The organism is Streptococcus milleri (assembly GCF_900636525.1).
In the GTDB taxonomy this organism is placed as follows: Bacteria; Bacillota; Bacilli; order Lactobacillales; family Streptococcaceae; genus Streptococcus; species Streptococcus hominis.
Map to the genome: position 1 here is coordinate 1,395,001 of NZ_LR134288.1, position 57,671 is coordinate 1,452,671.

Genomic DNA, 57,671 nt, shown 5'->3' on the forward strand with positions numbered 1-57,671 from the left:
GCCTACAATCCGAACTGAGACTGGCTTTCAGAGATTAGCTTGCCGTCACCGGCTTGCGACTCGTTGTACCAGCCATTGTAGCACGTGTGTAGCCCAGGTCATAAGGGGCATGATGATTTGACGTCATCCCCACCTTCCTCCGGTTTATTACCGGCAGTCTCGCTAGAGTGCCCAACTCAATGATGGCAACTAACAATAAGGGTTGCGCTCGTTGCGGGACTTAACCCAACATCTCACGACACGAGCTGACGACAACCATGCACCACCTGTCACCGATGTTCCGAAGAAACTTCCTATCTCTAGAAATAGCATCGGGATGTCAAGACCTGGTAAGGTTCTTCGCGTTGCTTCGAATTAAACCACATGCTCCACCGCTTGTGCGGGCCCCCGTCAATTCCTTTGAGTTTCAACCTTGCGGTCGTACTCCCCAGGCGGAGTGCTTAATGCGTTAGCTGCGGCACTAAGTCCCGGAAAGGACCTAACACCTAGCACTCATCGTTTACGGCGTGGACTACCAGGGTATCTAATCCTGTTCGCTCCCCACGCTTTCGAGCCTCAGCGTCAGTTACAGACCAGAGAGCCGCTTTCGCCACCGGTGTTCCTCCATATATCTACGCATTTCACCGCTACACATGGAATTCCACTCTCCCCTTCTGCACTCAAGTTAAACAGTTTCCAAAGCCTACAATGGTTGAGCCACTGCCTTTCACTTCAGACTTTTCTAACCGCCTGCGCTCGCTTTACGCCCAATAAATCCGGACAACGCTCGGGACCTACGTATTACCGCGGCTGCTGGCACGTAGTTAGCCGTCCCTTTCTGGTTAAGTACCGTCACAGTATGAACTTTCCATTCTCACACTCGTTCTTCCTTAACAACAGAGCTTTACGATCCGAAAACCTTCTTCACTCACGCGGCGTTGCTCGGTCAGGGTTCCCCCCATTGCCGAAGATTCCCTACTGCTGCCTCCCGTAGGAGTCTGGGCCGTGTCTCAGTCCCAGTGTGGCCGATCACCCTCTCAGGTCGGCTATGTATCGTCGCCTAGGTAGGCCATTACCCTACCTACTAGCTAATACAACGCAGGTCCATCTACTAGCGATGCAATTGCATCTTTCAAGCATCTAACATGTGTTACATACTGTTATGCGGTATTAGCTATCGTTTCCAATAGTTATCCCCCTCTAATAGGCAGGTTACCTACGCGTTACTCACCCGTTCGCAACTCACAGTCTATGGTGTAGCAAGCTACGGTATAAACTGTGCGTCCTACTTGCATGTATTAGGCACGCCGCCAGCGTTCGTCCTGAGCCAGGATCAAACTCTCATATAAAGTTTGAGCTCTCACTCATTTCTGTCACTGACAGATTTATTGTTTCTTTTTAATGTTTGACGGACTGTTCTTAAACAGTCGCCTGCACATTGGTTCGTCTTGTTCAGTTTTCAAAGGTCTTTGTCGCCCCTCAAGCGACAACTATCTTAGTATATCACCTCCTCCTCTTCTTGTCAATACCTTTTTTTATCTTTTTTTATTTTTCTTAAACTTTTTCTTCCAATTTTTCCTGTCTCCTCTTTCTTATCTCCTGTAAACTGCTAAATACTTGTACTGGTCATACGAAATAGAAAATATGTATAAACTAAAAATTCTATGACCTATTATCATAGAACTTTTATATCATTTTTATATATATTTATTGTTTATCTCTAACAATCATCTCAGCTATCCTATTTATGGCTTAATTTTCTAGTCAAAAAATCACCCGCAAACTGAATGGCAAAGATAAGTACAATAATAATGATCGTTGCTAAAATTGTTACATCGTTATTATAGCGATTGAAGCCATAAGCAATCGCAACATTCCCGATTCCTCCAGCACCGACAGCACCAGCCATTGCAGTCTCGCCAACGAGAGAAATAAGAGTGACTGTTGTCACACGAATCAAATCTGGCAAACCTTCACGTAGATAGACACCAACTAGGTCACCGAAAGTCGCTCCGCTTGCCTGAGCAGCTTCGATAACACCGCCGTCCAATTCGGCAAGAACAACTTGAACTTGGCGAGCAAAGAAAGCAAATACGGCAAAAGAAAGTGGTACAATAGCTGCGTTTGGTCCAATACTAGTCCCCGCAATCAAGTGTGAAAAAGGTGAAAGAACAGCTAACAAAATAATAAATGGGATGGCGCGGAAGATAGACGTGATTTTGTCTAAAATCCAAAAAACTATTTTATTTTCCAAGACACCACCTGGAGCAGTCAAAACAAGAAAAAGCCCTGCAATTAACCCCAATAATCCACCAATAATAAAAGAAATAACTGTCATATATAACGTCAAGTAAATAGCTGTTCCCCAGCCAGCTTGACCGCTCCAACCCATTCGATAAACATTCGGCAAGTATGTTTGAATAAAGTTTTCCATCTATGCTTCTCCCTTCAATACTGTCAATTGAACACCAGCTTCACGAATGGCTGCTTTAGCCGCTGTTAGATTTTCCTTTTCACCAGATAAAACAACGACCAATTCTCCGACAGGTGTTCCACCTAAAATTTCAATATTTCCATAGAGTATATTGGCAGTAACTTGATGATGTTTGTAAATTTCATTCAGCAAGGGTTCATCTGTAGAGGTTCCTGCGTACTTCATTTGCACCAAGAGACTATTTTTCGCCAAATGTTTGACAATTTCTTGTTGCTCAATCTTGCCCATAGCTTCATCAATTCCTGTTGCAGTCGAGATGAAGTCTTTGGTTAAGTCTTGCTGAGGATTAGAGAAAATATCCAAAACAGAACCTTCTTCAATCAGTTGACCGTCCTGCATAACTGCGACACGATTAGCGATGTCTTTGACAATTTGCATTTCATGGGTAATCAAAACAATTGTTAATCCCAGCTTTTGATTTAAATCTTGTAAAAGAGCTAAAATTTGTTTAGTTGTTTTTGGATCTAGAGCTGAGGTTGATTCATCAGAAATCAAGATTTTAGGGTCATTTGCCAAGGCACGCGCGATTGCAACCCGCTGTTTTTGCCCTCCAGAAAGCTGAGAAGGATAATTTTCGGCACGATCGGCTAAACCAACCAACTCCAACAGGGTACGCACTTTTTCTTTTTTTTCTTCTTTTGATAGACCAGAATGTTTCAACGCAAAAGCGACATTTTCTTCTGCCGTCAATTGACTCATCAGATTAAAATGTTGAAAAATCATGCCGATATCTTGACGTTTGCGGCGCAGCTGTTCTGCTGTCAAGGTTACTTTATTGTCAAAAAGAACATCATCATCTACAATAATTTTCCCGCTCGTTGGAACTTGCAGTAGGTTAATGACACGAACCAAGGTTGATTTCCCAGCCCCAGAATAACCGACAATTCCATAGATATCTCTTTCTTGAATATGAATCGTCACATCTTTAACTGCTTGAATCTGACGTTTCTTTTGTTGAAAGGTTACATCAATGTGATCTAACTGAATCATTTCTTTACTCATAACTTGCAATCAGCTCCTCTACTAATTCAATATGGGTGTAATAATCTGCAATGCGGACATTTTCGTCACCGCCATGGTCTCGACTATTCGCATTTCCAAGTCCAAAGGCGACCATTGGTACCTCAAGTGCTTCAAATACCGTGTGCATCGGTCCTGTACCTGCTGTAGTTGGTAAGACAGAAACTCCTTTTTGATAGAATTTCTTAGCTAGTTCAATGACATTTAAAATCGGCGACGCACTCATATCACTACGATAGCTCATTTCTCCCAAAGTATAAACTAATTCTACCTTATCAAAACCATTTTTGTCGAGTTGTTTGCGAATCAGTTCCAATACTCCATGTGGTTCCAGTCCTGGCACTAAGCGAACCTCTACTTTTGCCGAAGCTTCTGACGGAAGAATCGTCTTCACTCCTTGACCTTGGTAACCAGAAGTAATTCCTTCAATGTTCAAAGATGGTTCAAAGAAAATTCGATTTAAAAAAGATTTTTTCTCTTCTTGTAATAAAGGTAATTCCAAACCATAAATAGTTTCTACTTCTTCTGGACTGCGCTGAGCGTATTGTTCCACTAAAGCTAACTCTCGTTGATTAGGTGTGATTACTTGATCATAAAGCCCTTCTACCTGAATACGTCCATCCTTATCTCTCAAGCTAGCAAGGGCGTTCAACAAGTACCAAGAAGCCGAATCAATCACACCACCAAAGCTAGAATGAATATCCACTTCCGCACTTTTGACCTTCATATCAAAGGTCACAATTCCCTTGTTCCCACCAGAAATTTCTAGTTGACCCAAAGAATTTTTAATTCCTTGTTCCCAAACGAGAAGATCTGCCCCTTGCAGAAGCACCTTGTGTTTGGCTAGGTATTTTTCTAAATCAACAGAAGCAGACTCTTCTGCTCCTTCCATCATAAAAATGACATTGACAGGTAACGTTTTATGCTTTTGTAAATATTTTTGCATAGCCGTCAAACGCGCGATAATATGTCCTTTGTCATCATCTACTCCGCGACCATACATGCCACCGTCTCGAATAGATAAGGTAAATGGGTCATCTGTCCAAATCTGATCGCTATCTGCCGGAACCGTGTCGTAGTGATTATAAAAAATAATTGTCTTAGCTGTAGGGTTTGAACTTTTAAACTTCGCTATCACAAATGGCGCTGTATAGTTGTCATCTAATTCCACCTCCGCACCAGCTTTTGTAAAGATTTCTTTTAGATAAGCAGCCACTTCTTGTAAACCGACTTGTTGAGCGAAGATTGATTTTTTAGCAATCAAAGTTCGTAAAATGGCGATATATTCTTGTGTTACTATATCTTGTTCAAATTTTTTAATTTGCTCTTCTTCACTTGAAAATGTCATATTTTCTCCTTATAGAATGGCGACAAAACTCAGTCGGTAATTCCAACTGAGTTTTTAGACTGAAATACAGCTAATGAAATAAAGATTACCAAACCGGTTGGTCTAAACCGTCTGATGTTTCTTCAACCACTTTTTTCACTTCATCTGAATGATAAGCTTTAATGAGTTTCTTAATGGCATCTGCTTTTGGAGATTTTTCCCAATCTTTTTTAGCTGCAATGATGTTAAACCATTGTTTTGAATTTTTATCTTTCGGTTCAATGAACAAGGCTTTTTTATAGTCCAATTTTGCTTCTGTTACAAATGTATTGTTTACAACGGCTGCATCTACTGAAGTCAATGAGCGAGCTGTTTGACTAGCATCCAATTCTGTAATTTTCAATTTTTTCGGATTTTCTTTGATATTTGCCACAGTTGCCAATTCATTTCCAGACTTGTCTAATTTAATCAATCCTGCAGATTGCAATAAATTAAGCGCCCGACTTTCATTTGTCGCATCATTTGGAACTGCAATTTCTGCACCATTTGGAATTTGATCTACTTTCGTATATTTATTTTTTCCATTTTTGGTGCCAGAGTAGAGGCGAATTGGTGAAATATAAGTTTCAGCAGTTGCAACTAAGTTTTGCTTGTTTTCCTTGTTCCAGTTGTTCAAGAAATAGTAATGTTGGAAAGCATTGATATCCACTTCACCATCAGCGACCGCTTTATTTGGTTGCGAGTAGTCCGTAAATTCTGTAAATTTCAACTTGATATTATCTTTTTTCAACAATTCTTGAATCTTGTCCCAGCGTTTTTCTTCTGAGTCACTCTTTGTCATCACACCAACTTTAATCGTTTTGGCGTCGTCACTTTTATTTCCTGAACCACAAGCTGCTAAGCCAATCACTGCTGCAGCTGCTAGAGCTGTTATTCCAAACCATTTTTTAAATTTCATTTTCTGTCTCCTTTAAAAATCTTATGAAAATAGTATCGCACATATTTACCTAATTGACAAATTGTTATTTCATAACAAAGGGTATAGTTATAAACTATAACTGTTTTGTATAAGAAAACCAGCTGAAACTTTGAAACTAGCTGGCTTTACATTCTCTTATTTCACATCTGCTTCTACTGGCAAGTAACTACCGCCAAAGAATTTTTGGGATAGTTTTTCCAGAGTTCCGTTTTTATACAACTCTTGAATGCGCCTATTAACAAATGTTTTCAACTCATCTTGTCCTTTTGCTAAAAGTGGATAAACATAAGGTTGTTGGTCACTTGGTAAATCAATCACTTTCAAGTTGTCCAGTTTTTGATTTTTAATGACTGTTTCTACACCAATTTTATCAAAAATCTTATAATCAAACTTACCGTCGTTTAAATGACTCATAATCTGTTGAAAATCTGCTTTTGTATAGCTAATTTTCGTTGGATTGCCAGAATGTTCTTGGTTGTATTTTTCTAATTGTGCTGCAGTCGTTGTCCCTTGTACAACTTCTGTTGTTTTCCCACCAATATCATCCAGCGATTGAATGCTTTTATCAGATTTTTTCACCACTAAAACGTTTGGATTTTTAGCAGTTGGAGCTGCATACAAATACTTTCCTGCACGTTCTTTTGTATAGCTGATATTGTTGACCGCCATTTGGTAGCGATCACTATCCAGACCTGCGAAAATACCTGACCACTCTGTTGTTTCAAATTTTACCTTGTATTTGTCAGAATCTTTAAAGATCGCACGAACGACTTCGATTTCATAACCTGTTAGTTTACCATTTTCTTCATAGTTAAACGGCTTGGGTGAAGCATTCGTTGCGACTTTAATTTCTGTTTTTCCAGATGAAGTCGTTGATTTTGAATTGGAGCACGCTACTAAAGCTCCTATTGTCAAAAGCCCAAGGGCTGTTAAAGAAGAATATTTCAACACTTTTTTCATATTCCTATAATAACCTCTTTCATTAAGATAAATCTTATCATATCAAATATTTTCCTTCTTGACTATTATTTGATTTTTATCAAAGTGATAGATTTTCTTTATCAAGTAGAGCTAAACGAAATCAGATTTTTACCAAACATTGATACATTTGACGAATAGTGGAAAACTCAATTACTTTTCTAAACTAGCTGCGCGCGTTAAAGCGACATCAATATTAGCACAAAAGTTGTCTGCACCAACTCTATCAATAAAGCTTGCTTTTTCCATGACATGGTAAGGTTGTTCGTTGACATTGCCAAGGAGCTCTTCAAGAGCATCCAATCCTAAAATATCCATTGCAGACACACTGCGCATACGAAGAATTAAGACATTTTTGCCTTGTTCAGACAAAATAAGTCCTTGATTTGTCCAACGATGATTCCAACGGCAATTCCAAGGGTAAATCCAACAGTGATGGTCTTTGAAATAAATTTAATCAGATCATCAAAATGCAACAAACCTATGCCAATGAGCATAAGACCAGCTAAGAAAGTAGCCACTGTCAGACCAGCCAGAACGTATTGCGCAATAATTCCATAAATGATAACAACCAAAGCGGCTGTTGGCTCACCAATCTGAACACGACTCCCACCTAAAAAAGGAAATGAAAAAACCAACTACAACAGCTGTATAAAGATCTTGCTCTGGATTGACCCTCGAAGCAATCGCTAAAGCAATTGACAATGGTAAGGCAATAATTGCCACGATAATCTAGCTACAAGGTCTTTGACAAATTGTGCACCCGAATAATTCTTTACCATACTAAAAACTTAGGATTGATATGCTTAAAAGCGTCCATTTCCCCTGTTCCCAGACGCTTGCGAGAATCTTATTACCATTGTAATATAACCCCATGTAAAATCTCTAGATGACCTGAATATGAAAACTTACCAGAAAAGGCGATAGTTATTTCACCAACGCCTTTAACAATTATTCTCATTCGTTTCTATCCTTTAGTGAGGAGATAGAAAGGCTGGCTAAACCAAGTCCAAGCATTGTCAGTGCAGCCTTAGTGTCCACTTTTCCTAAAGCAGATAAAACCACTACAACAATCCCCATGGCTACTCCAAGTCCTCTCAACACGGTGTCAACAATATCAGATTTTCTATTTTTCTTGTTTTCTGTCATCACTGTCTGTCCTTGCATCAGCTCATCTACCGATGTATCAAACAGGTCTGCTAATTTAGGAATGGTATTAATATCTGGATAGGATAAATCTCTTTCCCATTTTGAAACAGCCTTATCAGTGACCCCCATCTTTTCAGCCAGTTCTAATTGTGTCATCCCTTTTGCTTTCCTTAATGATGAAATCATCATACCTAGTGTTTGTTTTTTCATCAGATTTTTCCTCCCTCCATTTGCTAATTATATTGTAGCACCTTTTCTTACAAACTCAATCGACCAATAGTTTACTTCTCTCAACTTATAGTTTATCACTGGTTTGTCTGCTTTTTACGCTCCTTATTTGAATTTTTAGAATAAACTAATCTACAACAAGCAGTCTTGGAAACCAACCTCACTCTTCAACTACATATTATTAGCTAGCCACCTTTTCTACCAAACTTCATGTCTACTCTATCAAAGTAAAGAAGATACTAGCTCAACATACTTACGGTCTTATAACTAAATTTCTTAAAAAACACTGAGAGATTAGTAAGTAACAAAAAAGAGACTGGGACAAAATTATCTCAGTCTCAATCTGTATTAGTAAAAAACTCTTGACGCAGTAGCTGTCGGACTCTTCATTTGCTTTTTAAGCTCAGAAGAGTATCTAAGCAACCCTGCGGTGGTGGGACAGAAGTAAAAATTAAAAATATTTACTTCTGTCCCACCACCTCTTTCTTCACTATTAAAATCCTTCTACATTTGTATAAATCTTTTGGACATCTTCGTCATCTTCCAAAACAGCATACAATTTTTCAAATGTTTCTAAGTCTTCACCTGATAAGGTCACATCAGATTGTGGAATCATTTCCAATTCGGTAACTTGGAATTCTTCTACACCAGATTCGCGGAGAGCAGTCAAGGCTTTGTGCAAATCTGTTGGTGCTGTATAAACGGTGATAGTACCGTCTTCTGCTTCAACGTCATCTACGTCTACATCTGCTTCTAACAATTGTTCAAAGACGCTATCTGCATCGTCTCCTGCAAACACAATCACACCTTTATTATCAAACATATAAGACACTGAGCCACTCGCTCCCATGTTTCCACCATTTTTACCAAAGGCAGAACGAACATTTGCTGCGGTACGATTGACATTTGAAGTTAGTGTATCCACAATAAGCATTGAACCATTTGGACCAAAGCCCTCATAACGTCCTTCAGTAAAGGTTTCGTCTGTATTTCCTTTTGCCTTATCTAACGCTTTGTCAATAACATGCTTTGGCACTTGCGCTTGCTTCGCACGTTCAATAACAAATTTCAAAGCTGAGTTCGATTCTGGATCTGGCTCTCCTTTTTTAGCTGCTACATAGATTTCAACACCAAATTTAGCATAAACTTTTGAGTTTGCACCGTCCTTGGCAGTTTTTTTCGCCACAATATTGGCCCATTTACGTCCCATTGGATGTTCTCCTTTAGATTTTCACTTTTTCAATCTTTTTTATTATATCACAAGTCAGGTTGAATTTCACTAGCAAATTATTGACAATAACCAGCTCTATAAAATAATTTTTGCATCAATCTACCATTATCGGGATTTTCCCAAAATTCTGCTCCTCTAGTTGGGCGTTCCCTAGCTGATAAATACAATCAGCTCGCTGGGTTAAGGAATCCCATGGTTCTTGACCGATGCGACTGACGAAGTCTGTTTTCCCTTTCATCTTTTTAAGATGTTCTCGACCTGCTTGAGTAAAGCCCAAGATATGAATACCGCTAGGCAACTGATCATTTCTTGCACCGACCAAAATATAAGTCAGAATTCGTCTGATTCGTGCTTTCGTATATCGCTTGGTTGCGACTTGTTCGACCAACTCCTCTACGCTATAACTGGTTTTCACTGCTTCCTGCAAGCGTACCGAAAGTTCTCGATTAACCTGATAAAAACTCGTCAAATCGGGATGACTGATAATCTGGTAACGCAGCAAAGGATAAAGTGCTGACCAGGTCACTTTGGGAGACTGAATCAGCAGTTCATGAGCCGAGGTAAATTTCTCCAGAAAGTCTGGACAATTAAGACGCTCTCTAAGAGCCGTAGCTGAGGCATATTTTAAATTTTCTTCTTGCGAATGATAGCCAGCTCCCTGACGCTTGATTGGGAGAAGTTCGATAGCCTTATCCGCACAAGCTTTGGCATAGGAAAGCCCTAAAATATGATTTGGGGTATTGCCTGTGAAATTTACACCAGCAAACTTTTCCCACATTTTCTGTGTTTTCTGTGGATAAGACAAATCATCTGGCAAACTTTGTACGTAGTCCACCATTTTCTGTTGATTATCTATATAAATCTGTGAAAAATGTTGATAATCTAAGACCTCTTCCGTGCCAAAGACCAACGTATCCACACCTAGACGCTCTAAAATATCCACCGCACCTTGTGCGAAGTAGTCAGCTGACTGAACAGCCACCAAAAATGGCAATTCAACCACCAAATCCGCTCCATTTCTTAGTGCCATTTCCGTGCGCGTCCACTTATCCACAATTGCAGGCTCACCACGTTGGACAAAATTACCGCTCATAGCAACAATCTTGACCCCCTCAGCCTGCGACAGCAAATACTTATGCCCATTATGAAAGGGATTAAATTCAGCAATAATACCAGTAACAGTCATGGAGTGCTCCTAAATTTATACTAATAATCTATTCTTCTATATTCACTTAACATTTTTTGAAGTATACATATGTCCTCACATTCCTGCTTAAATGCACCATCAGTATAGCCATTTCCTAATTTTGGAATTGTAGGAACAATACTTTGAATTTCACTAGAGTAATGTTTTCTGCATTCTTTCCAATTTCTTTTAACAAATCGCTTAAAATTTAATCTTTCTTCTTTTGAGTTAAATACCAAAATGCTTTCAAAAAAATTATTTCTAGAGATTCTTGCATCATCAGTATATTCTTTACAATACAAGAATTCATTAAGTTTAAAAATTAATGAATCTTTTTCCATATATTTAAACATAACATCCCATCCCCTAATAGCATTGAAAGCTATACCATCGGTTTCTGGACATGGAGTAGCATATCTTCCACCATCTAAAGATAAACCTACAAAATCTGCTAGTAAAGTTTGATGATAATATAATTGTATTGTTAAATAACTAGGAGTAGAATCAAATTGAAAAAAGTGATAATATTCATATCCATGTCGACTTTCATCAAAATCATAAATTAGTCTATATTCTGGGAAAAATTTATAATACATTTCCATAATATAATCTGAAGTATTTATCCAATTCTTTGTATCTTTTAAATAAATTTCAAATTTTTCAATTGGTGTTTGAAGAAGACCCAATCTTTTTTTCCATAAATATTCAACCTTATCTATGTCTGCGGACTTATCTTTTGGAGTATTACTATCTTGGATTCTTGTATAAATGTGACTTGCTTTTAAATTTTTGAAGTTTTCTTTCAGATAGAATGGTGTTTGTCTGCTATTATGAATTATTATTACATCTAAAGTAAACGATTTTATAAAAACTTGTTTTACAGTTACAATTGGTCGAATATCTCCTGCAAATTTTTTATCCTTCAAAAAATCAACAATTTTTTGAGTATTCCTCCGATTGTGATCTGCAGCTACATCATACAACGAAAAATCTTCATCATCTACACCAATAATAATATAAGCGTCATGATTAGCTAAATTATTTGCCATACATATAATATCATGTAAAAGATCAACAACTTTACTAGAATCATACCATTGACGCTTAAAATCCCAATATTCTCCCTCTTGATGAAGTTCAATCAAGTTAATAATTTCAGATTCCAAATCACTATTTATATTACCTTTTTGAAAATAGCTCATTTCTGCACCACTTTCCATTAAAAATCACACACACTTAAATTCCCCCTACTTCTCACACACAAAGAACCAGCGGTTTGATTTTTTGCGTGGCTTTATGTCCTCAAAGTCGGCGTAAAGTTTGAATGATTTGAAGCCTGCTTGTTCCAAGAGAATATCGTAAGTTAAGACTTCGTAAGTGCGTTCTTCGTGGACTTCGTCGTAACGTGTGAAGCGCCCGTCTTCGTCTTGCAAGAAAAAGGTCAATTCATGCACGACTGAATGTGGCGCCTCATCAGCGTACGTATCCCAGACCATGGCAAATTCTTCAGCGTTTTCATGGTAAGAATAGCCAGGAAAGACTGTGTCTGTCTGGTAAGTTGAGTGCACGTCAAAGATGAATACTCCGCCTTCGTTCAAGCAGTTGTAAACTTGCTGAAAGACATCACCGACTTCAATTTCATCGGCCATATAGCAAATTGAATCAGAGTAGCAAGTCACCAAATCATATTTACCAGCTTGCGACAAATCAAGCATGTTGCCCTGTCTGAATTCAATAGCTTCACCTGCTTCTTTGGCACGTTTACGAGCGATTTCAAGCATCTCATCACTCAAATCCAATCCCGTCACATCAAAGCCAGCTTTGGCAAAGCGTACGGATTGAATCCCAGTTCCACAAGCTAATTCTAAGAGCTTTTTCTTATTTTTTGGAAAATGGCGGAGCGAAAAATCGGTCCATTTATCATAAAGACTATCATCCATAATAGCATCATAGACTGATGCGAAGGTTTCATAAGTTGTCATCTTATCTAGAAGTACCAAAAAGGTACTCTTCCTTTCTTCTCATTGAAAGAGGTTGGGACAATGTCCTCAACCCTCATCGTTTTTTATCTACAAGGCTTGTTTCTCAAGCAATGGTGTCACATCCACACCAACGGCTTCATGCCAGAGTTTTTCAAGGTTGTAGTGATTCCGCATTTCCTCAGAAAAAATATGAACAACCACCTCGCCTAGATCCAAAAGCACCCAGCCTCCAGCAGAGTCTCCTTCTACATGGCTAGCTGATTGCCCTGCTTCTGTAACTTTTTCACGAATATTATCAGCAATCGCTTCTAGTTGACGGCTGTTCATAGAGCTGGCAATGACAAAATAGTCTGTCATCGTCGTCAATTCTTGCAAATCTAGCACAGTAATGTCTTCTGCTCGTTTTTCATCCGCTGCTTTTACAACAATTTCTAAAAGTTCTTTTTTATCCATTTAATCCTCTTTTAAAATTTCTTCTAAATCAGCCACTTGGGCAAAACGTCCATTCCAAGCGTTTTCATAATACTGTATTAATTGTTCTGCTGTAATTTCTCTTTCAGCAAAGGTAGTCGTGCCATTTTTAACAACTGCCAAATTATAGCCAAACTCAAACGCTACCTTAACAGTCGTATCAATGCAATAATTCGTTGCCATGCCAATGATAATCAGCCGCTCAATAGCTTGGCTATCCAGATAAGTCTGTAAATGAGTTTCTTTAAAAGCACTATTATAATGTTTATCAAAGATTTTTTCGCCAACTTCTGGAGCAATAGCTCCGTAAATTTCCCAGCCATGACTTCCTGTCAGTAGTTCGTCGTCATTGTGGCGGACATAAATCACTTCAATGTTTTTCTCACGACAAGTGGCGATTGCTTTTTGCCAGACAGATAAGCAGTTATCAACAGCATACGGTTTAGCCTCTATCAAGGCTGTTTGAATATCAATCACTAACAGAGCCGTTTTCATTTGTCATCTTTCATAAAGCCAACATACGCATTATAAGTCTCAATGGTTTGTGGGAAGATAGGCAAGCCCTTATGTGCCAGGTGCTCTACCGTCCGCGCTGTTTCGTAGGCAACCGCCTTATTTAACGATTTTTTAGCAATTTCACGTGCTTGCTCCACTCCTGGAAAGTTCCGATTAGGCTCAATATAGTCTGCTACGTAGACCACCTTATCTAAATCGGACATTTGGGCAGAACCTACGGTATGAACTTCGATAGCTCGTAAAATTTCTGGATCTGTCAATCCTAAATCTTCCTGAATTTTATAAATGCCGACCCTGCCATGCCAGACATTATTTCCCCAATCTTTCAATGCTGGATCCAGAGCATACTTATCAATCAGTGCCAGAAATTCTTCGTCAGAGAGCTTTTTTGCATAATCATGAAGCAGACCTGCCAAACCAGCTTTTTCTACATCTACACCGAAGCGCTCTGCCAAGTCAATCGCTGCTTGTTCCACTCCCAGACAATGTTTAAAACGTTTCTCTGGTAAAAGATGCTGCATTTTGACTAAAAGCTGCTCACGAGAAATTCCCACGTAAGTTTCATATCCCATTATTGTAAAGCCCTTCTTTCTCAATATAGTCTAAAACTGGCTTGGGTAGGAGAAAATTAGGCGTCCTACCTTGAGCTAGAAAATCTCGAACCATGCTCGAAGAAATATCCATCAACGGCACATCTACCCAGATAACTGGATAAGAGGTACCAGCTTTATAACGGGGGCGCTGAACACCAACAAATTGCACCAAATCAACTAATTCGTCAATTCGATGCCACTTGGGAAGGTAATCTACCATGTCTGCTCCGATAATGAAATAATAATCTGCATCTGGATGTTTTTCCGTCAAGAGCTTCATCGTATCATAGGTGTAACTAATACCCTTTCTCTCTAACTCAATGGTTTCAATTCCCAGACCTTCAATACCTTCAATCGCCAACTCCAGCATTTTCAGTCGGTGCTTCTCATCAATCGTGGATTTCTTATCAACATGTGGTGGCTCATACTCAGGCATCAGCAAGACTTGATCTAAACATAATTGTTGACGAACTTGATCCGCCACAACCAAATGGGCATTATGAACTGGATTAAAGTTTCCACCTAAAATCCCCACCTGCTTTCTTTTTTTTGCTTTTACTTCTGGTTCCAACTTCACCTTGGTGAAGGGAGTCAGTAATTCAATTGCCATAGGCTGCTTCCTCTAAATTTCTTTTACCTTTACTGAAATTTTGCGGTTTTCCTTTTTGCTAGACTGTTTGTAGAGAATCAAAGTACGACCAATTTTTTGAACAGTATCCACACCGATTTCCTCTTCGAGAATTTCTGCTACTTCATGGATGTTCTCATCTGTATTTTGTAGAAGAGTTACTTTAATCAATTCTCTAGCATCTAGAGCTTGGCGGACACTCGTTTTAATCTGGTCGTTGAGACCGTTTTTGCCAATTTGAATGATTGGTTTGAGGCTGTGAGCCTGACTATTCAAAAAAGCTCGCTGTTTAGATGTTAATGACATAATAAGATACAAAGAACGACAAAACCAACAGAAAACTAGGAAATTCGACGAAGAATCAATGATTTTCTAAGAGAATTTTTCTATTTTCCAAAGTTTTAGCTCGTGTTCAATTCCTTTCTAAAAATTGGTTTAACTGTGACGGTTTCTTACTAGAATTCCTTAGATAATGGCTTTTCGGGTCACTACTGCAACTCCATCTGGTGCCCAGGCTACAATCTTTGCTGGCCCTGTCACGCGAATCCAGCCCAAGCCTGAAAAGACTACATCTGTTTTGGTTTCAATTTTCAACTCATGTTTGACGAGCTGAGGAAAATCTGCCACTTCTTTTTTAGAGGGTGGTGCTAGCAAAGAGCCAACATGCTTTTCATAAAATTCTCCCGCTCCTACAAGCTTGGTGCGGTGCAATTTGAGTTCATTGTCAAAATAAGCCGTAAAGCCTTGTTTATCACCTGACACAAAATCAAAGCGCCCCAAGCCCCCTAAAAAGAGGGTTTGTTCAGGATTGAGTTGGTAAGTTTTGGGTTTGATTTCCTTTTTAGGACTGACATATTTAAGATTTTTAGCAGACAGATAATGAGCCATTTGGTGGCGGTGGATAATCCCTGGTGTGTCGTAGATATGACTGCCGTCAGCCAGCGGAATCTCAATCTTATCCAGTGTGGTCCCTGGAAAACGCGAAGTCGTAATGATTTCCTTATCCCCAGTAATTTCCTGAATAATGGCATTGATAAGTGTGGACTTACCAACATTGGTCACGCCGACCACATAAACATCTCGGCCTTTCCGATATTGCTCAATCTTTTCAATCAATTCTTTAATCGCTTGCTTGTTTTGAGCTGAAGTCAAAACTACATCAACAGGGCGCAGTCCTTCCTCGTGAGCCCGCTCCGTCAGCCATTGGGCAACCTTGCTCGTCTTAACCGACTTAGGGAGAATATCTTTTTTATTCCCGACCAACAGCACATCGTTACCAGCCACAAAGCGTGGCAAACCCGGAATCACCGAACCATTAAAATCAAAAATATCTACTACATTGACTACGAGAGCATTGCTGTCGCCGACTTCGTGGAGAAGTCTGAGAAAATCATCGTCTGTCAATTGCACATCGGTAATTTCGTTGTAGTGACGCAGACGGAAACAGCGCTGACAATACAGCTCACCTGTCTCCATTCCCTTTTCCAAAGCCGACTGAGGGGTGTAGCCAAGCCTATCCTTATATTTTGTCTGAATCGATGCTCCGCACCCAATACAGAGAATATCTTCCATACTTAAATTCCTTTTTTATACTCAATCGGTCCATATTTTTCGGTGATTTTTTTCAACACACGACGCTCACGAGCTCGGTTAATCTGGGTCTTTAACGAATCATGCTCAACCAGTGGCTTAACCAAAATCGAACGAATTCCGGCTCTATGAGCAGCTCGAATGTCAGTCATGAGCTGATCTCCCACCATGACTACTTCATTTTTCTCAAAATGAAATTCTTTCAGCGCCCGATCAATCCCCCAAGTGAATGGTTTCATAGACCAACAGACATAGTCAATTTCAAACTTTTCAACTGCTCGTTTGACTCGTTTTTTAGTGTTATTGGACACCACAATAATCCGAATCCCTGCATCGCGCACATCATGGAGCCACTGCTTCATTTCCGGCGTTCCGTCGGGATTGTTCCATGCGATAAGAGTATTATCTAAATCCACCAAAACAGCCTTGATACCGTGTTTTTTTAAACTTTCAACTGTCAAATCATAAACTGCCTCAATCGCAAAATCAGGCATGTAGTTTTCAATTGCCACATTTCTCTCCAAACATTATACTTCTACCTATTTTAACATAAAAAAAAAGTTTTCGCACCCTAGATTTTTTCATCGATTTTATGTACAATTTGCCAAAAAATGTTTAAAAATGTTATAGTAAGAATAGAGAATTTAACACGGAGGAACTTATGGCAAATACGAGTAAGAAAATGACTGCCGTCTCCCCTCTTTTACAAAAATTTATCAACTGGTCTTCTATTGTTGGGGCAGTTGGAACAGTAATTTTCTGTATCTGGGCCTATTATACTGGCATTTTACAATCCAAAGAAACTCTGTCAGCCTTTATTAAGCAAGCTGGCATTTGGGGACCGCCACTCTTTATTTTCCTGCAAATTCTACAGACAGTTGTTCCTATTATTCCTGGAGCTTTGACTTCGGTTGCTGGTGTTTTTATTTATGGTCATATCATTGGAACCATTTATAATTATATCGGCATCGTCATCGGCTGTGCTATTATTTTTTACCTAGCGCGTACCTACGGTTCTGCTTTTGTCCAATCGGTCGTCAGCAAACGCACCTATGATAAGTACATCGGTTGGCTGGATGAAGACAATCGTTTTGAGCGTTTTTTCATCTTTATGATGATTTGGCCTATCAGCCCAGCGGATTTTCTTTGTATGTTAGCAGCCTTAACAAAGATGACCTTTAAGAAATATATGATGATTATCATTTTGTGCAAACCAATCACACTAGTCATCTACACTTACGGTTTGACATATATTATTGATTTCTTTTGGCAATTATTTTCAAAATAAAAGGCAGAGCGAAACAAACGGCTCTGTCTTTTTATAAAATGCCTTTTCGTTTTTCCAATATCAAATCTTTTATAGAAATCAAGGCAACTGCTGATAAAATTATGAACATCCCGACAAAATCCAAAAAGTAAAATTGCTCGTGCATTATGAGAAAGGCAAAAAATACAGCCGATATAGGCTCAACAGCTGCTAGAAGGCTAGATTTTACCGGTCCAACCAAACTAGTTCCTTTGAGAAATAGCGTATAGGCGATAATTGTCCCTACTAGAATAATCCCTACTAAAGCCAGATATACTTCCGTTGACAACTGCCAATGAAAATGTGAAATACCGCTAAATGGCGTTAAGACAATGCCTGCTAACATCATACCCACTCCAATCACTGAAATACTGCCCCACATCTTTATCAGCTGAATCGGAATAAGAATATACAAAGCGTAAGTAAAGGCTGCAAACAATCCCCAGAATAGTCCTGTAGGTGTGACAGATAACTGATTGAATTGTCCATGGGTAGCAATCAAAAAGGTTCCACCAACCGCTAATATCATAGACAATACTTCTGTCACAGTAGGTGCAACACAGTCTTTGAGACAAGTGTAAGCAAGGATTCCCACCGGACAGACATATTGTAAAACGGTTGCCGTTCCTGCATTGCTTTCATAAATAGACTTTAAATAAGCAAATTGATTAAGCAACAATCCTAATAAAGCAAACAGTGTTAAAGACATCATCGCTTTTTGATCTTTTAGCATTTCAACCAATTTTCTACGATTAGTTAGCAACATATACAATACCAACAGAAGTCCTGCAATTAAAAGTCGAATATTCGTTAAAACTAAAACAGGAAATCCATGCGTCATCAAGTATTGTCCGCTCGTCCCAGACAATCCCCATGCAATTCCTGCGACTAAGGTTAAAATGGTGCCTTTTGCTATTTTTGACATATCTTACCCCCAAGCTTTTCCATTCTATGATTATAGCACAAAAAATCAGCCGAAACGACTGATTTTTTTTTTAGATTTTACAACTTTGCCAATTCTTCATTAAGAAGTTTTTGAGCTACTTGTGGATTAGCTTGTCCTTTGGTTGCTTTCATGAGCTGACCAATTAAGGACTTGGCAGCATTCTTATTGCCACCCTTGTAGTCGTTGATTGCTTTTTCATTATTGGCAAAAACCTCTTGGATGATTGGAAGAAGTTGTGCTGGGTCAGAAATCTGCACTAAGCCAGCTTTTTCAACGTATTCCTTGGCTGAACCACCATTCTTCGCCAAATGAACAAAGACTTTTTTAGCGATTTTAGAGGAAATCGTACCGTCTGCCACCAAACTCAACATTTCAGTCAAGTTGACTGGTGTTAAGCCGATTTCTTCAATCGTTTTACCTTCAGCATTGAGGTATTGAGCAACCTCACCTTGGAGCCAGTTTGACACAGATTTCGCGTCTCCACCTGCTGTCACTGCAGCTTCAAAGAAGTCAGAGATGTTCTTCGTTGCTGTCAATTGCTTGGCATCATAGTCTGACAATCCAAAGTCTGCCTTGTACTTAGCCCGACGTTCTTTTGGAAAGGCTGGTAAATCTGAGCGCACTGACTCAATCCAACTATCATCAATCTCAAAGTTTGGTAGGTCAGGCTCTGGGAAGTAACGATAGTCAGCCGAGCCTTCCTTGACCCGCATAAGTAGGGTTTCACCCGTTGCTTCGTCATACCGGCGAGTTTCTTGACGAATTTGACCGCCGCTACGCAAAATCTCAGCCTGACGTTTTTCCTCAAAGGCCAGACCTTTGCGAACAAAGTTGAAAGAGTTAAGGTTTTTCAGCTCAGTCTTGGTTCCAAATTCTTCTTGACCATAAGGACGGATAGAAATATTGGCATCCACGCGCATGGACCCTTCTTCCATTTTGACATCAGAAATGCCAGTATACTGGATAATTTCCTTGAGAGCTGTCAGATAAGCATAGGCTTCTTCTGGACTTCGCATATCCGCTTCTGAAACAATCTCAATCAGCGGCACGCCTTGGCGGTTAAGGTCAACATAAGAGTAGCCATCGCTGCCGTGGGTATTCTTTCCGGCGTCTTCTTCCAAGTGGGCCCGCTCAATGCGAATTTTCTTAGTCGTGCCGTCTTCTAGTTCAATCTCAATCCAGCCATTGTAGCCAATTGGCTCGTCAAATTGAGAGATTTGGTAAGCTTTCGGATTGTCTGGATAGAAATAATTCTTGCGGTCAAAGTGCATCTTTTGATGAATGTCCATATTGAGCGCCAGAGCAGCCTTAATACCGTAATCAATAACTCCCTTGTTCATCACCGGCAAGACACCTGGGAAAGACCAGTCAATGATATTGGTGTTGGTATTTGGATCTTCTCCGAAATGAGCCGGTGCTGGTGAGAAAATTTTTGAATTTGTTTTTAATTCAACGTGGACTTCCAGCCCAATAATCGTTTCAAAGTTCATTATTTTTCACCTCCAAAAATGACTGGTTTTTGCTTGTGGTAGTCTGTCGTTGCTTCAAAAGCAGCTGCCACTTGATAAATCGTTTCTTCATCAAAATGATTTCCAATCAATTGCAGACCAACCGGAAGTCCGTCCGCAAAGCCTGCTGGAATAGAAATACCAGGAAGCCCTGCCAAATTGACCGGAATTGTCAAAAGGTCAGCCAAATACATCGCTACTGGATCGTGACTTTGAGTTCCTAAGTCGTAAGCAACCGTCGGTGCAGTTGGTCCTAAAATCAAATCATACTTTTCAAATACCTTGGCAAAATCTTGCATAATGAGCGTCCGAACTTGACCTGCTTTCTTGAAATAAGCATCGTAATAACCAGAAGATAGACTAAATGTTCCCAACATAATCCGGCGCTTCACTTCCTCACCAAAACCTTGGCTACGAGACTTGACATAGACATCTTCTAAGTTCTCAATCTCATCTGCCCGATAGCCATAACGAATCCCATCGAAACGTTGCAAGTTAGAGCTGGCTTCAGAGGAAGCGATGATATAGTAAACCGCTACCCCATATTTGCTGTGCGGCAGGCTGACTTCTTCAACAATCGCTCCCAGACTTTCCAAATGTTTAGCAGCTGCCAAAATGCGTTCCTTGACTTTTTCATCAATCCCTTCACCCATATATTCTTTTGGAAGAGCAATTTTCAATCCTTTAATATCTTGACCAATCTTGCTAGTGAAATCAGGAACAGTTCGTTGAGAAGAGGTTGAGTCTTTTTTATCATTGCCTGCAATTACGCCCAACAGCTGAGCGTTTTCTTTGACCGTCTGAGAAAAAGGTCCAATTTGATCCAACGAGCTACCAAAAGCAATGAGCCCAAAGCGAGAAACTCGTCCATAAGTTGGCTTCAGTCCGACCACTCCGTTAAAGGAAGCTGGCTGACGGATAGAGCCACCGGTATCAGAACCTAAAGACAAGCGAACCTGACCAGAAGCAACTGCTGTCGCTGAACCACCAGATGAACCACCGGGAACTTTTGTAGCGTCCCAGGCATTTTTCGTAGTCTTAAAATAAGAATTTTCACTGGAGCCACCCATGGCAAATTCGTCCATATTGGTCTTACCAATGACAATCATATCTTTCTCATGGAGTTTTTCTACACTGGTTGCATCAAAAATTGGCTTATAATTGTAAAGAATTTTTGATGCAGCTGTCGTTAAAATCCCCTTAGTAGAAATATTGTCCTTAACAGCTAGTGGAATCCCGCTCATAAGATTATCTGCGTCAATTCCCTTCACGTCTACTGCTGCTGCTTGCGCCAATGCTTCTTCTTCACTAATCGTAATAAAGCTATCAACTGCACTTTCTCGACTCTTAATATCTTCCAGAGTAGCTTTCGCCAGCTCAACTGCGGAAAGTTCCTTTTTGACAAGGAGATCATGCAATTCTTCAATTGTTTTTTGATTCAAAGTCATTAGGCGTCTCCTCCGTCATCTAGAATAGCAGGCACTTTGATATAGCCTCGCTCTTTTTCAGGCACATTTTGGAAAAGTTCTTCTCGATTCCAACCTGCAACTGCTACATCTTCACGCATATAGTTGACATTTTCTGCAACATTTGATGTAAAAGGCACACCAGTCGTATCAACTTCGTTTAACAACTCCACCATGTCCACAATTTTTGACAAAGTTGTCGCAAATTCTGCCGTTTCTTCAGGTGAAAAAGCTAGTTTTGACAAGTGGGCAACATGCGTTACTTCCTCTTGAGTAATTTTCATCTCTGTTTCCTTTCTCTTCTTTTATTTTTCAGCATAGCCGAAAAACAATCATCTTCTTATTTTATCACAAATAGGCTTAGTTCTTCAATTCCAAATGAAGTTCTTTCACTTGACTCACATCTACTTGGCTGGGACTTTCTAGCATAGGATCAAAACCAGTTCCATTTTTAGGAAAGGCAATGACCTGACGAATATTTTCTTCACCAGCTAAAATCATGACCAGTCGATCCAAGCCCAGTGCTAGACCACCATGCGGCGGGAAACCATAATCAAGCGCTTCTAAGAAAAATCCAAAGTCCCGCTCGTAATCTTCTTTTTCCATGCCCAAGAGTTCAAACATAGCTTCTTGACTCTTTCGATCATGAATCCGCAGGCTACCGCCCCCAATTTCATAACCATTAAGGACAATATCATAGGCATGACTTTTGATTGAAGCTAAATCTTCTTCCTCATTTTCAAAAATTCCTTGGGTGAACGGGTGGTGCATGGCTTGATAGCGCCCCTGCTCCTCATTCCACTCTAGCAAAGGCCAATCTAATACCCAAAGGAAGTCCAGTCGACTCTGATCGATTAAATCTAATTGTTTGGCAATCTCCAATCGCAAGTGCCCCAAGGCTTCCTGAGCTTGTCTTTTCTTGGCGATGACCAGTAAAAGCAAATCACCGTCTTGCGCTTCAAATCGGTCTAGGAAGGCAGCTGCTTCTGCTTCAAAAGTCGAAGCCAAATCCCCTTGAAGTTCACCTGCTTCCACTTTAAGACTAGCAAACCTACTAGCTCCAAATTCTTTCATTTCCTGATAGAAATGACTGAGTTGCTTCTTCGTGAAAGAATCCGCAGCATCAGGAACACAGATACCCCATAATTCTTCATGACGAGCAAAAGCCTGTTTGAGCAAAAGAGAGGGATTATCCTGACAGAGAGCGGTCAGATTTTTCAGTTCCAAACCAAAACGCGTATCCGGCTTATCCGTACCAAAGCGGTTCATGGCTTCTTCATAACTGATAGTCGGAAAAGCCTCTGTCAGTTCCAAACCATGAGTTTTCTTGACAACCGCTTTGAGCATCTCTTCTACAAGCATGCGAATGTCTTTTTCACTAGCAAAACTCATTTCCATATCGACCTGAGTAAATTCAGGCTGACGGTCTCCCCGTAAATCCTCATCTCGAAAGCAGCGAACAACTTGATAATAACGCTCCAGACCAGCTCCCATTAGGAGTTGTTTCAGCATTTGGGGACTTTGAGGCAAGGCATAAAATTGATTTTTAAAAACTCGGCTAGGAACCAAAAAGTCTCTGGCTCCTTCTGGCGTGGACTTCGTCAAATAAGGCGTCTCTACTTCCAGAAAATCCTTACCGTCTAAGTAGTCACGAATTGTGCTGGTTACTTGATGACGAAGTTTGAGGTTTTCTGTCATCTTACTTCGACGCAAATCCAGATAGCGATATTTCTGTCTCAACTCTTCTCCTGTATGGGCGTGCTGATCGACTTCAAAAGGAAGAGGCTTACTGTTTGAAAGGATTTGAATTGCCTCTGCTCGTAGTTCCACCTGTCCAGACTTGATAGCTTTGTTGACAAAGCGACTTTCTCGCTCGACAACTTCTCCTGTAACAGCAATCACATCTTCCTTATGTAGATGATCAATTTCCGCAAAAGCTGGGCTATCACCTGCGACAAAAACTTGAAGCAGTCCTTCTCGGTCTCGTAGCTCTATAAAAGCCAATTTCCCATGATTTCGGATATTTGCGACCCATCCAGTCGCTGTCATTTTCTGACCAACTTGTTCTAAACCGTAGTTTCCAATAAAAACTTCTTTCATGTTTTCTGCCTCTTTCTAAATTCATTTTCAAATTAACCATTTGCCGCAAATTACTTATAGAAATCTACGACCGTAGCTCTAAATACCAAAGCATTTTAGGTTTACAGCTTTTGTCCAACGGACAAAATTGCATCCGCTCTTCAAAGTACTAAGAATTATAAGGAACATCGACCTTACTTCCTAATCTATGCCCACGGCTCTAAACGCTAAAGCATTTAGAGCTATAGAAAAAACAGCTTTCGTCTGTATAAACAGACGAAAGCCGTGGTACCACTGTTATTCGTTGCATTGCAACCTCTGGCTCGTAACGTGAGCAGACGTTTGTGCTTTGATTCACACAAATTATTTACAATGATCTAATAGTTTCAGACAATATCATCCTTTGCCATTAATAGTATAGAAAAAAACCATTTTATCATTGACAGTACGTTCTTCGGATTTTGCTTCCTTGGCGCTGCTCTCAGCTTTCAGCACTCTCTGTTCAAGTCAACAAGCCTACTCTACTGCTTTTTTACTTTTAAATTGTTATCTATTATAGTCGAACCTAAAACATTTTGCAAGTGGTTTAGAGCAAATTTATGATTTTCTTCTGAAAGAGAAGCCACAGCCGACTCTATCACCTCAATTTGATACCCTAAATTATAGGCATCAATAGCTGTGTGGAGAACGCAAATATCCGTCAGAACACCAGTCAAAATCACCGTGTCAACTTTTCTTTCTCGCAGACGAATATCCAAATCTGTTCCCGAAAAAGCTGAATAATGCCGTTTATCCATCCAAAAGACGCGAGAATCTGCTTTATGCTCCTGATAGAAATCAGCCAATGATCCATAAAGGTTACGTCCACTAGTTCCCTTGATGTTGTGTGGCGGAAAGAGTTTACTCTCTGGGTGAAAACTATCCCCCTCATCATGGGCATCAATTGCAAAAAAGATATAATCTCCTCGATCAAAAGCAGCCTTTGTTACCTGTGCAATGGTTTCAGAAATTGACTGAGCTGGCACACCTGCTGTTAATTTCCCATCATCCGCTACAAAATCCACCGTATAATCAATCGAAATCAATGCTTTTGTCATCAGTAATCTCTCTTTTTAATCTCTTCAAAGACATCTGGAATAAGGACTTTAAGATAGGTTCCTTTCATTCCTAGAGAGCGACTTTCAATAATACCTGCACTCTCTAGTTTGCGTAGAGCATTGACAATCACTGAGCGAGTGATGCCAATACGATCCGCAATGACCGATGCTGTTAACTGACCTTCATTGCCGTTTAATTCACCCAAAATAGCTGAAACAGCTCGTAATTCTGAATAAGATAAAGTATTCACAGCCATGGTTACCGCTGTTCTGCGACGAATATTTTTTTCATCTTCTTCTCGTTGGAAATTGAGTAACTGAATACCAACCACTGTACTTGCAATTTCTACTAAGATTAGATCATCATCGTCAAATTCTTTATCATTGCGCCAAACAATCAAGGTCCCTAAGCGAATCCCTGAAACGTGGATAGGTGAAATTGTCGTCAAGCCATCTGGAAATTCATCTTTGGTTTCGACAGGAAAAATTGACAAATCATGATTGACAGGAAGATTGGCTTCTGTGTCATACATTAAATTCGCTGTGCGAACATATTCTTCTGGGAAGATTTTCGTTTGATAAAATGCTTCCACTCGGTCATTATTCGTCTTGTAGCGCATGAAATACCCCAAAAGACGCCCTTTACTGTTTACAATGCAGGCATTGCAATCCATAATTTCAGCTAACTGCTGAGTAATTGCATTGTAAGGTAATTCATCTTGCAATCGCTCATCTGAACGACGCAAAATAGATGTAATTTTTCGTGTTTTTGCTAATAAGTTTGCCATAATTTACCTCGCATATAATCTTATTGATTATATCATAAAGCGCTTTAATCTTCAACAATTACCTGAAAATTGTTTATTGAGATACAATTGTGTACAATTAGTCCTGCTAAGTTTATTACTCTTTTATTTCAGCAACAAAAAAGCAACCTTTCGGCTGCTCTTCGTCATCTCCGATATTGCCTTAAGAAACGAGTCATCTTTTCTTGAATTTGTGCCAGTTCATCTACACGAGGCAGATAAACAATCCGGAAATGATCTGGATCTTTCCAGTTAAAGCCTCGTCCGTGCACCAGCAAAATCTTTTCTTGCTTTAAGAAATCAAGCACGAATTGCTCATCGTCATCTACTCGATACATTTCCCTATCAATTTTAGGAAAAATATAAAGCCCCGCTTTAGGTTTGGTTGCTGACAAGCCTGGAATTTCATTGATAGCCTTGTAAATAAAATTCCGTTGCTCATAAATGCGCCCACCAGGAAGCAGCAATTCATCAACTGATTGATAACCACCAAGAGACGTTTGTACCACATGCTGAGATAAGACGTTTGAGCACAAACGCATATTGGATAGCATGTTTAGCCCTTCAATATAATCTTTCACGTGATATTTAGGACCAGATAACACCATCCACCCGACACGAAAACCCGCGATACGGTGTGATTTAGACAAGCCGTTCATGCTGACACAAAAGAGGTCAGGAGCCAAACTGGCGATAGCCGTATGTTTCTCACCGTCCATCACTAAACGGTCATAAATCTCATCTGCAAAAATAATCAAGTTGTTTTGCCGCGCAACTTCAACAAGTTCTTCCAACACCTCTTTAGGATACAAAGCTCCTGTCGGATTGTTTGGGTTGATAACGATAATAGCTTTTGTATTAGAAGTAATTTTCGATCTAATGTCATCAATATCTGGGTACCAATCAGCAGCTTCATCACAAAGATAGTGAACAGCATTCCCTCCTGCTAAACTGACCGCTGCGGTCCAGAGAGGATAATCCGGCATAGGTACCAGCACCTCATCGCCATTGTCTAGCAAACCTTGCATAGACATGACAATCAGCTCGCTGACTCCATTTCCAAGGTAGACATCGTCAATATCAACATTTGGAATATTCTTTAACTGGCAATATTGCATAATGGCTTTTCGAGCAGAAAAAATCCCTTTCGAGTCTGAATACCCCTCGCTATCACGTGCATTCATAATCAAGTCATGAATCACCTCATCTGGCGCTGTAAAACCAAACTCAGCTGGGTTTCCTGTATTCAAACGGAGGATTTTCTCACCGTTTGCGCGCATCCGCATGGCTTCTTCTAAGACAGGACCACGAATATCATAAGCCACATGTTCTAATTTTGTTGATTTATTAAATTCTTTCATCGAATTTTTCCTCATTTCAAAAAAGTCAATTTATTATAACGCAATTTTCCTAAAAAATCTAAAAAACTTCTTGTAAAGTCTGCATGAAAATGCTTTACTTTTTTCATGTAAAGGGTTACAATATAACTAAAGAAAGAATGGAGGTATTCCTATGCTACAAAGATATCAAAACATTATGGTCGCTGTTGACGGTTCTCACGAAGCTGAGCTTGCCTTTGAAAAGGGTGTAAATGTTGCGCTTAGAAATAATTCACGCCTAACGATTGCCCATGTAATTGATACACGTGCCTTGCAAAGCGTTTCTACATTTGATGCAGAAGTCTATGAAGAATTGCAAGAAGACGCAAAGAAACTCATGGATCAATATGCTGAAAAAGCCAAAGAAGCCGGCGTGGGAAATGTTGTCACAGTTGTTGAAATGGGAAATCCGAAAACCCTTCTTGCAACAGATATTCCAGAAGAACAAAAAGTTGACCTCATCATGGTTGGTGCTACTGGGCTCAACGCCTTTGAACGGTTACTGGTTGGCTCTTCATCTGAATACATCTTGCGTCATGCAAAAGTTGACTTACTTGTTGTTCGTGATAAGGAAAAAACATTATAATACAAAGATAGAGAGATTGGCATAAACCAGTCTCTCCTCTTTTTTATTCTTCATTTTTTTCATAATTTCGTTGATAAGCTTGAATTTGACGTTCAAGCTCTTTTTTGATAGAAGGTTCTGGTGCATAATTTTTTTCCCAATCATCTGGTTTTAAAATTTTATGAGTAACTGGATCAAAGTGCGCTTTACCATCTGGGAAGAGTTTCCCCATATTCGCTTGGTGTACAATTTCAAATAAGCGCTCAGGATCTACTCCCATTAAAACAAAACTACCATAAGTAAAATACAACATATCAATCAGTGCATCTACTTGTCCAACGAGAGACATCTCTGCTTTGCTCTTCTTTTTGACTTTTTCAGCAGCTTTGTTCACAGCTTCGTGCAAAGATTGAACAGACTGATTGAAAATTTCTTCTGAAGGACTGGCTGCTCGTAAAAATTCCACTAGTTCTTCTACCTTGAAGCCTGCACGATGACGAGCACCCTCTGTTGTCCACAGGATGGGCTCTTCCTGCGTGCATTCATCCATTATCCCATGAAATTCTTTGACCTTATTAAAGTGGTGGTCGCTACTGACAAAGACTTTTTCACTTGCCAAAATACCAAAATGCTCCAAAGCCTTATGAATCCCGTCTTGACTATTGCTGCTGGTTGTGTGTTTCGCAACTTCTTTCACTCGACTGGTTCCATTTCCCATGGCGATGGACATACCAACGCTCGCTAACATCTCAACGTCATTATCAGAATCACCAAAAGCCATGACTTGATTGATATCAAAGCCATATTCTTTTCCAACCAGCTTAATTCCCTCTAGCTTGGACATACCCTGATTGATAATGTCAGCCGCAAAAGGACTGCTACGAGTAAACTTTAAATCTGGAAAATCTACTTCGATAGCTTGTGTTTCTTTTGGTGTTGCCAGCATCAGTACTTGATAAATCGGCTCTTGAATAGATTTCAATAAATCATCCTGCTGTTGAGGAAGTGCCTTACTAATCACATTGTTGAAACTTTTATTGACCAAGTGTGTCATCTTCCTCGGAACAAAGCGACTGGTCCATTGAGAAAACTTGCTCATGCCAAAGCTCATGATTTTGGAGCCAACCACTCCTGATTTTGTCCCAAATGAAATTTCTATTTTATGCTGGCGAGCATACTGAATCAAGTGACGCAAACTGGTTTTATCAATTGGCTTCGCAGAAATGACTTTATCTTTTGAAAAAATATATTGTCCATTATAGGTTACTGCAAAGTCCAAATCCAACTGCTCCATAAAAGATTGAACAAAAAATGGACCCCGACCTGTCGCTAAACCAACTAAAATACCTTGCTGTTTTAAACTATGAATCGCTTGTTCTGTGGATTTCAAGACTGTCCGACTATCATTTACTAACGTCCCATCAATATCAAAAAAGACTGCTTTAATTTCCATTCATTTCTCATCTCTTTCTTTTATGATACAATAATTATAGCATAGATTCAGGAGAAGCTCACTTATGACCAAAAGAATTTTAGTTTTACATACTGGCGGTACTATTTCCATGCAGGCGGACACTACTGGAAAAGTCATCACAACTGAACACAATCCCATGAACCATGTCACAGTTCCTCTAGAAGGTATTCAAGTGACGGCTCTTGATGTTTTCAATATTCCTAGCCCTCACATAACACCACAGCACATGCTGCAATTGTATCAAAAAATCAAGACAGACGGGAAGCATTTTGACGGGGTTGTCATTACTCATGGAACGGACACTCTGGAAGAAACAGCTTATTTTTTGGATACCATGGAACTTCCAGATATTCCTGTCGTCTTGACCGGTGCCATGCGAAGCTCCAATGAACTAGGAAGTGACGGAGTTTACAATTATTTATCTGCACTCCGTGTAGCAAGTGATGACAAAGCACGCGGAAAAGGCGTTCTGGTGGTTATGAATGATGAAGTCCATGCTGCCAAATACGTGACAAAAACGCATACGACCAATGTCAGCACTTTTCAAACGCCAACTCATGGACCACTCGGACTGATTATGAAGCAAGAAATCCTCTATTTCAAAACAGCTGAACCACGCGTTCGTTTTCATTTAGATAAAATTTCTGGGTTAGTACCGATTATCCCAGCCTATGCTGGAATGAAAACCGAACTGCTTGATATGCTAGACTTGGAAAAGATAGACGGTCTCATCATTGAAGGCTTTGGCGCTGGAAATCTACCACAAGAAGTTGCTCAAAAGCTCAGAAAACTTGCGAATTCTGGATTGCCAATTGCACTTGTATCACGTTGCTTTAACGGGATTGCAGAGCCAGTTTACGCTTATGAAGGAGGCGGTGTAAAGTTACACGAAGCAGGAATCATGTTTGTCAAAGAGCTGAATGCTCCTAAAGCTCGTATCAAGCTGCTAATCGCCCTGAATGCTAGACTTCAAGGGCAAGAATTAAAAGACTACATGGAAGGCTAGGTTCTTACATAGATAAAAAGCCTCGAGTGATTCGAAGCTTCTTAGGATATTTTATGTTTAGGAGATTTATGAAAAAAAGTTTTTAGCTCTTTTGTTTTTTAGTTATTTGCCATATATTTCTGATTCCTTTCCTGTTTTTTTGAATGTTTTGTTATAATTTACTTTAATGTTTACTGTCATTGGACTTACCTCTTTCTTTTTGATGAATTTAGTATAGCCCGAAAAACTTAAAGCAGACTTATAGATTTCTTTCAGAAAACTTAATTTAAAAAACTTCATCCAAATGAAAATGGTGAAGTTTTTTTGTTTTATACATAATGATAGACTAAAATCAATCCAAATAATCCTGTTGTTCCAAATGAAGTGCTACAATATACCAGTCTGCATTCGTTCGCCAATCAGGAGTGGACACAATTTGACTGGCGACCTTTCTGGCCTCTTCTAAAATTGGATAATCCTCCAAAATATCCGCTACCTGAAATTCCGGCAAACCAGACTGACGAGTGCCAAAGATTTCACCAGAACCACGCATTTTCAAATCTTCCTCAGCTAAGACAAAACCGTCAGTTGTTTCCGTCATGATTTTCATACGTTTCTTGCCAGATTCCGTCTTGGGATTAGCCACGAGAACCGCATAAGACTGCTTATTCCCACGACCTACTCGACCACGTAACTGATGAAGCTGACTGAGCCCAAATCGATCCGCATCCATGATTAGCATGACCGTAGCATTGGGCACATTGACACCGACTTCAATAACAGTCGTGGAAACCAGAATGTCCGTTTTCCCTTCCTTAAAATCCTGCATAATGGCATCTTTTTCATCGCTCTTCATTTTACCATGTAGTAGTGCTACATGAGCTTTGTCACCGAAATAAGCCTTTAGTTCCTTTTCCAAAGCAATCGCATTTTTCAGATCCAGCGCTTCTGACTCCTCAATCAAAGGAGAGATGACATAGACTTGAGCACCTCGTTGCAGCTCTTTTATCAACCAATCCAGAACTACTTCCAGCTGCTCATGCTTGACCCAACGGGTGATGATTGGCTTACGTCCTGCTGGCATTTGATCAATAATGGACACATCCATATCGCCAAAAGCAGTAATAGCAAGCGTCCTAGGAATGGGCGTTGCAGTCATCATGAGAACATCAGGATTATTTCCTTTTTCTCGCAAAATTCGCCTCTGCCCCACTCCAAAGCGGTGCTGTTCATCAATAATCACCAGACCGAGCTGATGATATATCACACTTTCTTTAATCAAAGCATGAGTGCCGACAATCATATCCACCTGACCAACCTCAATAGCTTCTAGTGCCTGTCTGCGTTCTGCTGGCTTCATTCCTCCTGTCAACAGAATTATCCGCAGTTCAGGAAAAAGTTGGCTCAAGCTATCAAAGTGCTGCTCTGCCAAGATTTCAGTCGGTACCATGAGAGCAGATTGCAAACCAGCTGTATAAGTAGCATACATAGCTAAACCTGCAACCACTGTCTTTCCGCTTCCGACATCTCCCTGCAAGAGCCTGTTCATGTGAGCTGGTGATTTCATATCCTGTAAAATCTCGTTTAGACTACGCTCTTGAGCAGCCGTCAGCTCAAAAGGTAGAGTAGCTTTTTTCTTTTCTAGCAAGTCTGCCTGCCAAGGAATAATTAAGCCCTGACTAACATCTTTTGTTTCACATTTGAGAACCTGCAATTGCATTTGAAAGTAAAAAAGCTCTTCAAACTTGATCCGACGCAAAGCCTGCTTGTACTCTGCCAAATCCCTTGGAAAATGCATCGCTCGCACTGCCTGATTCCGTCCTATCAACTGATAGCGTTCTAACAATACTTGGGGCAAATTTTCCTCCAAGAGCAATTCCAACCCCTGATCAAAGGCTGTCTTAATGACCTTCACCAAACTAGCTTGACTAATCCCTTGTGCCACTCGATAAACAGGCTGCAAATCATCTTCTACTTGTGCTAGAATTTTCATCCCGGTCAAACTAGCCTTTGCCTTATCCCATTTTCCGAAAATAGCAATGGTTGAACCAACCTCCACCTTGTCTGCTAGATAAGGTTGATTAAAGAAGTTGACTGCAAGTACCACCTCTCCCTGCTTTATGGTAAAACGCAGGCGATTGCGCTTGTAGCCATAGTACTGGACATTTGCTGGTGTAGTCACCACCCCTGAAATAACTGCCTTTTCACCATCTTCCAGTTCTAACACATTCTTACTTTTGAAATCTTCATAGCGAAAGGGAAAATAGAGTAGCAAATCTTGCAGGCTTTCAATTCCCAGCTTAGTAAATTTTTCAGCAGATTTCGGTCCTACACCCGGCAGAACCGTTAAAGGTTGGTGTAAATTCATAATTCCTCTTTCAGTTCTGTTTCTTAAGAGTTTGTAAAAGCAGATTGGAACAACCATGCTGAAAATAGCTTTCTAGATTTTTCCAACTGCTTTTTAGTTTCAATCAATTTTTATAAACTCTAGGCACACGATCACTAATCAAGCAAACCACCTCGTAGTTGATTGTTCCTCGTTTTTCTGCTACATCTGTTGCAGAAATGGATTCTTTGCCACTTTCTCCGATAAAAACGACAGGTGTACCAATAGGACAAGCTTTAGGTAGACGAACGGTAATCTGATCCATAGACACACGACCAACAATGGGACAAGATTGTCCGTCAATTAGAACATCAAAACCTTGCATATCTCGCGTCCAACCGTCAGCATAGCCTAATGGAATCGTCCCAATGAACTGTGGGCTATCGCTAGTGTAAGTGGCTCCATAACCCACATCTGCCCCTGCCTCCAGCTGCTTGACATGAACCAATTCCGACACCAGAGAAAGAGCCGGTCTCATTTCGTAAGGAAGCTGCAAGGTACGACCGCTAGGATTGAGGCCATAGATAATATCACCCAGACGCACCGCATTCATCACAGTATCTGCATGCCAAAGGGTCGTTGCAGAATTACTAGCGTGAACAATCGGTGGAACGATTTCTAATTGCCCTAAAATTTCTTTAAAACGTGCCAACTGTGCTTCAAACTTATGCGTATCTGCTTCATCAGCTGTTGCAAAATGGGTGAAGATGCCTTCTACCTGAGCCCCTGCTTTTTCCAAACGATGAATGGCTTCTTGAGCATCTTGACTATCTCGAAAACCAATCCGTCCCATCCCAGAATCAATTTTTATGTGAACAGCCAAACCAGCTACATCTATATTTGACTGTAGCAGCAAATCAATCCATTCTAAACTAGCAACGGTACAGGTCACTTTGCGTTCAATTGCCAATGAAATGGCATGAACATCTGACACTCCTAATACCAAAATTTTTTTCGTAATGCCGGCATCACGCAACTCTACAGCTTCATCAATATTGGAAACACAAAAGCCATCCACAATTGGCTCAATAGATTGCGTAACAGCAACTGCACCGTGACCATAGGCATCTGCCTTGACAACAGCCCATTTTTCCACATTGTTTGGAATATGCGCTGCAATTTGTTTAATATTAAAGCGGATAGCAGCTAAATCCACAACAGCCCTAGTAGGTCGATGATGACTCGTTTTCATGATGTTCCTCCAAAATAACACTAGCTGTAACAATATTACCTGCATGGCTGAGCGACACCCAGACCTTGCCAGAAAAAGGCGACTTGGTAAAAACAGGTGCTCCCTTTTCATCGTTTAAAATTTCTAAATCCTGAAAAGTGACACAACCAATACCAGTCCCCCACGCTTTAGAAAAAGCCTCTTTAGCAGACCAACGCCCCGCCAAATATTCCATTCTTCGCTTGCCAGAAAGTTTCTCAAACCGTGCAAATTCAGCAACAGTCAAAACTTTCTTGGCGAAGCGAGCATTTTTTTCATAAACTTTTTGAATAGAAGAAATTTCCTCTATATCAATACCATGTCCTTTAATCATCTTTTTAAAAAGAGGCTGGGACAAAAGTGTGCCAGACTCGGTTACTTTCTAAAATAAAACTTAATGCACTAATACTATCAGATTTTACAAATCCACTCCCCATCTTTCTTATTTTTCATTTTTAGATAGGGTAGTATATATTTCCTTGACTAGTCTGACTGTATTATCCCAACCCAGACAAGGGTCTGTAATGGATTTTCCAAACACTTCAGGCTCGTTTTGACGGCCGTCTTCTAAGTAAGACTCAATCATAAAGCCACGTACAATTTTTTTGATTTTTTCATTCCAGTCACGATTGATTAAGGTTTGACGGACAATCCGCACCTGCTCTAAATACTGCTTACCAGAGTTATCATGATTGGTATCGATGATGATGAAAGGATTTTCCAAACCCATTTTTTCATATTGGTCAATCGTATCCAGCAAATTATCATAGTAATAGTTTGGAATATTTTTTCCATACTCATCAAGCCCACCACGCAGAATAGCGTGTGCCAAAGGATTTCCTGAAGTTTCTACTTCCTTACCAGCAAACAAGAAACTTTGCTTGTTTTGCGCTGCGTAAATCCCGTTAAACATGACATTGAGATTGCCAGACGTAGGATTTTTCAAACCGGTCGCAACATCAGCCCCACTAGCGACAAAACGGTGTTGCTGATCTTCCACAGAACGAGCTCCAACTGCCATATATGAAATCAAATCATCTACCAAAGGAAGATTTTCTGGATAGAGCATTTCATCAGCTGTCGTCATTCCCGTCTCCGTAATAACACGATAATGCAAATTCCGAACAGCCTTAATCCCATTAATTAAGCTTGGAGCAGCCTTAGCATTCGGTTGATGAATCAATCCTTTATAACCATCGCCATTGGTGCGAGGCTTAGCTGTATACACGCGCATAACCATGAAAATACGGTCTTTCACCTCTTCTTGGAGGGCAGATAGGCGCTTTGCATATTCTAGGACAGCCGCTTCATTATCAGAAGAACACGGACCAATGACCAACAGAATGCGGTCATCTTCTCCACGGATAATGGCATTTAACTCACGATCTCGTGCCTTTTTTTTAGCTAAAGCCTCTCCTTCTAACTTTGATAAATTACGAACCTTTGCTACATCAATTGGCTCGCTAGTTGCCTTAAATGTCATAATCTCCCCCTCTTTGCACTACTTATCTGTGGCGTCCATGACAATTTTTAAATTTCTTACCAGAACCACATGGACACAAGTCATTGCGCTTCACTTTTGTCAAATCAATATCGCTAGGTAAGCCAGATTGTTGTGCTGAAATATTGCGTGTCGCTGTTGTGCTGATATGATGCTCCGTACGTGGACGTTCTTGCTCGTGAATTTGAGCCTTCATCATCAAACGCGTCACATCAAATTCGATCGAACCAATCATGTCATTAAACATACGGAAACTTTCAGCTTGGTATTCAACGACTGGATTATTTTGAGCATAACCACGAAGTCCAACTGCATTCCGAAGTTGATCCAAAGCATCGATATGATCAGTCCATCTGCTATCTACAACGCGTAAAATCAGAACTTTTTGGAATTCTCTGACGGACTCTTCATCGCGAAGTTTCGCCACTTGACTATCGTAAACCTCCAAGGCACGTTTGTATAAATCAGCCTTGATATCTTCATCAGACAAGCCTTCTAAATCTGCGATTTCAATAGATTCTTCTGGAACAAGATTGTATTTTGCAAAATTAACAATTGATTCTAATTTTTCATCTTGCTCTGCACGACTGTTGCCATCCACAAAACGGTTGATCGTTCGCTTCATCATGGCGTGAATTTCCGGTGCCAAATCACGATCAGCCGTAATGACATCATAACGCTGCGCATAGATAATTTCACGTTGCTCACGCATAACATCATCGTATTGAAGGACTTGTTTACGTGTATCATAGTTGTTCCCTTCAACACGCTTTTGAGCTCCTTCTACTTGACGCGTCAGCATACGAGATTTGATGACAGACTCTTCTTCACTGAGGTTCATGCGATCCAAAACAGCTTTAATCCGTTCCGATCCAAAGCGACGCATAAGTTCATCTTCAAGTGATAGGTAAAATTGTGACTCTCCTGGATCTCCTTGACGACCTGAACGACCACGAAGCTGATTATCAATACGACGGCTTTCATGTCGTTCTGTACCAATAACGCAAAGTCCACCAAGTTCACGAACCCCTTCACCAAGCTTAATATCTGTACCACGACCAGCCATATTGGTTGCAATCGTTACCGCGCCACGTTGACCAGCATTCATAATGATTTGCGCTTCTTTATAGTGATTCTTCGCATTCAATACTTCATGCGGAATGCCAGCTTCTACTAGTTTCTTAGAAATATAATCACTTGTTTCAACTGCGACTGTTCCTACAAGAACAGGTTGTCCTTTTTCATGACGAGCTTTCACGTCCTCAACAACCGCTTTAAATTTAGACTCAATACTTGGATAAAGAAGATCTGGATGGTCAATACGAGCTACTGGACGATTTGTCGGAATCGGAATGACCCGAATATTATAGGTTTCGCGGAATTCTTCCTCTTCTGTCTTAGCTGTCCCTGTCATTCCTGACAATTTCTTGTACATACGGAATAGATTTTGGTAAGTGATAGAAGCCGAAGTCTTCGTTTCATCCTGAATTGGCACACCTTCTTTGGCTTCAATTGCTTGGTGAAGTCCGTCTGAATACCGGCGACCTTCCATTGTACGGCCTGTAAATTGGTCCACAATCAAAATTTCTTGCTCTTCACTCACCACATAGTCAATATCTAACAGCATGATATAGTTTGCACGAAGGGCATTGTCAATAAAGTGAGTCAGCGCTACATTTTCAATATCATACAAGTTTTCTAACTTGAAGTAGCTTTCTGCTTTATCAATCCCAGAGTCAGAAAGTCCAATGGTTTTAGACTGCACATCAATGATATAGTCATCTTTATTAAGAGACTTCACAAAACTATCTGCCATGTGATAAAGTTGGTTCGTATCAGACGAAGTTGGTCCTGACACAATCAAAGGCGTACGAGCTTCGTCAATCAAAATGGAGTCCACCTCATCGACCAAAGCGTAGTTTAGCGGACGCTGCACCATGTTTTCAGCACGCACCACCATATTATCACGCAAATAGTCAAAACCAATCTCTGCATTGGTTGAATACGTGATATCACATTCATAGGCTTCTTTTTTCTCTGCGGATGACTTGGCAGCAAGATTGATACCAACAGAAAGCCCCAACCAAGAGTACAGTTCCCCCATTTCCGTTGCGTCACGCTCTGTCAGATATTCATTTACTGTGACAACGTGAACCCCTTCTCCAGACAAGGCGTTCAGATAAACTGGCATGGTTGCTGTCAGGGTTTTTCCTTCCCCTGTACGCATTTCTGGCACATCTCCATGGTGTAAGACAATCCCACCCATAATCTGTACTGGGTAAGGAAAAAGTCCTAACACGCGCTTTGCACCTTCACGAACAACCGCAAAAGCTTCATAAAGCAAGTCATCTAATGACTCGCCATTTTGATACCGTTGCTTAAATTCATCCGTCTTTGCTTTCAAAGCTTCATCTGACAAAGCAGCCATTTCATCTTCATACGCCATGACTTTCTTTGCCATTTTTTCTAATCTTCTTAATTCACCTTTATCATTTTCGATAATTGTTCTTAAAATATTCGCCATTTCTTTCCTTACTTGTTACAATTCTTATTTTAAAATGTTCTTTTCATTATAGCATTTTTCACTATATCTTTCAAGAAAATAAAAGGATAAAAACGGCAGTTCCATTCAAAACTGCCGTTTTATGTTCTTACTCTTTTAAGTGATAAGAATAGCTGGCTACAACGACATTTTCATGCCATCTGAGGAAATATTTCAATTTCAAGCTCATTTGATTGTGTAGCATGTTTTGCCAACTATGATTTGGAATGAACTGTGGCACTAATACCGTTACGGTATAACCTTTCTTCTGCGCACCACGAGCGATTTTTGTTACATACTGTACGGTTGGTCTGATGATATTACGGTAGCTTGTTTCCACATTTACAAATTGAATATCTGGAAAATATTGTTTAAATTCACTGGCTACTTCTTCGTCTTTTTCTTGTGTTTCTTTGGTAGATACGTGCATAGCAATCACTTCATCACCGATACTACGGGCATAATTCATCGCACCAACGCTAACTCGTGTGACATTCCCGACAAGCACCAAAACCAGATTTCCTGCATAGTCTACGCGTTCAATTTCTTCATTCAAACGTAGCTGTTTCGCCACTTTATTGTAATGATTTTTAATACTCAAGAAAATCCATAATAAAACGATGATAATCGGAAAGAATGGCCAAATATCTCGCAAACGAAAAAGTAGCAAAATCGCTACAATGGTGTAACAAATAGCAGCGCCTAAAATATTTGCTACTGAATATTTCAAGAAATGTTTTCCATACTGCTTGCGCCAATGCACGACCATTCCCGTTTGAGAAAGAGCAAAAGGCACAAATACACCAATAGTGTAAAGTGGAATGAGCCGTTCAGTGTTTCCGTTGAAAATAAGCAACAGAAGAATAGCACCGATAGCTAAGGTCAAAATCCCGTTTGAGTAGCCAAGGCGTGCTCCTTTTTCCATATACATGTGTGGCATATATTTATTTTTTGCCATATTGTAGGACAACATAGGAAAGGCTGAAAAGCCTGTATTAGCTGCTACAGCAAGGATGAGAGCTGTTGATAATTGGAAAATATAAAATAGAAGTCGTCCAACAGGTGAATTTCCCAAAATAGCTTGCGCCATTTGAGCGAGCGTTGTAACACCTTTTACCGGAACGATTCCAATCCAGTAATTCAAAAAGGTAATGCCAGCAAACATGAAACCTAAAATGGCTGCCATAATTGCCAAGGTTTTCGCTGCATTTTCAGCTTTGGGTGTTTTGAAAAATGGTACAGAATTTGAAATAGCTTCCACACCTGTCAGAGAAGCCGAACCACTCGTGAAAGCGCGTAGCAGGAGCACTAAGCTGACACCCGAAATAGATTTTCCGATAGGAGCTGTTGCATGGTAGGATAAGTTCCCCAGTAATAATTGCAATAAACCAAAGCCAATCAAGAAAACAGTACTTGCAATAAACAAGTAGACTGGTATCATCAGAGAAACCGCAGATTCTCGCAGTCCGCGTAAGTTCATTAGCATTAAAACCAACACTAAAATAATCGAAATGTGCAAATTGTACGGATGCAAAGCAGGAATTGCTGACGTAATCGCATCCGCCCCAGACGAAACAGATACCGCTACTGTCAACATATAATCAACTAGCAAACTACCACCTGAAACTAGACCAGCTTTAGGGGAAAGATTTTCCGTTGTGACCATATAAGCCCCACCGCCTTGTGGGTAAGCATGAATCACCTGACGATATGAAATGGTTAAACTAGCCAGCAAAATCAGCACCACAATACCGATTGGCAAAGACCACCAAATTGCACCAGCAGATACGGATACCAAAACCAAAACAACTTGTTCAGGACCATAGGCAATCGAAGACAGAGCATCGCTTGACAGCATAGCCAAGGCTTGTAGCTTAGTGAGTAAATTCCCTTCATCTCCCTCATCGCTTGATTTTAAAGGTCGACCAATAAAAATATTCTTCAACTTGGAAAACATCTTTTTCTCCTAAATTTTCAATATCAGCTATTATAACGCTTTTCTGAAATAGTATCAACGTTTTCTGAAAATGACATCATTTCTTAATATAACTGACAATTCCTGCAAAAATATAAGGATTATACAGATAGGATTGTTTCACAGATACCTTTAAAAATCTGTAGAACAGTAGAGAACTACGCCATAATGCTTTACCTTATGATAAAAGAGGTCAAGGACTTTTCCTCAACCTCTGATGTTCTATAAAAGCTATTACGGATGACTAACAATCATTTCAAGGTCTTGTCCCTCAAAAGTCCATGCTTCCACATCGCTTGGCAGGATAAAATGGTCTCCTTTTGCGATTGGATACGTTTCTCCATCTACGGTCAGCACACCTCGCCCTGCTAGCACACTTACTAGTAAATAAGCAACTGTTTTCTCGATATCCACTTTTCCTGATACTTCCCATTTGTAAACAGCAAAGAAATCACTAGCTACTAAAAGCGTTGACGTCAAATCATCTGCTTTCAGCGTAACTGGGCGGCTATTGGCTGGCGCACCGATATTGAGCACATCAATGGACTTTTCCAAATGCAGCTCGCGCAGATTGCCTTTAGCATCTTTTCGGTCAAAGTCGTAGACACGATAGGTAGTGTCGCTAGACTGTTGCGTTTCTAAAATCAAAATACCTGAGCCAATCGCGTGCATAGTACCACTTGGAACATAGAAAAAATCTCCAGCCTTGACTGGCACTTTGGTTAAGAGCTTGTCCCATTCTTTCTTTTCAATCTGCTGGCGTAATTCTTCTCGTGATTTGGCATTGTGCCCGTAGATAATTTCTGCTCCTTCATCTGCAGCAATCACATACCAGCACTCCGTTTTTCCTAATTCTCCTTCGTGTTCCATAGCATAATGATCATCTGGATGAACCTGAACACTCAACCAATCATTAGCGTCCAAAATTTTGGTTAAAAGCGGAAAAACAGGCTCACTACTATTACCAAATAACTCTCGATGCTCTGCATAGAGCTGATCTAAGCCCGTACCAGCAAAACGACCATTTTTGATCGTTGATACACCATGCGGGTGAGCCGAAATCGCCCAGTATTCGCCTACTTTATCACTGGGAATTTCATAGCCAAATTCGTCTCGTAGTTTCGTTCCGCCCCAAATTTTTTCCTGCATAACAGATTGTAAAAATAATGGTTCTGACATCATTTCCTCCTTTTCATTGTACAAATAATGACTTAAATATTTTTAACATCTAAAAGAGGATATCCTCTCGTGTCAAAGCGATTGCGACTTCTCGAATATTCAATCGGACGTCCATTTTCCAGATAAACCACTTGCTCCACCTGCAAAATCGGGTCTGTCTCTTGGCAAGCTAAATAGGTTTTGTCATATTCATCTGGCTTTTCAGCTGTGATATGGCGATAACTCCCGGCAAATTTTAAGTTTAATTCATCCCATAAATAAGCATAGATAGACTGAAGCAAAATCTCCTCATTCAATCCTGGTACCAAGTCACACGGCATATAAGTGTGTTCCAACACATAAGGTTGCTCATCAAGCAGACGCAATCGTATAATTTTATAAACTGGTGCCGTTACTTCCACTTGCAGGCGCTCTGCAATCTCAGCTTCTGGAAATTCAACTGCAAATTGAATAATCTGGCTCGTTAATTTTCGCTCATCATTTTTTAAATCTTGACTCAAGCCATTGTAGTTATTCAAGCGAAATTTTGAATCTTCTTTATCCCAAAAGGATGAATTTAACACTCTCGTTCCATTTCCTTGTTTAGAAAAAATGAGTCCTTCAATGGTTAAAATCTCAACGGCTTTTTTGATGGTCATTCGGCTGACGCCAAATTCTTTTGATAATTCGGACTGAATAGGCAACATGGAGTCTACTGGGTAGACTCCACTTGCAATTCTATCTCGAAGTATATTGGCGATTTCTTCGTATTTAGGCATAAGATAGCTCCTGCAAATCTGTCTTTCATCTCATTATAATACAGAATCAGGTTGTTTGTCCAGCATACGAAGGAATGGATACCAGATAAATCCAACAATCACCATATCCACTAACTGAAGGACACCACCTAAAATGGAATTGGTTGCTAGCATTCCGCTAAAGAATACGGGTACCGTCCAAGGAACTGCCACTCCTGTTGGAGCTGGAACAATTCCTACTGCCATCACAGTATAGTTAAACGCAGTCACAACAATCGGTGCTAAAACCCATGGAATCAGAATAGTCGCATTCAAAACGATTGGCAAGCCAAAGATAACTGGTTCATTGACATTGAATAGCCCCGCGCCAAGAGCAAGTCGTCCAACGTCCTTATACATTTTCTTTTTCAGAATAAAAGCCATAATGATAACTACAGCTAGCGTCATCCCAGAACCACCTAAACCAACAGTAAATGTTTCCATAAATGATTTGGAAATAATGTGTGGCAAATGCTTGCCAGCCTGATAAGCCTCTAAGTTATCCAACATCAATGTATTCCAAATTGGATCCATGACAGAATTAACAAGAATCTGTCCATGAAGTCCAAAAAACCATAAAAATTGAACAAAGAAGATTGCCACTAAAGTTGCCCAGATACTACTTCCCAAGCCAACCAGCGGCGTTTGAATAACCTTATAAATAATATCATGAAGATTTGCATTGAAAAATCCTGTCAAACCAGCATTGACAAACAAGAATATGGAAAGAGTCAATACGGCAGGAATCAAAGCCGCAAACGACTTGGCTACTGCAGGCGGAACGCTGTCTGGCATTTTAATCTGCCAACCTTTTTTCGTTGCCCAGCAGTAGATTTCCGCCGCCAAAAATGCAACCAGCATGCCAAGGAACATCCCTTTAGCCCCTAAACGGTCTAAACTCAATACGCCTGAAATTTTTTCACCTTTTTCTGACATGGTATAAAAAGGTGTCAAGAGAAGAAAACTAGAAAAGGAAACGGCTCCTCCAAAGATTCCCTCTACATCATAAGATTTTGATAAATAATAGCCAATACCAAACGTTACAAACACTGTCATAATAGACATTGTTGCACTTTGACCGCTACCAAACAGATTAGATAAAGTTGCTTTCGTTGCATCATTAAAAAATGGCAAATTGTTAAATACTACTACGATTGAGCCAAACATCGTTAATGGAAAGGAGAGCATAAAAGCATCCCGTAAAACAGCCAAATAACGATTGGAAGCGAGCTTGTTTGCCAATGGCAACAACTTATCACCGATTTGATCTAGAAACTTGTTCATCAATCTTCCCTCTTTTTCTTTTTTTGATACTCTAACTATACTATATTTTTTGTAAAATGTCTATACTTTTTTAATAAAAGATTGACTTTTTTTCTAAAAAGTATAGAATTATATTATAGAGAATTTTTTAAAGGAGAAAATATATGACATTTCTAACATTTCCAAAGGGATTTTTCTGGGGGACTGCTTCCAGCGGTCCGCAAACAGAAGGGCGTTTTGAGGGGGACGGAAAGGGAGAAAATATATGGGACTATTGGTACGATAAAGAGCCCGAAAAATTCTTCAATCATATTGGCCCAGATAAAGCTTCTTATAATTATCAGTATTACAAAGAAGATGTGCAATTGATGAAAGCAACAGGGCATAATTCTTTCCGCACTTCTATCCAATGGAGTCGCCTAATCCCTGAAGGCGTTGGTGCTGTTAATCCCAAAGCTGTGGATTTTTACAACTCATTCATTGATGAACTGATTGCAAATGGTATTGAGCCATTTATCAACTTGTACCATTTTGACATGCCAATGGCACTGCAAGAAAAAGGCGGTTGGCTCAATCGGGAAACGGTTGATGCTTATGTAAATTTCGCAAAAACCTGCTTTGAGTTATTTGGAGACCGTGTCAAATATTGGTTTACCCATAACGAGCCGATTGTCCCTGTTGAAGGTGGCTACCTCTATAACTTCCATTATCCTAACGAAGTCAACATGAAACACGCTGTTCAAGTGGCTTTTTATGAAATGCTCGCCAGTAGCTTAGCTGTCAAAGCCTATCATGAAAACCAAGACGAAAAAATCGGGATCATCCTTAACTTAACTCCAAGCTATCCGCGTGATGAAAACAATCCCGAAGATGTCAAAGCTGCTCAGATTGCGGATGCTTTCTTTAACCGCTCTTTCTTAGATCCTGCTATCAAGGGCGAATATCCGGCTGACTTGATTGCCCTTATTAAGGAATTAGACATGGTGCCAGAACACACAAGTAAGGATTTGCAGACTATTAAAGAAAACACCATTGATTTGCTTGGTGTCAATTATTACCAGCCACGTCGGGTTAAAGCAAAAGAAAATCCTGCCGGTAAAGATCCGCAGAATCCTATGCCAGATGATTTCTTTGACTACTACGATATGCCGAATAAAAAAATGAACCCTTATCGCGGTTGGGAAATCTATGAAAAAGGGATTTACGATATTATGATTAACGTTCGTGATAACTACGGTAATATTCCTTGCTACATCTCAGAAAATGGTATGGGCGTTGAAGGTGAGGAGCGCTATATCAATGCCAATGGTCAAATCGAGGACGATTACCGTATTTACTTTATCAAAGATCATCTCCGTTACCTTCATCAAGCGATTAACGAAGGAGCTAACTGCCTTGGTTATCATCTCTGGACCTGTATGGACAATTGGTCCTGGTGCAATGCCTATAAAAATCGCTATGGACTTATTGCCGTTGACCTAGACCAACAAGGTAAACGAACGATTAAAAAATCGGGTTATTTCTTTAAAGAACTGTCTGACAAAAACGGTTTTGAAGATTGAATTTAGCAAAACTCCCCAAGGTATCGGAACCCTTGGGGAGTTTGAGTTATCTTAAAAATAAAAAATAAAAAATAAACCTATAACATGTAACTAGTTTGCACAAATGTTATAAGTTTATTCTTAGGAGGTTTAGCAATAAATTATTTTTCTTCTAGCTTTTTATATAATTCAAGCATTTCTAATGCCACTTCACGTAATGTCATCGTTGTCATCAAATGGTCTTGTGCATGAACCATGATAATCTCGATCTTAATCTCAACACCACTTGCATAATCTTGCAACAATTTCGTTTGCGCGTGATGCGCTTCAACCAACTCTGTATTCGCAGCTTCCAATTTTTGAGAGGCTTCATCGTAGTGACCAAGACGCATCGCTGCAAATGCTTCGTGTACTGTTGCACGCGCCGTTCCACTATGAAGAATGATTTCAAACGCTGCTACTTGTAATTCTTCTGTATTCATAAAACCCTCTTTATAGATTGTCCGTTACCACTTTGGCTAAGGCTGCGACCCCTGTTGGGATAGGCACATAGGCTTGAGGCGGAATTTGAACAACTGGGCGTCCAACTCTTTCACCGAGGTCAGCAAATTGTTTGAAATACATTCTTGTTTGAGGACTAATTAAATAAAGATCAAACGCTGCAGATTCAATCACTTTATTTCCTTCTGTTGCACCAATTGCTTCAACGGTAATGTCTTGTCCTTGACCTTGAAGGTATTCAGTTGTCTTTTTTGCCATAAGAGAGGAAGACATCCCTGCCGCACAGATAATTAACGCTTTTGCCATGAAAATTCTCCTTAAAATATTGTATATTAGGTAATTTTTTATTAACGAATTGCCTATCATTGATATTAGTATAGCACAGTTTTTGTTAAATGTCTAGTCTTTTATATATAAAGATTATACTTTTTTCGAAAAATTTAATAACAAAAAACTCTTTCCGGTCAAATTTTGACTAGAAAGAGTCCCTATTGCAATTTATCGTTTGTCATTTCCTTTACGCATATTCTGCGTCTTCATCAAATTGACTATTGTAAAGATCAGCATAGAAGCCGTTTTGTTCCATTAATTGTTCATGATTGCCTTGTTCAATGATATTGCCATCTCGCATAACCAAAATTAAGTCAGCATTACGAATCGTTGACAAACGGTGAGCAATGACAAAGGAAGTCCGTCCTTCCATTAGTTTATCCATCGCTTTTTGAATCAGCTCTTCCGTCCGTGTATCAACAGATGAAGTCGCTTCGTCCAAGATAAGCAATGGAGCATCCTTAAGAAGGGCACGCGCAATGGTTAGCAATTGCTTTTGCCCAACAGAGAGGCTCACAGTATCGTCCAGCACCGTATCATATCCTTTTGGCAAAGTCTTAATGAAGTGATGAACCCCAACAGCTTTGGCAGCTGCCACAACTGCTTCGTCAGAAATATTATTCTGATTGTAAATCAAATTTTCCTTAATCGTTCCCTCAAATAACCAAGTGTCTTGAAGAACCATGGAGAAGGCATCGTGTACCTCAGAACGTTTCATTTGCTTCGTATCAACACCGTCAATCGTAATGCGACCCTTATCAATCTCATAGAATTTCATCAGCAAGTTGACAATGGTCGTCTTCCCAGCACCGGTCGGGCCGACAATGGCAATTTTTTGCCCTGCTTTTGCATTGGCAGAAAAATCATGAATAATCGTTCGATCTGGATTGTAACCAAAGAATACATTATCAAAGGCAACATCGCCTTTTAAGGTCGTGAGTTGTTGCGCCTTGTGCTCATCGTTTTCCATTTCAGGCTCTGCTAAAAATTCAAACACGCGTCCCATAGCAGCGCTAGCTTGTTGAAGAGTGGTAATCCCTTGCGCAATTTGTGACAACGGTTGAGAGAAAGTCCGTACATACACCATAAAGGCAACAATCGTTCCCATAGTGACATCGCCATTCAAGGCCATGCTCGCTCCAACCAAAACAACCATAACGTAACCGAAGTTCCCTACAAACATCATAAGCGGCATCATAATCCCTGAAATAAATTGGGATTTCCACATACTATTGTAAAGGTTCGTATTGAGCGTTTGAAAGGCTGCTTTGGATTCGTCTGCAGCATTGTAGCTGACAATGACATTATGCCCAGAGTACATTTCTTCCACATAGCCATTGACGCTGGCAAGATTTTCTTGTTGTGCTCGGAAAAATCGTTGAGATTTGCCCATAATCAAAGCAACAAAGACAAAGCCAATCAAGACTGAGCCAATCGTTACAAAGGAAAGGATGACATTGTTGTAAAACATCATAAAGAGAACAGCAATAAGAAGTAAACTTGAGGATATGACTGCTCCTAAACTTTGGTTCAAAGACTGTCCGACCGTATCCACGTCATTGGTGACCCGTGAAAGAGTATCCCCTTGAGAATGGCTGTCAAAATACCGCAATGGTAATTTATTGATTTTTTCAGCAATAGCAGTCCGCAAACGCTTGGAGAAATGCTGAATAACAGATGAAATGATAAAAGATTGAACGTAATTTAACAAAGCACCTGCTGCATACAAAATCGCTAGGAAAAGAGCAATGTTGGAGATTGCTTTCAAATCAATCTGACTTCGCATTCCCTCTGTGATAAGGTTGGTAATTTCTTTTAATTTGTCCGGTCCATAAACTGTAATAATACTAGACACTGCCGCTCCCACAAATGCAATGAGCAATGGAAGCTGAAAACCTTTGAGATAAGGTTTCACTTGGCTAAATAAAGATGATTTTTTATTTTCCATTTTCCAATTCCTCCTTTGATAATTGTGAGTAAGCAATTTCTTGGTAAACATCGTTTGTTGCTAGCAACTCTTTGTGAGTGCCTTGTCCAACAATTTTTCCTTTATCCAGTACCAAAATTTGATCAGCATCCATAATCGTTGAAATCCGCTGAGCCACAATCAATCTGGTTGTGTTCTTCACTTTTTTCGCTAATTCTTCCCGCAAAATGCGGTCTGTCTTATAGTCCAACGCTGAAAATGAATCATCAAAAATCAAAATTTCAGGCTTGCGAGCAAGCGCACGCGCAATTGCCAAACGTTGCTTTTGCCCACCAGAGAAATTGGTTCCGCTTTGTGCGACCTCTGAGTGCAGACCACCTTCTTTTTCTTCAACAAATGATTTCGCTTGTGCCAAGTCCAACGCAGACCACATTTTTTCATCATCCAATGGACTTTCATTGCTTTGTCCAAAGTCCAAATTACTCTTTATATCACCAGAGAAGAGGACAGCTTTTTGTGGAATGTAGCCAACTTTATTATGCAAATCTTCTAGCTGATAATCTTTGACGTTTACGCCGTCTACTAAAATTCTTCCTTCTGTCACATCATAAAAACGAGGAATTAAGCTAATTAGAGTAGATTTCCCAGAACCGGTTGAACCAATGAAAGCTACGGTTTCACCTGCTTTTGCTGTAAAGCTGACATGCTCAATGACAGCCTCAGAGTTTTTAGCATAGCGGAAAGACACATTGTCAAATACCACTTCTCCTTTAATATCTTTAGCTTCTTTAGGGTGTTCTGGAGACTCAATCGTTGAATATAATTCAAGTACTTCATTGATCCGCCCAGCAGATACCAAGGTACGAGGTAGAATGATAAAAAGAGCCGCCATGAGCATGAATCCCATCACCACTTGCATGGCATAAGACATAAAGACTACCATATCACTAAAGATAGGCAAGCGCTCTGGTAAAGCTGCGTCTTGAATCAAGTAAGCCCCAATCCAATAAATCGCTAAAGTCAATCCGCTCGAAATCCCCATCATAATTGGATTTAAAATCGCCATGAGACGACTAACAAAGAGATTCAACCGAGTCACTTCATCATTTGCCCCTGCAAATTTATCATCTTGATAGTCTTCAGCATTGTAAGCCCGAACAACACGAATCCCTGTTAGACTTTCACGCGTAATACTGTTCAACTTATCAGTCAACCGTTGAATAACGGATTGCTTTGGAAAGGCAAGCGTCATCAGAACTGTTGTCATGATAATATTCACAATTACCGCCACAATAACTGCCCAGAGCCAATATTCTGATTTCCCAATGATTTTCGTAATCGCCCAAATCGCCATAATCGGTCCACGAGTCACAACTTGCAAGCCCATTGTAATCATAAGTTGAATTTGCGTAAGATCATTGGTTGTCCGGGTCAAAAGACTCGGAATAGAAAATCTCTTAATTTCGGCATCTGAATAATCCAGTACACGATTGAAAATATCCGACCGCAAACTCGTCGTAAAGCTAGCTGCTAATCTAGCCGCTATAAAGCCAACTGCTACTGCACTTAGAAAGCTCGCAAAAGACAAGCCAATCATTTTCAAACCTGGATTCCACAGGTCAGAAACTACTGTCCCTCTCGTCTGTAGGAGTTCCGTAATTTTTGAAATATAAGTTGGAACCTCTAATTCCAAATAAACTGTTAAACAAGTAAACAAGATACTAATGACAATCATCCCTACTTCTTTAGCAGTTAAACGTTTAAATAATTTAAACATTCGTTTTTCCTTCTTCTAATTTTTCAATATTCTGGTAAAATTTTCCCATTACCTGAAAAAAAATGACCAGATCCTCTTCTGAAACGCCAGCTAATAGACAACGATCCATTTCATAAAAGAAATCACGAATTTTATCCATGCGTTCTTTTGATTCCGGCGTCAAACGAATAATCTTAGCGCGTTTATCGGTCTCACTCACTTCCAGATAAATCAAGCCATTTTTCACCATCCGCTTCATTAAATTACTGGCAACGGACTTAGTAATGCCCAACTCCTGCTCAATATCTTTAATAAAGGTCATCTTGTCACAATCTTCGCGGTGGTTCACAAAATGCAATACCTGCCCCTGTGGACCCGCCATAAATTCAATTCCTCGCTCTTTGGCAATCTTTTGAATCATAAGATGCGTTTTTCGCCCAAATCGCTTGAATTCCAATAATGGTTTTTCCATTTTGACTTCCTTTCAAATAGTTCTCTAGAGAACCAAATGGTTTTCATGAGAACTATTTTACTATATTCTAAGCGAATGTCAAGGAAAAAGTTTCTATGAGAACTAATTTTCAAACAAATTAAAACTCAACTCTATAAAAGCTGAGTCGTCAGATTATTAAATCAAAATCCCTTCCAAATGATCCAGTTCATGCTGACAGATTTGTGCGGGAAAATCTTTCAAAGTCAGTGTTTGCTTTTGCCAATGCTGATCCAAATAGTCAACTGTAATTTCCTTATAACGAGTCGTCAAACGACTACCCGCAAGTGACAAACAGGATTCTTCCGCTCGGTAAGGAGATAACTTCCTTTTCAAAATAGGATTGAACATGATAACAGGCACCATACCATACATAAAAATAATAACTTGTTTCTGAACTCCAATCATATTGGCGGCCATTCCGACACACTTATCTTGATTTGCTTTTAAGGTATCAAACAAATCTTGTCCAATTCCGACATCTTCTTTGCTTGCTGGTTGTGCTTTCTGCTGCAAAAATAGCATATCTTTTACAATTGATTTAATCATTTCTTCCTCATCAAAAAAAGAGCAAGCTCATTCCATATTCGCTCACTTGCTCTCAATTATTCAATTAACCTTTAGCTTTTTCACTGACTTTTTTAGCTAAGACAAAATTTCCAAGTGTTGCTGATCCATTTCCTGCAACAGCTGGCGTCACAATGTAATCACGCACATCTGGAACAGGCAGATAACCATTCAACAAAACTGTGAACTTTTCACGAACACGGTCCAACATGTGCTGTTGCGCCATAACACCTCCACCAAAGACAATCACATCAGGGCGGAATGTCACCGTTGCTTGAATTGCTGCTTGCGCAATGTAGTAGGCTTGAATATCCCAAACAGAGCTGTTTAGTTCAATATTTTCACCTCGAATGCCTGTCCGAGCCTCTAAACTAGGTCCAGCAGCCAGCCCTTCTAAACAGCCATTATGGAAAGGACACACCCCATTAAATTCTTTTTCTACATCCATTGGGTGTTTTGCAACGTAGTAATGCCCCATTTCTGGATGACCCGTTCCACCGATGAATTCACCACGTTGAATGGCGCCAGCACCAATTCCCGTTCCAATAGTATAGTAAACTAGATTTTCAATGCGTCCGCCTGCATTATTTCGCGCCACTACTTCACCATAAGCAGAGCTATTAACATCTGTCGTAAAGTAAATCGGTACATTTAAAGCACGTCGCAAAGCACCGACAATATCGACATTTGCCCAGTGTGGTTTAGGTGTCGTTGTAATAAAACCATACGTTTTTGAATTAGGGTCAATATCAATCGGTCCAAAAGAACCAACTGCAAGACCGGCTAAATTTTCAAAACGAGAGAAAAATGCAATCGTCTTATCCAACGTTTCAATCGGTGTGGTCGTTGGAAATTGTGTTTTCTCAACTACTTCAAATTTTTCATCCCCAACTGCACACACAAATTTTGTACCACCAGCTTCTAGGCTTCCATACAATTTTGTCATTTCAAAACCTCTTTTAATTTTGTTTTCTTCTCTATTCATTATAGCATATCCTCGTATGACTTCTGAGTAAAAATCTTACTTTTTCTTCTCTTTTTCAAAGAAAAGGGAGTGGGAAAGAACCGGAAAAAGTTCGTTTCCCACCCCGCACAGTTGATTGACAACTTTGAGACGTGAAGCGAGCAAAGAAAACAATCAACCGCTGTGTTAATGTGTTTTGTTAACTAAAAGTGAAGAAGCTGAACTTTTTGTTCAGCCTCTTATCACATTACAAGGTTAGGCTTTCAGCTCAATCACAGCATCGCCTTTCGCTACTACACCTTCTGCAACAGGAATAACAGAAGCATAATCAGCTGTGTTGGTAACAATCACCATAGTTGTGTCATCCAGACCAGTAGCTGCGATTTTAGCAGTGTCAAATGTTCCAAGAACATCGCCAGCTTTCACCTTATCACCTTGAGCAACTTTTTGTTCAAATCCGTCACCGTTCATAGAAACTGTGTCAATACCTACGTGAATCAAGATTTCAGCACCATTTGCCGTTTTCAAGCCGTAAGCGTGACCAGTTGCAAATGCAATTGTCACTTCTGCATCCGCAGGAGCATACACAACACCTTCACTAGGTTTTACCGCAACTCCTTGTCCCATAGCACCGCTAGAGAATACTGGGTCATTGACATCTTTCAAGTCAACCATTTGACCAACGATTGGAGAAACAATTGTTTCATCAGAAAGGACTGGCGCAGCTGCTTCATTAGCTTCTACTACTTCTTTTGCTTCAGTCACTTCTTCTTCAGCATCTTTGTAACCAAATGCGTAAGTCAAACCAAATCCAAGACCAGTAGTTACAAGTACCATAAAGATATATTGAAGAACTTGCCCATTCAGATAGAGAAGTGTACCTGGAATAATAGTAATACCAAATCCAGTACCAGCAAGTCCAAGAATAGAAGCTAACCAACCACCAGCAGCACCGGCAACAAGACCAAGTACAAACGGTTTACCATAACGTAAGTTTACCCCGAAAATAGCTGGTTCAGTAATTCCAAGACCTGCAGAGAGAGCAGCTGGGAATGCAAGAGCTTTTAGTTTTTTAGATTTTGTTTTTACACCAACTGCAAGAGTTGCACCCGCTTGGGCAGTCATAGCAGCCGTGATGATCGCATTAAAGGCATCTTTTCCTTCATTTGCAATTAATTGCGCTTCTAGTAAGTTGAAGATATGGTGAACACCGGTTACCACGATAAGCTGATGTACACCACCAAGGATGAGGCCAGCTAAACCAAACGGCAAAGCAAGAATAGCTTTTGTTGCAGCAAGAATGACATTTTCAAGTGAGTGGAAGATCGGACCAATGACAAAGAGTCCAAGAACTGACATCACAAGGAAGGTCAAGAATGGCACAACGAGCAAATCAAGCACATCTGGAATTTTCTTATGCAACCATTTTTCAAGTTTCGCACCTAGTAGTCCAATGAAGAAGGCTGGCAATACTGAGTTTTGATAACCAACTACTGGAATGAAACCAAAGAACATGATTGGCTTTGCAGCACCAGAAGCTACATCCCATGCATTTGGAAGAGCTGTATTGACCAACATCAAACCAAGTACAATACCAATAACTGGATTACCACCGAATACACGGAAAGCTGACCAAGAAATCAAAGCCGGGAAGAAGGCAAAGGCTGTATCTGTCAACACAACTGTGTAAGTATAGAAATCTGATGCAGCGAAGGCTTTTGAAGTTGTGCCAAATAACCCAAGAATCGTATCGTTATTAATCGCACCACGAATCCCCATGAAGAGACCTGTTGCTACGATTGCTGGCAGGATTGGCACAAATACGTCACCAAATGTACGAACGGCACGTTGGAACCAATTCCCCTTTTTAGCTGCTTCTGCTTTTTGCTCACCAGTTGAAGACGTAGGCAAACCAAGCGCTACCACTTCATCATAGATTTTATTCACTGTACCAGTACCAAAGATAATTTGATATTGACCTGAGTTAAAGAAAGCTCCCTGAACCTTTTCAAGATTCTCAACTCTGTCTTTATCAATCTTAGCTTCATCTTTGACCATGACACGCAGACGGGTCGCACAGTGAGCAACACTACTTACATTGTCACGTCCGCCAATGGCCTCAATGACTGCTTTTGCAATGTCCTTATTTTCCATTTGCATCTCCTTATTGAAAATAATTAAAATTTATGAAAGCGATTTAATCGCTCCTACGACTATTATTTTAACATGATTTCAAAATATGTCAAGCGTTTTGCAGAAATTTAATTTTTTTCTATTAAAAAGTTGATTTTTTCAGAGAAAACGTTTACTATATAAGTAAGAAAACTATCTTGGAGGACAAAAGATTGGCTTGGACTACTGAACAACGTTACAAACGCTATGAACAATGGACTGAAAACGAAATCCAACAGATAAAAAATAAAATCGCTACATCACCTTGGCGTGCTACCTACCACGTAGAGCCTGATACGGGACTGCTGAATGACCCAAATGGTTTTTCCTATTTTGACGGAAAATGGATTGCCTTCTATCAAAATTTTCCATTTGGTGCAACTCATGGGCTCAAGTCTTGGGTACAGCTTGAAAGTGATGACCTCGTACACTTCACAGAAACCGCTGTTCGTGTTCTGCCAGACACCCCATTAGACAGTCACGGTGCTTACTCTGGCTCTGCCATGCAGTTTGACGACAAACTTTTCCTATTCTATACTGGGAATGTCCGTGATGAGAATTGGGTTCGTCACCCTTACCAAATCGGTGCTTTGCTGGACAAAGACGGGCATATTCAAAAACTAAACAAAGTATTGATTGAACAACCTAAGGATACTACAGATCATTTTCGTGATCCTCAGATTTTTAACTACCACGGACAATTTTATGCCATTGTCGGGGGACAAAACCTTGACAAAAAAGGCTATATCAAGCTTTATAAAGCGGTTGACAATGACTATACAAACTGGGAAGAAGTCGGTAATTTAGACTTTGAAAATGATAACACTGCCTACATGATGGAGTGTCCAAATCTTGTCTTTATTGATGAGAAGCCTGTTTTGCTCTACTGTCCTCAAGGTTTATCAAAAGAAATTGTCCCTTATGACAATATTTATCCAAATATGTATAAAATAGGTCAATCGTTTGACATAAAGAAAGTAGCAATTGTTGAACCTAGTCCTCTGCAAAATTTAGATTATGGATTTGAATGCTACGCAACTCAAGCTTTCAATGCTCCAGATGGCCGTGCCTTAGCTGTCAGCTGGCTGGGTTTGCCAGATATTGCTTATCCATCTGACCGTTTCGACCACCAAGGAACATTCTCTTTGGTCAAAGAATTAACCCTAAAAGACGGTAAACTCTATCAATACCCTGTCCCAGCTATCACATCCTTACGCACAGATAATATCCAAACGTTTGCTAACCAAGCGCAAACAAAGAACTGCTATGAATTAGAACTAGAATTTACAACTGATTCACAAGCTGAGATCGTCCTTTTTGCAGATCAAGAGCATAAGGGGCTACGCATTTGCTTTGACATCAAAAATGGTCAAGTAACAGTTGACCGTAGTCAAGCCGGTGAGCAATACGCTCTTGAATTTGGTACCGTTCGTAGTTGTACGATTGAAAACCAAGCTACAACTGCTACTATCTTCATTGATAAGTCAGTTTTTGAAATTTTTATTAACAAAGGAGAAAAAGTATTTTCAGGTCGCGTTTTCCCTCATGAAAACCAAAACGGTATTTTTATCAGCGAAGGAAATCCAACTGGAACTTACTATGAGTTAGATTATGGTCGCGAAGTTAACTGATGTTGCAAAAATTGCTGGAGTCAGCCCAACCACTGTATCTCGTGTAATTAACAAAAAAGGCTACCTCTCAGAAAAAACGATTACAAAAGTCAATGAGGCCATGCGCGAGTTGGGATACAAGCCCAATAATCTCGCTCGTAGCTTACAAGGAAAATCCGCTAAACTGATTGGATTGATTTTCCCAAATATCAGTCACATTTTTTATGCCGAACTCATTGACAAATTAGAGCATGAGTTATTCAAAAGAGGCTACAAGACAATCATCTGCAATAGCGAGCACAATTCAAGCAAGGAAAAAGAGTATCTGGAGATGCTAGAAGCCAATCAAGTGGATGGCATTATCTCAGGCAGCCACAACTTAGGCATCTCTGATTATGACCGTGTAACAGCTCCCATTATCTCTTTTGACCGCAACTTATCCCCTTCCATTCCTGTTGTATCTTCGGACAACTATGCTGGTGGTGTCTTGGCTGCAGAAACCTTGGTCAAATCCGGTGCCCAAAATATCATTATGATTACCGGAAATGATAATTCAAACTCCCCGACAGGTCTCCGCCATGCAGGTTTTGCTTCCATTCTACCTGATGCACCAATTATCAATGTATCAAGTGACTTCTCTCCTATTCGCAAAGAAATGGAAATCAAAAATATTTTAAAACATAGAGAGCCTGATGCCATTTTTGCTTCAGATGATCTGACAGCCATTTTAATCATGAAAGTCGCTCAAGAATTGGAAATCAAAATTCCAGAGGATCTAAAAGTCATCGGCTACGACGGAACTTATTTTGTAGAAAACTACTATCCCCAACTAGCCACCATACAGCAACCATTGAAAGATATAGCTTGTTTGCTGGTAGATTTGTTGCTCCGAAAAATTGCTGGTGAAGAAGTTGTGACAACCGGCTACTTTCTTCCCGTGCACCTCTCTTCAGGAAAGAGTATTTAATTCTGTAAGATAGTGAAAACCCACTTAAGATTTCTCAATACTTAAGTGGGTTTTAGTGTCTATTCGTTGTCTTTATATTTTTCTGCCAGAAGCACATCATCAATAGCCTGCGCACAGCCACCGTGGTCGTTGTCTGCCACAACAATATCTGCTAAATTTTTGATATTCTCATTGGCATTTCCCATAGCAACACCAAAACCTGCTTCGCGAATCATGCTTTTATCATTGTTATTTTTTCAGACAATAAAGTTTCATAAGATTGATCTCGATCCCTTGCCGTAAAGTGATAAATATTGATTTTGTCAAAATGTTCTCTTTCCTTCACTAACAAATCGTAAATATTATCCACCAAGATAGCTGTTTTATCATAAAGTTCAGTATAGATTTCCATATAGTAGTTAGCAATATCCTCAAAATGTGATTTTTGAAGATAGCCTTGTCCGTCAATCATACAAACCAGCATCAAATCTTGAGCTTCTGCTATCGCCTTCACCTTATCCACTGCTAAAGCAGGCAAGGTTTGCTTGGCTAAAACGCATTTGGCCTCCAAATCATAAATCAATGCACCACTTGCAAGAATAGCATAGCGAATTCCTCGCAAATCATCTCCATAAGGAATCACTTCTGACAAAGAACGTCCTGTTGAAAGCACAACTTGTTTACCAGCATCTGGAGCTATCCCAATCGCTTCAACGCTGCTTTTTGCAATTGTTTTTTTAGCCCTGTTGTAAAATGAAGTGCAACACAGAAGACATGTTCATCTGATATACTAGAGTTGCGAAAAACAGTATAAAGGAAGATGAACATGTCCACAAATTATTCTACCACAAATCAATCCTACAAGCACTTATCTGAAGCTGAGCGAGGAGAAATTGAAGCTTATTTAAGCGTAGGACTCAAACCTGCTGAAATTGCTCGTAGACTGGGGAGAAATCGCTCTACTATTACTCGTGAAATTAATCGTGGTTCCATAACACAATTGAAAAAAGTCAATGGGCAGAAGGTCTACTACCAACACTATTATGCAGATGCTGCCCATAACCGTTATCGGGATGCTAGAGAAACCAAGGGTGCATAGCGTGGATACCTTTGTTCATACCTATAGACTCCAACATGTAGATGCAGTTGTTCCTTCAACCAAGACGCTCTATAACTATATCCATCAAGGTTTGTTAGAGATTAAGGTTATTGATTTACCAAGAGCAGTGCGGATCCGTAAGAAATTTAACAAGCGTCCCTCTACCAAGAAACATCTAGGAAAGTCAATTGAAGAAAGACCAGAAGAGATTAATAATCGTTCCCGTTTTGGAGATTGGGAAATCGATTCTGTTCTGGGTGGAAAGACAATAGGAGAACCTTCTATTTTAACATTGGTAGAACGACAAACACGCTATGCTGTCACAAAGAAACTCGTGGAAAAGAAAGCAGAGTATGTCAATCAAGCAGTCTTAGAGTGTATGAAACTTTATCCCATTAAGTCCATAACTGCAGATAATGGAAACGAATTTTCATCATTGAGTAAGATAGAGGGATTAGATGTTTATTTGGCACATGCCTATTCATCTTATGAACGAGGCACAAATGAGAATTTCAATGGATTATTAAGAGAGTTCATTCCCAAAGGATCCTCACTAAAAAAACTAAATCCGACACTTTTAGAGGACGATACAAAGGCTATCAATGAAAGACCTAGACGAATCCATGGCTATCAGTCCGCAAAAAAGCGGTTTGAGCTAACTCAAACCGCTTGAAAGATACTCACTTAATCAGAGGAACAACTTTGTTGCACTTGACTTGACAATTGGGAAATTGTTTTTTTACTAGTCAAAAGTGTTCCATCCATATCAAACGCAATCAATTGATACATCCTATTACTCCTTTTTTCTATCACATCTAGTATAGCACAGTTTAAAATGGAATCGTCCAGAAAAAGATAACATGAATTCAAAAATCACTCTAGATAACTTCTAAAGTGATTTTTAAAATTCTATCAAAGTCAAAGAATGATGTTATAATTCTTTTTTATATTTTTCAACTTCTGCTTTATTAGCC

51 protein-coding genes, 1 rRNA gene and 4 pseudogenes (2 of these 56 only partly in view) are annotated in these 57,671 nt (G+C 39.9%); 7 read left to right on the plus strand and 49 right to left on the minus strand.

All coding sequences use genetic code 11. The annotated features are described in order from the left end of the window. From EL087_RS06870 to EL087_RS06965, 20 genes and pseudogenes are all read right to left on the minus strand, one after another. Nucleotides 1–1,328: ribosomal RNA gene (locus EL087_RS06870) — 16S ribosomal RNA — on the minus strand; it reaches 228 nt to the left of the window's first position. 392 nt (nt 1,329–1,720) lie between these two features. Continuing rightward, nucleotides 1,721–2,413, minus strand: a complete 693-nt coding sequence (locus tag EL087_RS06875) for a methionine ABC transporter permease (protein ID WP_126407652.1) — start codon at nt 2,411–2,413, stop codon at nt 1,721–1,723. Next, the gene (locus EL087_RS06880) at nt 2,414–3,475 is read right to left on the minus strand and encodes a methionine ABC transporter ATP-binding protein (protein ID WP_106388183.1); all 1,062 of its coding nucleotides are present in this window, start codon (nt 3,473–3,475) and stop codon (nt 2,414–2,416) included. Beyond that, entirely contained in the window at nt 3,468–4,841 is a 1,374-nt protein-coding gene (locus EL087_RS06885; RefSeq protein WP_126407654.1) for a M20/M25/M40 family metallo-hydrolase, read from the minus strand. The genes EL087_RS06880 and EL087_RS06885 overlap by 8 nt, the downstream gene beginning before the upstream one ends. An 85-nt stretch (nt 4,842–4,926) precedes the next feature. Beyond that, nucleotides 4,927–5,778 (minus strand): MetQ/NlpA family ABC transporter substrate-binding protein, encoded by an 852-nt coding sequence (locus EL087_RS06890; RefSeq protein WP_126407657.1) that lies wholly within the window; start codon nt 5,776–5,778, stop codon nt 4,927–4,929. A gap of 156 nt (nt 5,779–5,934) precedes the next feature. After that, a complete protein-coding gene (locus tag EL087_RS06895; RefSeq protein ID WP_126407659.1) occupies nt 5,935–6,759 on the minus strand; it encodes an amino acid ABC transporter substrate-binding protein in 825 nt (274 codons plus the stop codon). 171 nt (nt 6,760–6,930) lie between these two features. After that, a complete protein-coding gene (locus tag EL087_RS06900; RefSeq protein ID WP_164558137.1) occupies nt 6,931–7,113 on the minus strand; it encodes a hypothetical protein in 183 nt (60 codons plus the stop codon). Nucleotides 7,114–7,139: 26 nt separating this feature from the next. Further along, nucleotides 7,140–7,597: pseudogene (locus tag EL087_RS09510) on the minus strand (SulP family inorganic anion transporter); the annotation flags it as partial. A 137-nt stretch (nt 7,598–7,734) separates the two neighbouring features. After that, the gene (locus EL087_RS06910; protein ID WP_126407663.1) at nt 7,735–8,136 is read right to left on the minus strand and encodes a helix-turn-helix domain-containing protein; all 402 of its coding nucleotides are present in this window, start codon (nt 8,134–8,136) and stop codon (nt 7,735–7,737) included. A gap of 511 nt (nt 8,137–8,647) precedes the next feature. Further along, nucleotides 8,648–9,364, minus strand: a complete 717-nt coding sequence (locus EL087_RS06915) for a YebC/PmpR family DNA-binding transcriptional regulator (protein ID WP_021003131.1) — start codon at nt 9,362–9,364, stop codon at nt 8,648–8,650. Between the two features lie 115 nt (nt 9,365–9,479). Then, the gene (locus EL087_RS06920) at nt 9,480–10,571 is read right to left on the minus strand and encodes a nucleotidyltransferase (RefSeq protein ID WP_126407665.1); all 1,092 of its coding nucleotides are present in this window, start codon (nt 10,569–10,571) and stop codon (nt 9,480–9,482) included. A gap of 20 nt (nt 10,572–10,591) precedes the next feature. Further along, the gene (locus EL087_RS06925; RefSeq protein ID WP_126407667.1) at nt 10,592–11,791 is read right to left on the minus strand and encodes an ATP-binding protein; all 1,200 of its coding nucleotides are present in this window, start codon (nt 11,789–11,791) and stop codon (nt 10,592–10,594) included. Nucleotides 11,792–11,818: 27 nt separating this feature from the next. Next, complete coding sequence (locus EL087_RS06930) at nt 11,819–12,553, minus strand: class I SAM-dependent DNA methyltransferase (RefSeq protein WP_126407669.1); 735 nt, start codon at nt 12,551–12,553, stop codon at nt 11,819–11,821. Between the two features lie 87 nt (nt 12,554–12,640). Further along, nucleotides 12,641–13,006 (minus strand): ribosome silencing factor, encoded by a 366-nt coding sequence (gene rsfS, locus EL087_RS06935; RefSeq protein WP_003039702.1) that lies wholly within the window; start codon nt 13,004–13,006, stop codon nt 12,641–12,643. Further along, complete coding sequence (locus EL087_RS06940) at nt 13,007–13,519, minus strand: cysteine hydrolase family protein (RefSeq protein WP_126407671.1); 513 nt, start codon at nt 13,517–13,519, stop codon at nt 13,007–13,009. After that, nucleotides 13,516–14,112, minus strand: coding sequence for a bis(5'-nucleosyl)-tetraphosphatase (symmetrical) YqeK (gene yqeK / locus EL087_RS06945; RefSeq protein ID WP_126407673.1), 597 nt, complete (start codon nt 14,110–14,112; stop codon nt 13,516–13,518). Before yqeK ends, EL087_RS06940 begins: the two co-directional genes overlap by 4 nt. After that, nucleotides 14,102–14,743 (minus strand): nicotinate-nucleotide adenylyltransferase, encoded by a 642-nt coding sequence (locus EL087_RS06950; protein ID WP_106388174.1) that lies wholly within the window; start codon nt 14,741–14,743, stop codon nt 14,102–14,104. Before EL087_RS06950 ends, yqeK begins: the two co-directional genes overlap by 11 nt. 12 nt (nt 14,744–14,755) lie before the next feature. Continuing rightward, nucleotides 14,756–15,067: a ribosome assembly RNA-binding protein YhbY gene (gene yhbY, locus EL087_RS06955; RefSeq protein ID WP_106083045.1), complete on the minus strand. Its 312-nt coding sequence runs from the start codon at nt 15,065–15,067 to the stop codon at nt 14,756–14,758. 159 nt (nt 15,068–15,226) lie between these two features. Beyond that, on the minus strand, nt 15,227–16,333 hold the full coding sequence (gene yqeH / locus EL087_RS06960; RefSeq protein WP_126407675.1) for a ribosome biogenesis GTPase YqeH: 1,107 nt from the start codon (nt 16,331–16,333) through the stop codon (nt 15,227–15,229). Nucleotides 16,334–16,335: 2 nt separating this feature from the next. Beyond that, nucleotides 16,336–16,863, minus strand: coding sequence for a YqeG family HAD IIIA-type phosphatase (locus tag EL087_RS06965; protein WP_022525446.1), 528 nt, complete (start codon nt 16,861–16,863; stop codon nt 16,336–16,338). A gap of 149 nt (nt 16,864–17,012) precedes the next feature. Here EL087_RS06965 and EL087_RS06970 point away from each other — a divergent pair, with 149 nt between their 5' ends. After that, on the plus strand, nt 17,013–17,639 hold the full coding sequence (locus EL087_RS06970) for a TVP38/TMEM64 family protein (RefSeq protein WP_003039498.1): 627 nt from the start codon (nt 17,013–17,015) through the stop codon (nt 17,637–17,639). A 31-nt stretch (nt 17,640–17,670) separates the two neighbouring features. Here EL087_RS06970 and EL087_RS06975 read toward each other — a convergent pair whose 3' ends face one another. From EL087_RS06975 to EL087_RS07010, 8 genes are all read right to left on the minus strand, one after another. Next, entirely contained in the window at nt 17,671–18,582 is a 912-nt protein-coding gene (locus EL087_RS06975; protein WP_126407677.1) for a DMT family transporter, read from the minus strand. Between the two features lie 77 nt (nt 18,583–18,659). Continuing rightward, complete coding sequence (gene gatB / locus EL087_RS06980; protein ID WP_003039491.1) at nt 18,660–20,093, minus strand: Asp-tRNA(Asn)/Glu-tRNA(Gln) amidotransferase subunit GatB; 1,434 nt, start codon at nt 20,091–20,093, stop codon at nt 18,660–18,662. Continuing rightward, on the minus strand, nt 20,093–21,559 hold the full coding sequence (gene gatA, locus EL087_RS06985) for an Asp-tRNA(Asn)/Glu-tRNA(Gln) amidotransferase subunit GatA (protein ID WP_126407679.1): 1,467 nt from the start codon (nt 21,557–21,559) through the stop codon (nt 20,093–20,095). The genes gatB and gatA overlap by 1 nt, the downstream gene beginning before the upstream one ends. Next, nucleotides 21,559–21,861: an Asp-tRNA(Asn)/Glu-tRNA(Gln) amidotransferase subunit GatC gene (gene gatC, locus EL087_RS06990; RefSeq protein WP_003026120.1), complete on the minus strand. Its 303-nt coding sequence runs from the start codon at nt 21,859–21,861 to the stop codon at nt 21,559–21,561. The genes gatA and gatC overlap by 1 nt, the downstream gene beginning before the upstream one ends. Before the next feature lie 76 nt (nt 21,862–21,937). Further along, nucleotides 21,938–23,677, minus strand: coding sequence for an aspartate--tRNA ligase (gene aspS / locus EL087_RS06995; protein WP_126407681.1), 1,740 nt, complete (start codon nt 23,675–23,677; stop codon nt 21,938–21,940). 500 nt (nt 23,678–24,177) lie between these two features. After that, nucleotides 24,178–24,753 (minus strand): cysteine hydrolase family protein, encoded by a 576-nt coding sequence (locus EL087_RS07000; RefSeq protein WP_126407682.1) that lies wholly within the window; start codon nt 24,751–24,753, stop codon nt 24,178–24,180. Next, nucleotides 24,753–25,541, minus strand: a complete 789-nt coding sequence (gene codY / locus EL087_RS07005) for a GTP-sensing pleiotropic transcriptional regulator CodY (RefSeq protein WP_003028802.1) — start codon at nt 25,539–25,541, stop codon at nt 24,753–24,755. Before codY ends, EL087_RS07000 begins: the two co-directional genes overlap by 1 nt. 164 nt (nt 25,542–25,705) lie before the next feature. Then, nucleotides 25,706–26,920: a pyridoxal phosphate-dependent aminotransferase gene (locus tag EL087_RS07010; RefSeq protein ID WP_126407684.1), complete on the minus strand. Its 1,215-nt coding sequence runs from the start codon at nt 26,918–26,920 to the stop codon at nt 25,706–25,708. 151 nt (nt 26,921–27,071) lie between these two features. On the opposite strand from EL087_RS07010, the gene EL087_RS07015 reads away from it, so the two are divergent. Then, nucleotides 27,072–27,524, plus strand: a complete 453-nt coding sequence (locus EL087_RS07015) for a universal stress protein (protein ID WP_003028799.1) — start codon at nt 27,072–27,074, stop codon at nt 27,522–27,524. A 43-nt stretch (nt 27,525–27,567) separates the two neighbouring features. Here EL087_RS07015 and EL087_RS07020 read toward each other — a convergent pair whose 3' ends face one another. Then, nucleotides 27,568–28,956 (minus strand): Cof-type HAD-IIB family hydrolase, encoded by a 1,389-nt coding sequence (locus tag EL087_RS07020; RefSeq protein ID WP_126407686.1) that lies wholly within the window; start codon nt 28,954–28,956, stop codon nt 27,568–27,570. A gap of 64 nt (nt 28,957–29,020) precedes the next feature. Here EL087_RS07020 and EL087_RS07025 point away from each other — a divergent pair, with 64 nt between their 5' ends. Then, on the plus strand, nt 29,021–29,983 hold the full coding sequence (locus EL087_RS07025; RefSeq protein ID WP_126407688.1) for an asparaginase: 963 nt from the start codon (nt 29,021–29,023) through the stop codon (nt 29,981–29,983). 331 nt (nt 29,984–30,314) lie between these two features. Here the strand turns inward: EL087_RS07025 and recG are convergent, their stop codons facing one another. The 9 genes from recG to celB all read right to left on the minus strand — a co-directional run bounded on the left by recG (nt 30,315) and on the right by celB (nt 42,815). Further along, nucleotides 30,315–32,330 (minus strand): ATP-dependent DNA helicase RecG, encoded by a 2,016-nt coding sequence (recG, locus tag EL087_RS07030; RefSeq protein ID WP_003039399.1) that lies wholly within the window; start codon nt 32,328–32,330, stop codon nt 30,315–30,317. A 103-nt stretch (nt 32,331–32,433) separates the two neighbouring features. Then, nucleotides 32,434–33,540 (minus strand): alanine racemase, encoded by a 1,107-nt coding sequence (gene alr / locus EL087_RS07035; RefSeq protein WP_126407690.1) that lies wholly within the window; start codon nt 33,538–33,540, stop codon nt 32,434–32,436. Further along, nucleotides 33,512–33,892 (minus strand): holo-ACP synthase, encoded by a 381-nt coding sequence (gene acpS, locus EL087_RS07040; protein WP_126407692.1) that lies wholly within the window; start codon nt 33,890–33,892, stop codon nt 33,512–33,514. The genes alr and acpS overlap by 29 nt, the downstream gene beginning before the upstream one ends. Before the next feature lie 108 nt (nt 33,893–34,000). Next, entirely contained in the window at nt 34,001–35,041 is a 1,041-nt protein-coding gene (locus tag EL087_RS07045) for a 3-deoxy-7-phosphoheptulonate synthase (protein ID WP_024052682.1), read from the minus strand. A 22-nt stretch (nt 35,042–35,063) separates the two neighbouring features. Beyond that, a complete protein-coding gene (gene secA / locus EL087_RS07050) occupies nt 35,064–37,583 on the minus strand; it encodes a preprotein translocase subunit SecA (RefSeq protein ID WP_126407694.1) in 2,520 nt (839 codons plus the stop codon). Between the two features lie 127 nt (nt 37,584–37,710). Next, nucleotides 37,711–39,558, minus strand: coding sequence for an APC family permease (locus EL087_RS07055; RefSeq protein ID WP_022525143.1), 1,848 nt, complete (start codon nt 39,556–39,558; stop codon nt 37,711–37,713). 252 nt (nt 39,559–39,810) lie between these two features. Then, nucleotides 39,811–40,755: a mannose-6-phosphate isomerase, class I gene (gene manA / locus EL087_RS07060; RefSeq protein WP_126407695.1), complete on the minus strand. Its 945-nt coding sequence runs from the start codon at nt 40,753–40,755 to the stop codon at nt 39,811–39,813. Between the two features lie 32 nt (nt 40,756–40,787). Then, on the minus strand, nt 40,788–41,513 hold the full coding sequence (locus EL087_RS07065; protein WP_126407697.1) for a GntR family transcriptional regulator: 726 nt from the start codon (nt 41,511–41,513) through the stop codon (nt 40,788–40,790). 33 nt (nt 41,514–41,546) lie between these two features. Further along, nucleotides 41,547–42,815: a PTS cellobiose transporter subunit IIC gene (gene celB, locus EL087_RS07070; RefSeq protein WP_003039647.1), complete on the minus strand. Its 1,269-nt coding sequence runs from the start codon at nt 42,813–42,815 to the stop codon at nt 41,547–41,549. A gap of 143 nt (nt 42,816–42,958) precedes the next feature. On the opposite strand from celB, the gene EL087_RS07075 reads away from it, so the two are divergent. After that, nucleotides 42,959–44,356 carry a glycoside hydrolase family 1 protein gene (locus EL087_RS07075; RefSeq protein WP_126407699.1) on the plus strand — a complete coding sequence of 466 codons (1,398 nt, stop codon included), beginning with the start codon at nt 42,959–42,961 and terminating at the stop codon, nt 44,354–44,356. A 140-nt stretch (nt 44,357–44,496) separates the two neighbouring features. Here EL087_RS07075 and EL087_RS07080 read toward each other — a convergent pair whose 3' ends face one another. From EL087_RS07080 to EL087_RS07115, 8 genes are all read right to left on the minus strand, one after another. Further along, on the minus strand, nt 44,497–44,817 hold the full coding sequence (locus EL087_RS07080; protein WP_021002019.1) for a PTS cellobiose transporter subunit IIA: 321 nt from the start codon (nt 44,815–44,817) through the stop codon (nt 44,497–44,499). Between the two features lie 10 nt (nt 44,818–44,827). After that, a complete protein-coding gene (locus EL087_RS07085) occupies nt 44,828–45,142 on the minus strand; it encodes a PTS cellobiose transporter subunit IIB (RefSeq protein WP_022525145.1) in 315 nt (104 codons plus the stop codon). A 211-nt stretch (nt 45,143–45,353) separates the two neighbouring features. Beyond that, nucleotides 45,354–47,114 (minus strand): ABC transporter ATP-binding protein, encoded by a 1,761-nt coding sequence (locus EL087_RS07090; protein WP_126407701.1) that lies wholly within the window; start codon nt 47,112–47,114, stop codon nt 45,354–45,356. After that, complete coding sequence (locus tag EL087_RS07095; RefSeq protein WP_126407703.1) at nt 47,104–48,870, minus strand: ABC transporter ATP-binding protein; 1,767 nt, start codon at nt 48,868–48,870, stop codon at nt 47,104–47,106. The genes EL087_RS07090 and EL087_RS07095 overlap by 11 nt, the downstream gene beginning before the upstream one ends. After that, nucleotides 48,863–49,321, minus strand: a complete 459-nt coding sequence (locus tag EL087_RS07100) for a MarR family winged helix-turn-helix transcriptional regulator (protein WP_126407705.1) — start codon at nt 49,319–49,321, stop codon at nt 48,863–48,865. The genes EL087_RS07095 and EL087_RS07100 overlap by 8 nt, the downstream gene beginning before the upstream one ends. Before the next feature lie 156 nt (nt 49,322–49,477). Continuing rightward, entirely contained in the window at nt 49,478–49,888 is a 411-nt protein-coding gene (locus EL087_RS07105; RefSeq protein ID WP_126407707.1) for a peptide deformylase, read from the minus strand. A 64-nt stretch (nt 49,889–49,952) separates the two neighbouring features. Beyond that, nucleotides 49,953–50,852, minus strand: coding sequence for a fructokinase ScrK (gene scrK / locus EL087_RS07110; protein WP_049534497.1), 900 nt, complete (start codon nt 50,850–50,852; stop codon nt 49,953–49,955). Between the two features lie 273 nt (nt 50,853–51,125). Then, nucleotides 51,126–53,024, minus strand: coding sequence for a sucrose-specific PTS transporter subunit IIBC (locus EL087_RS07115; RefSeq protein WP_126407709.1), 1,899 nt, complete (start codon nt 53,022–53,024; stop codon nt 51,126–51,128). Nucleotides 53,025–53,215: 191 nt separating this feature from the next. Here EL087_RS07115 and EL087_RS07120 point away from each other — a divergent pair, with 191 nt between their 5' ends. Continuing rightward, nucleotides 53,216–54,673, plus strand: a complete 1,458-nt coding sequence (locus EL087_RS07120) for a sucrose-6-phosphate hydrolase (RefSeq protein WP_126407711.1) — start codon at nt 53,216–53,218, stop codon at nt 54,671–54,673. After that, nucleotides 54,654–55,619, plus strand: a complete 966-nt coding sequence (locus EL087_RS07125) for a LacI family DNA-binding transcriptional regulator (protein ID WP_126407713.1) — start codon at nt 54,654–54,656, stop codon at nt 55,617–55,619. Before EL087_RS07120 ends, EL087_RS07125 begins: the two co-directional genes overlap by 20 nt. A 59-nt stretch (nt 55,620–55,678) precedes the next feature. Here the strand turns inward: EL087_RS07125 and EL087_RS07130 are convergent. Further along, nucleotides 55,679–56,367: pseudogene (locus EL087_RS07130) on the minus strand (HAD hydrolase family protein). A gap of 57 nt (nt 56,368–56,424) precedes the next feature. Between EL087_RS07130 and EL087_RS07135 the strand changes: the two are divergent. Beyond that, a pseudogene (locus tag EL087_RS07135) lies at nt 56,425–57,370 on the plus strand (IS30 family transposase). Between the two features lie 44 nt (nt 57,371–57,414). Here EL087_RS07135 and EL087_RS07140 read toward each other — a convergent pair. Then, nucleotides 57,415–57,486: pseudogene (locus tag EL087_RS07140) on the minus strand (HAD hydrolase family protein); the annotation flags it as partial. 142 nt (nt 57,487–57,628) lie between these two features. Then, nucleotides 57,629–57,671 carry the 3' portion of an ATP-binding cassette domain-containing protein gene (locus EL087_RS07145; protein WP_003026175.1) on the minus strand. Its footprint extends 881 nt past the window's final position, so the window shows 43 of its 924 coding nt (coding positions 882–924); the start codon falls outside the window, past its right edge; it ends in the stop codon at nt 57,629–57,631.

Bases quoted from the DNA above. Each gene is read 5' to 3' on its own strand.
- EL087_RS06920 (WP_126407665.1), bottom strand. From the start codon at position 10,571: ATGACTGTTACTGGTATTATTGCTGAATTTAATCCCTTTCATAATGGG.
- yhbY (WP_106083045.1), bottom strand. From the start codon at position 15,067: ATGTCATTAACATCTAAACAGCGAGCTTTTTTGAATAGTCAGGCTCAC.
- EL087_RS07065 (WP_126407697.1), bottom strand. From the start codon at position 41,513: ATGCCTAAATACGAAGAAATCGCCAATATACTTCGAGATAGAATTGCA.
- EL087_RS06900 (WP_164558137.1), bottom strand. From the start codon at position 7,113: ATGCGCAGTGTGTCTGCAATGGATATTTTAGGATTGGATGCTCTTGAA.
- EL087_RS07045 (WP_024052682.1), bottom strand. From the start codon at position 35,041: ATGACATTTAAGGCAACTAGCGAGCCAATTGATGTAGCAAAGGTTCGT.
- scrK (WP_049534497.1), bottom strand. From the start codon at position 50,852: ATGACAAAATTGTATGGAAGCCTAGAAGCTGGTGGTACAAAATTTGTG.
- EL087_RS06890 (WP_126407657.1), bottom strand. From the start codon at position 5,778: ATGAAATTTAAAAAATGGTTTGGAATAACAGCTCTAGCAGCTGCAGCA.
- acpS (WP_126407692.1), bottom strand. From the start codon at position 33,892: ATGATTAAAGGACATGGTATTGATATAGAGGAAATTTCTTCTATTCAA.
- EL087_RS07020 (WP_126407686.1), bottom strand. From the start codon at position 28,956: ATGGAAATTAAAGCAGTCTTTTTTGATATTGATGGGACGTTAGTAAAT.
- codY (WP_003028802.1), bottom strand. From the start codon at position 25,541: ATGGCAAACTTATTAGCAAAAACACGAAAAATTACATCTATTTTGCGT.
- EL087_RS07025 (WP_126407688.1), top strand. From the start codon at position 29,021: ATGACCAAAAGAATTTTAGTTTTACATACTGGCGGTACTATTTCCATG.
- EL087_RS06975 (WP_126407677.1), bottom strand. From the start codon at position 18,582: ATGTCAAAAATAGCAAAAGGCACCATTTTAACCTTAGTCGCAGGAATT.
- EL087_RS06880 (WP_106388183.1), bottom strand. From the start codon at position 3,475: ATGAGTAAAGAAATGATTCAGTTAGATCACATTGATGTAACCTTTCAA.
- yqeH (WP_126407675.1), bottom strand. From the start codon at position 16,333: ATGGAAGATATTCTCTGTATTGGGTGCGGAGCATCGATTCAGACAAAA.
- EL087_RS07085 (WP_022525145.1), bottom strand. From the start codon at position 45,142: ATGGCAAAAGCGTTAATTATCTGTGCGGCAGGGATGTCTTCCTCTCTT.
- EL087_RS07055 (WP_022525143.1), bottom strand. From the start codon at position 39,558: ATGTTTTCCAAGTTGAAGAATATTTTTATTGGTCGACCTTTAAAATCA.
- yqeK (WP_126407673.1), bottom strand. From the start codon at position 14,112: ATGGGATATGAAACTTACGTGGGAATTTCTCGTGAGCAGCTTTTAGTC.
- manA (WP_126407695.1), bottom strand. From the start codon at position 40,755: ATGTCAGAACCATTATTTTTACAATCTGTTATGCAGGAAAAAATTTGG.
- gatA (WP_126407679.1), bottom strand. From the start codon at position 21,559: ATGACTTTGAATCAAAAAACAATTGAAGAATTGCATGATCTCCTTGTC.
- EL087_RS06930 (WP_126407669.1), bottom strand. From the start codon at position 12,553: ATGACAACTTATGAAACCTTCGCATCAGTCTATGATGCTATTATGGAT.
- EL087_RS07105 (WP_126407707.1), bottom strand. From the start codon at position 49,888: ATGATTAAATCAATTGTAAAAGATATGCTATTTTTGCAGCAGAAAGCA.
- EL087_RS06895 (WP_126407659.1), bottom strand. From the start codon at position 6,759: ATGAAAAAAGTGTTGAAATATTCTTCTTTAACAGCCCTTGGGCTTTTG.
- EL087_RS06910 (WP_126407663.1), bottom strand. From the start codon at position 8,136: ATGAAAAAACAAACACTAGGTATGATGATTTCATCATTAAGGAAAGCA.
- EL087_RS07015 (WP_003028799.1), top strand. From the start codon at position 27,072: ATGCTACAAAGATATCAAAACATTATGGTCGCTGTTGACGGTTCTCAC.
- alr (WP_126407690.1), bottom strand. From the start codon at position 33,540: ATGAAAACGAGTCATCATCGACCTACTAGGGCTGTTGTGGATTTAGCT.
- aspS (WP_126407681.1), bottom strand. From the start codon at position 23,677: ATGAAAGAAGTTTTTATTGGAAACTACGGTTTAGAACAAGTTGGTCAG.
- gatC (WP_003026120.1), bottom strand. From the start codon at position 21,861: ATGAAAATTACTCAAGAGGAAGTAACGCATGTTGCCCACTTGTCAAAA.
- gatB (WP_003039491.1), bottom strand. From the start codon at position 20,093: ATGAACTTTGAAACGATTATTGGGCTGGAAGTCCACGTTGAATTAAAA.
- EL087_RS06925 (WP_126407667.1), bottom strand. From the start codon at position 11,791: ATGGAAAGTGGTGCAGAAATGAGCTATTTTCAAAAAGGTAATATAAAT.
- EL087_RS07100 (WP_126407705.1), bottom strand. From the start codon at position 49,321: ATGGAAAAACCATTATTGGAATTCAAGCGATTTGGGCGAAAAACGCAT.
- EL087_RS07075 (WP_126407699.1), top strand. From the start codon at position 42,959: ATGACATTTCTAACATTTCCAAAGGGATTTTTCTGGGGGACTGCTTCC.
- EL087_RS07125 (WP_126407713.1), top strand. From the start codon at position 54,654: ATGGTCGCGAAGTTAACTGATGTTGCAAAAATTGCTGGAGTCAGCCCA.
- EL087_RS06950 (WP_106388174.1), bottom strand. From the start codon at position 14,743: ATGGCAATTGAATTACTGACTCCCTTCACCAAGGTGAAGTTGGAACCA.
- EL087_RS07115 (WP_126407709.1), bottom strand. From the start codon at position 53,024: ATGGAAAATAAGGACATTGCAAAAGCAGTCATTGAGGCCATTGGCGGA.
- EL087_RS07010 (WP_126407684.1), bottom strand. From the start codon at position 26,920: ATGAAAGAATTTAATAAATCAACAAAATTAGAACATGTGGCTTATGAT.
- rsfS (WP_003039702.1), bottom strand. From the start codon at position 13,006: ATGGATAAAAAAGAACTTTTAGAAATTGTTGTAAAAGCAGCGGATGAA.
- EL087_RS06875 (WP_126407652.1), bottom strand. From the start codon at position 2,413: ATGGAAAACTTTATTCAAACATACTTGCCGAATGTTTATCGAATGGGT.
- EL087_RS06915 (WP_021003131.1), bottom strand. From the start codon at position 9,364: ATGGGACGTAAATGGGCCAATATTGTGGCGAAAAAAACTGCCAAGGAC.
- EL087_RS07000 (WP_126407682.1), bottom strand. From the start codon at position 24,753: ATGACAAAAGCATTGATTTCGATTGATTATACGGTGGATTTTGTAGCG.
- EL087_RS06940 (WP_126407671.1), bottom strand. From the start codon at position 13,519: ATGAAAACGGCTCTGTTAGTGATTGATATTCAAACAGCCTTGATAGAG.
- EL087_RS07090 (WP_126407701.1), bottom strand. From the start codon at position 47,114: ATGGAAAATAAAAAATCATCTTTATTTAGCCAAGTGAAACCTTATCTC.
- celB (WP_003039647.1), bottom strand. From the start codon at position 42,815: ATGAACAAGTTTCTAGATCAAATCGGTGATAAGTTGTTGCCATTGGCA.
- recG (WP_003039399.1), bottom strand. From the start codon at position 32,330: ATGAATTTACACCAACCTTTAACGGTTCTGCCGGGTGTAGGACCGAAA.
- EL087_RS06885 (WP_126407654.1), bottom strand. From the start codon at position 4,841: ATGACATTTTCAAGTGAAGAAGAGCAAATTAAAAAATTTGAACAAGAT.
- EL087_RS07095 (WP_126407703.1), bottom strand. From the start codon at position 48,870: ATGTTTAAATTATTTAAACGTTTAACTGCTAAAGAAGTAGGGATGATT.
- secA (WP_126407694.1), bottom strand. From the start codon at position 37,583: ATGGCGAATATTTTAAGAACAATTATCGAAAATGATAAAGGTGAATTA.
- EL087_RS06970 (WP_003039498.1), top strand. From the start codon at position 17,013: ATGGCAAATACGAGTAAGAAAATGACTGCCGTCTCCCCTCTTTTACAA.
- EL087_RS07080 (WP_021002019.1), bottom strand. From the start codon at position 44,817: ATGAATACAGAAGAATTACAAGTAGCAGCGTTTGAAATCATTCTTCAT.